General features: G+C 71.3%; 59 protein-coding genes and 2 pseudogenes (2 of these 61 cut by a window edge). 42 read left to right on the forward strand and 19 right to left on the reverse strand.

Annotation, left to right across the window (positions count from 1 at the left end):
• The 6 genes in view from BLW76_RS15655 to BLW76_RS15680 are tightly spaced (each overlapping or abutting the next) and all read left to right on the forward strand, a layout consistent with a single transcriptional unit that may run on beyond the window.
• Positions 1–68: the 3' portion of an MlaD family protein gene (locus tag BLW76_RS15655; RefSeq protein WP_167384619.1), read on the forward strand. 964 nt of this gene lie to the left of the window's left edge; the window shows 68 of its 1032 coding nt (coding positions 965–1032); its start codon lies beyond the left edge, outside the window; the stop codon is at positions 66–68.
• Positions 65–1261, forward strand: a complete 1197-nt coding sequence (locus BLW76_RS15660; RefSeq protein WP_091307749.1) for an MCE family protein — start codon at positions 65–67, stop codon at positions 1259–1261. Before BLW76_RS15655 ends, BLW76_RS15660 begins: the two co-directional genes overlap by 4 nt.
• Complete coding sequence (locus BLW76_RS15665; RefSeq protein ID WP_091307751.1) at positions 1258–2412, forward strand: MCE family protein; 1155 nt, start codon at positions 1258–1260, stop codon at positions 2410–2412. Before BLW76_RS15660 ends, BLW76_RS15665 begins: the two co-directional genes overlap by 4 nt.
• On the forward strand, positions 2409–3641 hold the full coding sequence (locus BLW76_RS15670) for an MCE family protein (protein WP_091307754.1): 1233 nt from the start codon (positions 2409–2411) through the stop codon (positions 3639–3641). The genes BLW76_RS15665 and BLW76_RS15670 overlap by 4 nt, the downstream gene beginning before the upstream one ends.
• Positions 3638–4126, forward strand: a complete 489-nt coding sequence (locus tag BLW76_RS15675; RefSeq protein WP_091307755.1) for a hypothetical protein — start codon at positions 3638–3640, stop codon at positions 4124–4126. The genes BLW76_RS15670 and BLW76_RS15675 overlap by 4 nt, the downstream gene beginning before the upstream one ends.
• Entirely contained in the window at positions 4123–4605 is a 483-nt protein-coding gene (locus BLW76_RS15680) for a hypothetical protein (RefSeq protein ID WP_091307758.1), read from the forward strand. Before BLW76_RS15675 ends, BLW76_RS15680 begins: the two co-directional genes overlap by 4 nt.
• A 5-nt stretch (positions 4606–4610) precedes the next feature.
• On the opposite strand, the gene BLW76_RS15685 is transcribed toward BLW76_RS15680, so the two are convergent.
• Complete coding sequence (locus BLW76_RS15685) at positions 4611–5720, reverse strand: DUF4037 domain-containing protein (RefSeq protein WP_244170177.1); 1110 nt, start codon at positions 5718–5720, stop codon at positions 4611–4613.
• A 6-nt stretch (positions 5721–5726) separates the two neighbouring features.
• Complete coding sequence (locus BLW76_RS15690; RefSeq protein ID WP_091307760.1) at positions 5727–6206, reverse strand: hypothetical protein; 480 nt, start codon at positions 6204–6206, stop codon at positions 5727–5729.
• A gap of 63 nt (positions 6207–6269) precedes the next feature.
• On the opposite strand from BLW76_RS15690, the gene BLW76_RS15695 reads away from it, so the two are divergent.
• From BLW76_RS15695 to BLW76_RS15710, 4 genes are all read left to right on the forward strand, one after another.
• A complete protein-coding gene (locus BLW76_RS15695) occupies positions 6270–7511 on the forward strand; it encodes an aspartate aminotransferase type Ic (protein ID WP_091307762.1) in 1242 nt (413 codons plus the stop codon).
• Between the two features lie 118 nt (positions 7512–7629).
• The gene (locus tag BLW76_RS15700) at positions 7630–8607 is read left to right on the forward strand and encodes a ferritin-like domain-containing protein (RefSeq protein WP_091307764.1); all 978 of its coding nucleotides are present in this window, start codon (positions 7630–7632) and stop codon (positions 8605–8607) included.
• A 64-nt stretch (positions 8608–8671) separates the two neighbouring features.
• Complete coding sequence (locus BLW76_RS15705; protein ID WP_091307765.1) at positions 8672–9787, forward strand: FAD-dependent monooxygenase; 1116 nt, start codon at positions 8672–8674, stop codon at positions 9785–9787.
• A 124-nt stretch (positions 9788–9911) separates the two neighbouring features.
• On the forward strand, positions 9912–11045 hold the full coding sequence (locus BLW76_RS15710) for an IS701 family transposase (protein ID WP_081655979.1): 1134 nt from the start codon (positions 9912–9914) through the stop codon (positions 11043–11045).
• Between the two features lie 311 nt (positions 11046–11356).
• Here BLW76_RS15710 and BLW76_RS15715 read toward each other — a convergent pair whose 3' ends face one another.
• Positions 11357–12406, reverse strand: a complete 1050-nt coding sequence (locus BLW76_RS15715) for a LacI family DNA-binding transcriptional regulator (RefSeq protein ID WP_091307767.1) — start codon at positions 12404–12406, stop codon at positions 11357–11359.
• 160 nt (positions 12407–12566) lie between these two features.
• Between BLW76_RS15715 and BLW76_RS15720 the strand changes: the two genes are divergently transcribed.
• Genes BLW76_RS15720 through BLW76_RS15740 form a run of 5 tightly spaced genes read left to right on the forward strand, consistent with a single transcriptional unit; the run spans position 12567 to position 17433 of the window.
• The gene (locus BLW76_RS15720) at positions 12567–13847 is read left to right on the forward strand and encodes an ABC transporter substrate-binding protein (protein WP_091307769.1); all 1281 of its coding nucleotides are present in this window, start codon (positions 12567–12569) and stop codon (positions 13845–13847) included.
• A complete protein-coding gene (locus tag BLW76_RS15725; RefSeq protein WP_091307771.1) occupies positions 13847–14767 on the forward strand; it encodes a carbohydrate ABC transporter permease in 921 nt (306 codons plus the stop codon). Before BLW76_RS15720 ends, BLW76_RS15725 begins: the two co-directional genes overlap by 1 nt.
• A 9-nt stretch (positions 14768–14776) precedes the next feature.
• Positions 14777–15664, forward strand: a complete 888-nt coding sequence (locus tag BLW76_RS15730) for a carbohydrate ABC transporter permease (RefSeq protein WP_091307774.1) — start codon at positions 14777–14779, stop codon at positions 15662–15664.
• 17 nt (positions 15665–15681) lie between these two features.
• On the forward strand, positions 15682–17043 hold the full coding sequence (locus tag BLW76_RS15735; protein WP_091307776.1) for a GH1 family beta-glucosidase: 1362 nt from the start codon (positions 15682–15684) through the stop codon (positions 17041–17043).
• A gap of 45 nt (positions 17044–17088) precedes the next feature.
• A complete protein-coding gene (locus BLW76_RS15740) occupies positions 17089–17433 on the forward strand; it encodes an antibiotic biosynthesis monooxygenase family protein (RefSeq protein WP_091307779.1) in 345 nt (114 codons plus the stop codon).
• Positions 17434–17436: 3 nt separating this feature from the next.
• Here the strand turns inward: BLW76_RS15740 and BLW76_RS15745 are convergent, their stop codons facing one another.
• Positions 17437–19233: an AMP-dependent synthetase/ligase gene (locus BLW76_RS15745; RefSeq protein ID WP_091307781.1), complete on the reverse strand. Its 1797-nt coding sequence runs from the start codon at positions 19231–19233 to the stop codon at positions 17437–17439.
• Positions 19234–19359: 126 nt separating this feature from the next.
• Here BLW76_RS15745 and BLW76_RS15750 point away from each other — a divergent pair, with 126 nt between their 5' ends.
• The 8 genes from BLW76_RS15750 (at position 19360) to BLW76_RS15785 (ending at position 24859) form a co-directional block, all read left to right on the forward strand.
• Positions 19360–19770: a polyketide cyclase / dehydrase and lipid transport gene (locus BLW76_RS15750; RefSeq protein WP_091307783.1), complete on the forward strand. Its 411-nt coding sequence runs from the start codon at positions 19360–19362 to the stop codon at positions 19768–19770.
• Between the two features lie 10 nt (positions 19771–19780).
• Positions 19781–20575: a metallophosphoesterase family protein gene (locus tag BLW76_RS15755; protein ID WP_091307785.1), complete on the forward strand. Its 795-nt coding sequence runs from the start codon at positions 19781–19783 to the stop codon at positions 20573–20575.
• Positions 20576–20602: 27 nt separating this feature from the next.
• On the forward strand, positions 20603–21040 hold the full coding sequence (locus BLW76_RS15760; RefSeq protein WP_091307787.1) for an SRPBCC family protein: 438 nt from the start codon (positions 20603–20605) through the stop codon (positions 21038–21040).
• Position 21041: 1 nt separating this feature from the next.
• Positions 21042–22169 carry an ArsA family ATPase gene (locus BLW76_RS15765; protein ID WP_091307790.1) on the forward strand — a complete coding sequence of 376 codons (1128 nt, stop codon included), beginning with the start codon at positions 21042–21044 and terminating at the stop codon, positions 22167–22169.
• Positions 22166–22570, forward strand: a complete 405-nt coding sequence (locus BLW76_RS15770; protein WP_091307792.1) for a hypothetical protein — start codon at positions 22166–22168, stop codon at positions 22568–22570. The genes BLW76_RS15765 and BLW76_RS15770 overlap by 4 nt, the downstream gene beginning before the upstream one ends.
• Before the next feature lie 15 nt (positions 22571–22585).
• Positions 22586–23524 carry an ROK family protein gene (locus BLW76_RS15775; RefSeq protein ID WP_091307795.1) on the forward strand — a complete coding sequence of 313 codons (939 nt, stop codon included), beginning with the start codon at positions 22586–22588 and terminating at the stop codon, positions 23522–23524.
• A 198-nt stretch (positions 23525–23722) separates the two neighbouring features.
• Positions 23723–23986: a hypothetical protein gene (locus BLW76_RS15780; RefSeq protein WP_091307797.1), complete on the forward strand. Its 264-nt coding sequence runs from the start codon at positions 23723–23725 to the stop codon at positions 23984–23986.
• Between the two features lie 30 nt (positions 23987–24016).
• On the forward strand, positions 24017–24859 hold the full coding sequence (locus tag BLW76_RS15785; protein ID WP_091307800.1) for an NUDIX domain-containing protein: 843 nt from the start codon (positions 24017–24019) through the stop codon (positions 24857–24859).
• Here BLW76_RS15785 and BLW76_RS15790 read toward each other — a convergent pair.
• The 3 genes from BLW76_RS15790 to BLW76_RS15800 are packed head-to-tail and all read right to left on the reverse strand — an operon-like array spanning position 24856 to position 27271.
• A complete protein-coding gene (locus BLW76_RS15790) occupies positions 24856–25995 on the reverse strand; it encodes a glutamate--cysteine ligase (RefSeq protein ID WP_091307801.1) in 1140 nt (379 codons plus the stop codon). The two genes, BLW76_RS15785 and BLW76_RS15790, sit on opposite strands and share 4 nt — an antisense overlap.
• Before the next feature lie 11 nt (positions 25996–26006).
• Positions 26007–26507: a hypothetical protein gene (locus BLW76_RS15795; RefSeq protein ID WP_091307804.1), complete on the reverse strand. Its 501-nt coding sequence runs from the start codon at positions 26505–26507 to the stop codon at positions 26007–26009.
• Positions 26504–27271, reverse strand: coding sequence for an alpha/beta hydrolase (locus BLW76_RS15800; protein WP_091307805.1), 768 nt, complete (start codon positions 27269–27271; stop codon positions 26504–26506). The genes BLW76_RS15795 and BLW76_RS15800 overlap by 4 nt, the downstream gene beginning before the upstream one ends.
• A 212-nt stretch (positions 27272–27483) precedes the next feature.
• Here BLW76_RS15800 and BLW76_RS15805 point away from each other — a divergent pair, with 212 nt between their 5' ends.
• Both BLW76_RS15805 and BLW76_RS15810 read left to right on the forward strand, forming a co-directional pair.
• Positions 27484–28245, forward strand: a complete 762-nt coding sequence (locus tag BLW76_RS15805; RefSeq protein ID WP_091307808.1) for a lysophospholipid acyltransferase family protein — start codon at positions 27484–27486, stop codon at positions 28243–28245.
• Positions 28246–28265: 20 nt separating this feature from the next.
• A complete protein-coding gene (locus tag BLW76_RS15810; protein WP_091307810.1) occupies positions 28266–28754 on the forward strand; it encodes a polyadenylate-specific 3'-exoribonuclease AS in 489 nt (162 codons plus the stop codon).
• 562 nt (positions 28755–29316) lie between these two features.
• Here the strand turns inward: BLW76_RS15810 and BLW76_RS15815 are convergent.
• Positions 29317–30408 (reverse strand): 3-deoxy-7-phosphoheptulonate synthase, encoded by a 1092-nt coding sequence (locus BLW76_RS15815; RefSeq protein WP_091307812.1) that lies wholly within the window; start codon positions 30406–30408, stop codon positions 29317–29319.
• Between the two features lie 282 nt (positions 30409–30690).
• Between BLW76_RS15815 and BLW76_RS15820 the strand changes: the two genes are divergently transcribed.
• Positions 30691–31716 (forward strand): 6-phosphofructokinase, encoded by a 1026-nt coding sequence (locus BLW76_RS15820; protein ID WP_091307814.1) that lies wholly within the window; start codon positions 30691–30693, stop codon positions 31714–31716.
• 46 nt (positions 31717–31762) lie between these two features.
• On the opposite strand, the gene BLW76_RS15825 is transcribed toward BLW76_RS15820, so the two are convergent.
• The 4 genes from BLW76_RS15825 to BLW76_RS15840 form a co-directional block, all read right to left on the reverse strand.
• Entirely contained in the window at positions 31763–32587 is an 825-nt protein-coding gene (locus BLW76_RS15825; protein WP_244170654.1) for a CU044_5270 family protein, read from the reverse strand.
• A 1-nt stretch (position 32588) separates the two neighbouring features.
• Positions 32589–33164: an RNA polymerase sigma factor gene (locus BLW76_RS15830; protein WP_091307820.1), complete on the reverse strand. Its 576-nt coding sequence runs from the start codon at positions 33162–33164 to the stop codon at positions 32589–32591.
• A gap of 66 nt (positions 33165–33230) precedes the next feature.
• On the reverse strand, positions 33231–34667 hold the full coding sequence (locus BLW76_RS15835; RefSeq protein WP_091307823.1) for an aromatic amino acid ammonia-lyase: 1437 nt from the start codon (positions 34665–34667) through the stop codon (positions 33231–33233).
• Between the two features lie 34 nt (positions 34668–34701).
• Positions 34702–35178 (reverse strand): group II truncated hemoglobin, encoded by a 477-nt coding sequence (locus BLW76_RS15840; RefSeq protein WP_091319439.1) that lies wholly within the window; start codon positions 35176–35178, stop codon positions 34702–34704.
• A gap of 67 nt (positions 35179–35245) precedes the next feature.
• On the opposite strand from BLW76_RS15840, the pseudogene BLW76_RS49600 reads away from it, so the two are divergent.
• A pseudogene (locus tag BLW76_RS49600) lies at positions 35246–35401 on the forward strand (winged helix-turn-helix transcriptional regulator); the annotation flags it as partial.
• Between the two features lie 96 nt (positions 35402–35497).
• On the opposite strand, the gene BLW76_RS15850 reads toward BLW76_RS49600, so the two are convergent.
• On the reverse strand, positions 35498–35806 hold the full coding sequence (locus BLW76_RS15850; RefSeq protein WP_208613537.1) for an ArsR/SmtB family transcription factor: 309 nt from the start codon (positions 35804–35806) through the stop codon (positions 35498–35500).
• Positions 35807–35963: 157 nt separating this feature from the next.
• On the opposite strand from BLW76_RS15850, the gene BLW76_RS15855 reads away from it, so the two are divergent.
• The 8 genes from BLW76_RS15855 to BLW76_RS15890 all read left to right on the forward strand — a co-directional run bounded on the left by BLW76_RS15855 (position 35964) and on the right by BLW76_RS15890 (position 45251).
• Complete coding sequence (locus BLW76_RS15855) at positions 35964–37178, forward strand: glycoside hydrolase family 18 protein (RefSeq protein ID WP_091307827.1); 1215 nt, start codon at positions 35964–35966, stop codon at positions 37176–37178.
• Positions 37179–37237: 59 nt separating this feature from the next.
• Complete coding sequence (locus BLW76_RS15860) at positions 37238–37903, forward strand: DUF2461 domain-containing protein (RefSeq protein WP_091307828.1); 666 nt, start codon at positions 37238–37240, stop codon at positions 37901–37903.
• 92 nt (positions 37904–37995) lie between these two features.
• A complete protein-coding gene (gene pyk / locus BLW76_RS15865; protein ID WP_091319441.1) occupies positions 37996–39420 on the forward strand; it encodes a pyruvate kinase in 1425 nt (474 codons plus the stop codon).
• Between the two features lie 37 nt (positions 39421–39457).
• On the forward strand, positions 39458–40354 hold the full coding sequence (tesB, locus tag BLW76_RS15870) for an acyl-CoA thioesterase II (RefSeq protein WP_091307831.1): 897 nt from the start codon (positions 39458–39460) through the stop codon (positions 40352–40354).
• Between the two features lie 347 nt (positions 40355–40701).
• A complete protein-coding gene (locus BLW76_RS15875) occupies positions 40702–41604 on the forward strand; it encodes a helix-turn-helix domain-containing protein (RefSeq protein ID WP_091307832.1) in 903 nt (300 codons plus the stop codon).
• Positions 41605–41617: 13 nt separating this feature from the next.
• Complete coding sequence (locus tag BLW76_RS15880) at positions 41618–41821, forward strand: DUF397 domain-containing protein (protein WP_091307835.1); 204 nt, start codon at positions 41618–41620, stop codon at positions 41819–41821.
• A gap of 154 nt (positions 41822–41975) precedes the next feature.
• A complete protein-coding gene (locus BLW76_RS15885; RefSeq protein ID WP_091319443.1) occupies positions 41976–42176 on the forward strand; it encodes a hypothetical protein in 201 nt (66 codons plus the stop codon).
• A 60-nt stretch (positions 42177–42236) separates the two neighbouring features.
• Positions 42237–45251: a helix-turn-helix transcriptional regulator gene (locus BLW76_RS15890; protein ID WP_091307837.1), complete on the forward strand. Its 3015-nt coding sequence runs from the start codon at positions 42237–42239 to the stop codon at positions 45249–45251.
• A gap of 141 nt (positions 45252–45392) precedes the next feature.
• On the opposite strand, the gene BLW76_RS15895 is transcribed toward BLW76_RS15890, so the two are convergent.
• The 3 genes from BLW76_RS15895 to BLW76_RS15905 form a co-directional block, all read right to left on the reverse strand.
• Positions 45393–47003, reverse strand: a complete 1611-nt coding sequence (locus BLW76_RS15895; protein ID WP_091307839.1) for a succinic semialdehyde dehydrogenase — start codon at positions 47001–47003, stop codon at positions 45393–45395.
• A gap of 102 nt (positions 47004–47105) precedes the next feature.
• The gene (locus BLW76_RS15900) at positions 47106–47999 is read right to left on the reverse strand and encodes a hypothetical protein (RefSeq protein WP_091307841.1); all 894 of its coding nucleotides are present in this window, start codon (positions 47997–47999) and stop codon (positions 47106–47108) included.
• Between the two features lie 84 nt (positions 48000–48083).
• Entirely contained in the window at positions 48084–48701 is a 618-nt protein-coding gene (locus BLW76_RS15905; RefSeq protein ID WP_091307843.1) for a TetR/AcrR family transcriptional regulator, read from the reverse strand.
• Between the two features lie 94 nt (positions 48702–48795).
• Here BLW76_RS15905 and BLW76_RS15910 point away from each other — a divergent pair, with 94 nt between their 5' ends.
• Complete coding sequence (locus BLW76_RS15910; RefSeq protein ID WP_091307845.1) at positions 48796–49947, forward strand: acyl-CoA dehydrogenase family protein; 1152 nt, start codon at positions 48796–48798, stop codon at positions 49945–49947.
• Positions 49948–49959: 12 nt separating this feature from the next.
• Positions 49960–51096 (forward strand): CaiB/BaiF CoA transferase family protein, encoded by a 1137-nt coding sequence (locus BLW76_RS15915; RefSeq protein ID WP_091307847.1) that lies wholly within the window; start codon positions 49960–49962, stop codon positions 51094–51096.
• Here the strand turns inward: BLW76_RS15915 and BLW76_RS15920 are convergent.
• Both BLW76_RS15920 and BLW76_RS15925 read right to left on the reverse strand, forming a co-directional pair.
• Positions 51093–51623, reverse strand: coding sequence for a GNAT family N-acetyltransferase (locus BLW76_RS15920; RefSeq protein ID WP_091307850.1), 531 nt, complete (start codon positions 51621–51623; stop codon positions 51093–51095). The two genes, BLW76_RS15915 and BLW76_RS15920, sit on opposite strands and share 4 nt — an antisense overlap.
• 270 nt (positions 51624–51893) lie before the next feature.
• Positions 51894–52668 (reverse strand): annotated as a pseudogene (locus tag BLW76_RS15925) (crotonase/enoyl-CoA hydratase family protein).
• A 101-nt stretch (positions 52669–52769) separates the two neighbouring features.
• Here BLW76_RS15925 and BLW76_RS48525 point away from each other — a divergent pair.
• The 5 genes from BLW76_RS48525 to BLW76_RS15945 all read left to right on the forward strand — a co-directional run bounded on the left by BLW76_RS48525 (position 52770) and on the right by BLW76_RS15945 (position 55593).
• The gene (locus BLW76_RS48525; protein ID WP_014466828.1) at positions 52770–52937 is read left to right on the forward strand and encodes a hypothetical protein; all 168 of its coding nucleotides are present in this window, start codon (positions 52770–52772) and stop codon (positions 52935–52937) included.
• Between the two features lie 315 nt (positions 52938–53252).
• Positions 53253–53735, forward strand: a complete 483-nt coding sequence (locus BLW76_RS15930) for a hypothetical protein (RefSeq protein WP_013224355.1) — start codon at positions 53253–53255, stop codon at positions 53733–53735.
• 123 nt (positions 53736–53858) lie between these two features.
• Entirely contained in the window at positions 53859–54773 is a 915-nt protein-coding gene (locus BLW76_RS15935; protein WP_091307851.1) for a lytic transglycosylase domain-containing protein, read from the forward strand.
• Between the two features lie 65 nt (positions 54774–54838).
• Entirely contained in the window at positions 54839–55219 is a 381-nt protein-coding gene (locus tag BLW76_RS15940) for a hypothetical protein (protein ID WP_208613305.1), read from the forward strand.
• Between the two features lie 32 nt (positions 55220–55251).
• Positions 55252–55593: a DUF3817 domain-containing protein gene (locus tag BLW76_RS15945; RefSeq protein ID WP_091307855.1), complete on the forward strand. Its 342-nt coding sequence runs from the start codon at positions 55252–55254 to the stop codon at positions 55591–55593.
• Here the strand turns inward: BLW76_RS15945 and BLW76_RS15950 are convergent.
• A protein-coding gene (locus BLW76_RS15950; protein WP_091307858.1) for an MFS transporter crosses the window boundary here: on the reverse strand, positions 55571–55848 show its 3' portion. Its footprint extends 1147 nt past the window's final position; the window shows 278 of its 1425 coding nt (coding positions 1148–1425); its start codon lies off the right edge, out of view — the gene reads right to left on this strand; its stop codon occupies positions 55571–55573. The two genes, BLW76_RS15945 and BLW76_RS15950, sit on opposite strands and share 23 nt — an antisense overlap.

Consider the following 55848-nt stretch of genomic DNA (forward strand, 5'->3'; position numbering starts at 1 on the left):
TGCACATCAACCCCGAAGGCTGCACCCCGCCGATCGCGGCGCCGAACCAGGGGGTGGGCGGCCGATGACCATCCACACGGCCCGCGGCCGCAGCCTGGTGACGTGGCTGGCGTTCGGGTGCGTTCTCGCGCTGCTCGTCACCGCGGGGCTGTACCTGGTGTTCCGGTCTTCGACCGGCACCACGCTGTCGGCGTACTTCGGCAAGACCGTCGGGCTGTACGCGGGTTCGTCGGTGCGGGTGCTCGGCGTGCCGGTCGGCGAGGTCACCGACGTCACGCCCGAGGGCGACGCCGTCCGCGTGGACATGCGGGTCGACGACGACGTGCCGCTGCCGGCCGGCGTCGGCGCGGTCGTCGTCGCGCCGAGCCTGGTCAGTGACCGGTACGTCCAGCTGACACCCGCGTACGACAGCGGGCCGGTACTGGCCTCGGGGACAGTGCTCGCGAAGGACCGCACGGCGACGCCGGTCGAGCTGGACGACCTGTATTCGAGCCTCGACAAGCTGTCGACGGCGCTGGGCCCGAACGGGGCCAACAAGGACGGCGCGCTGTCGGGTGTCCTGGACACCGCGGCGAAGACGTTGCAGGGCAACGGCGCTTCGCTGAACTCGACGGTCGGGCAGTTGGCGGAGCTCGCGAAGACCCTCGACGGCTCGAAGGACGACCTGTTCTCGACCGTGCAGAACCTGAACTCCTTCACCGGTGCCCTGGCCCAGAGCGACCAGCAGCTCAACGAGTTCTACGGCCGCGTCGCCGACGTCAGCCGGTTCCTGGCCGCGGGCTCGTCCGAGGTGGGTGCCGCGCTGCAGTCCCTCGGCGGGGCACTCGGCGACGTCCAGCAGTTCGTCAACGACAACAAGACGGCGCTGGAATCCAATGTGGACAAACTGGCATCGCTGTCCAAGGTGCTGGTCGACCAGCGGGCCGCGCTCGCCGAGGTGCTCGACATCGCGCCGACCGGCGCCACGAACTTCATCAACTCCTACGACGCCGCGTCGGGCACCATCGCCGTCCGCGACAACCTCAACGAGCTGACCAACCCGCCGATCCTCACCGTGTGCCGCCTGATCAGCTCGTTCACGCCGAAGGAAGTCCCCGACACGCTGGGGAACATCTGCAAGCAGCTGGCACCGGTGCTGGACGGGGCCTTGAAGCTGCCGAGTATCCCGCAGGTGCTCAACTCCCTGCAGAACGGGACACTTCCGCCGTTGCCGCTCCCGCTCGTGGACGTCATGGAGCAGCTTTCGGGCGGTGCGAAGTGAGGCGGCTCGCGGGAGTGCTCGCCGGGGTGCTCGTGCTGGCGGCGTGCAGCGACGGCGGGTTCAACGGCCTCTACGGCACACCGCTGCCGGGCGGCGCCGACGTCGGCGACCACCCGTACCACGTGACCGCGCTGTTCACCGACGTCCTGGATCTGGTGCCGCAGTCGAGCGTCAAGGTCAACGACGTCGCCGTCGGGCGGGTCGACAAGATCACCCTGACGCCGGACACGCGGTCGGCGCTGGTGGCGATGACGGTGAACGGTGACATCGCGCTGCCCGCCAACGCGCGTGCCGAGCTGAAGCAGTCTTCGCTCCTGGGCGAGAAGTTCGTGGAGCTGAGCGTGCCGACCGCCGAACCGGCGTCGGGGAAGCTCGCCGACGGCGCGCAGATCCCGCTCGGGCGCACCAATCGCAACCCCGAGGTCGAGGAGGTGCTCGGCGCGCTGTCGCTGCTGCTCAACGGCGGCGGCGTCGAGCAGATCCAGAAGATCAGCCACGAGCTCAACGACGCCTTGTCGGGCAACGAGCCGGAGATCCGGGCTTTGCTGTCCCGGGTGGACGAACTGGCCACCCAGCTCGACGGCCACAAGACGGAGATCCTGCGCGCGATCGACGGCCTCGCGAAGCTGTCGCACACTCTGACGGGCCAGACGCAGAACCTGACGAACGCCCTCGACAACCTCGCGCCGGGCCTGAAGGTCGTCACCGACCAGCGCGACCAGCTCGTGGGCATGCTGACCGCGTTGAACACGCTGTCCGGGGTCGCGGTGGACACGGTGACGAAGAGCCGTGACCAGCTCGTCGCGAACCTCAAGGCGCTGCAGCCGACGTTGGCCAAGCTCGCCGAAGCCGGCCAGAACCTGCCGAACGCGCTGCAGATCCTGCTGACCTACCCGTTCCCGGACTACGCGGGCAACGTGATCAAGGGCGACTACGCGAACGTCGAGGCGAACGTGAACCTGGATCTGGACGTCCTGATCCGGAACTTCGCGAACTCGTCGCAGCCGCCGATCGCGCTGCCGTCCGGCGTCGGCGGGCAGCCGTCCGCCGTCGCGCCGCCGCTGCCGCTGCCCGACCTGGGCTCGGGTCCGGCTGCCGCCGGCCCGAACCTGCTGGGCGGCCTGCTCGGCCTGATCGGGGGCGGCCGGTGACCCGCAAGATCCGGATCCAGCTGTTCGCGTTCGTCGTCATCGCGGTGGTGTCGGTGGTCTACGCCGGCGGCCGCTACGCCGGGCTGGACCGGCTGTTCGGCAACCGCGGTTACGTCGTCACCGCGCAGCTGACCGATTCCGGCGGCATCTTCGTCAACTCCGAGGTCGCCTACCGCGGGGTCACCGTCGGGCGGGTGACGTCGCTGACGCTCACCGAGCACGGCGTCGACGTCGCCCTCGACATCGACGCGGGCGCACCGGACATCCCGGCCGACGCGCACGCGCAGGTGGCGAACCGGTCGGCGGTGGGGGAGCAGTTCGTGGATCTCCTGCCGCGGCACAACGGCGGCCCGTTCCTGACGGACGGGTCGGTGATCACGAGGGACAAGACGTCGCTGCCGCCGTCGCCGGACACCGTGCTGTCGCATTTGGACGATCTGGTGGCGAGCGTGCACCCGGAGTCGTTGCGGACGGTCGTCGACGAGACGTACAACGCGTTCGCGGGTGCGGGCCCGGAGCTGCAGCAGCTGCTGGACAGCACGGGGTCGCTGACGGCGGTGGCCGCCCAGTACGTGCCGCAGACGCAGGGGCTGCTGGCGAACTCCCGGATCGTGCTCGGCACCCAGGAGCGGCAGGCGGCGAACATCACCGACTTCGCCTCGGGTCTTCGCACGATCGCGGGTCAGCTGAAGAAGTCGGACCCGGACCTGCGGCGGGTGATCGCGCAGGCGCCGCAGCTGAGCAGGCAGATCAGCGACGTGCTGGCGGCGTCGGGCACCGACCTGGGCGTGCTGTTCGCGAACCTGCTGACCACGGCGCAGATCACGACGTCCCGCAAGGACTCGATCGAGGAGCTGCTGGTCGCCTACCCGATCATTTCGGCGTTCTCGCCGTCGACGTCCCCGGACGGCACGGGGCACCTGGGCGTGGTGTTCAACTTCTTCGACCCGGCTTCGTGCACGAAGGGGTACGAAGGGACGAAGCAGCGTCCGGCGAACGACGAGACGGAAGCGCCGGTGAACATGAACGCCTACTGCGCCGAGCCGCCGGGCAGCCCGACCGGGGTGCGCGGGGCGCAGAACGCGCCGTACGCCGGGAAGCCGCCCGCGATCCCGGCGGCACCTGCGCAGACCGCGTCGCCGCCCGCGCAGGCTCAGCTGCCGGGGATGCTGAGCCTGCTCACCGGGCCGTCCTCGGGCGGGCTCGGCCGGCTGCTGGGCGCGCCGTGACGCAGCGTCTCCTGGTGGCACTGGCGGTGCTTTCCGTGCTGGCGGCCGCGTTTTCCGGCTGGTACTGGTGGCGGGTGGCGTCGGACGACGCCGCGGCCCGCGGCCGGGCGCGCGACGAGGTGCTGGCCGCGGCCGGCCCGTTCCTGGTCACGCTGAACACGATCGACTACCGCACGGCGGCCGCGGACGTCGACCGCTGGATCGCGGCGACGACGGGCCAGTACGGCAAGGACCTCACGGGCGACCGCCAGCTGCAGATCGACCGGGCCGTTTCGGCGCGCACGGTGTCGTCGGCGTCGCTGGTCCAGGCGGCGGTGACCGAGATCGATCCCGCACGCGGGTCCGCGCGCCTCCTGGCGGTCTTGGACGTCCGCGTGTCGACGGCCGGTGCGCCTGCCGCGCAACGCATGAACCGCCTGACGGTGGACGTGTCGCGGTCCCCGTCCGGCTGGAAGATCGCCGCGGTGCAGGCGGCGGGCGCATGACCCGGATCCTGCTCCTGGTGGTGGCGCTGGCCCTGGGCTGCACGGCGTGGTTCGGCAGCAAGGCGGCATCGCTGTCCCCGGGCGACAACCAGGCGCTGGTCGATGTTTCGGCCACTTCCGACGTTGCGTCCCAGGTGAGTGACGCGGTGAAAGCGGTGTTTTCCTACGACTACGCGAACCTGCCCCGCACCGAGCGAGCGGCCGCGGAGGTCCTGACCGGGGACGCGGTGCGGCAGTACCAGACGCAGTTCGCCTCGGCCCGCCCGAAGGCGGTCTCCGAGAAGCTGATCCGCACGACGACGGTCCGCGCGATCGGGGTGCGGTCCCTGCGCGGGGACTCGGCGGATCTGCTCCTGTTCCTGGACCAGCAGACAGTGGCCCAGGGCGGCGGAGCGCCGACGTCGTCGGTGGCCCAGCTGGCGGTGACGGCGAAACGGATCGACGGCCGCTGGAAACTGGCCACGCTGACGGCGCTCTGATCCGCTCAGGTGCCCGGCCCGGAACGCGGGGGAGCCTGCGCCGCGGTGACGGCGCGGGTCGCCGTGCGATCGCCGAGCAGATCGGTGCTGTCGGCGAACTGGTCGATCGCCCCGGTGCGTGGCAAGGCGCGCACGGCGGGGTCGGTCAGCGTGTCGAAGAGCGCCCGGCTGAAGCGTTCCGCGTGCAGGACCTGGAACGGCCGGTCGTGGTACGGGCGGGTGCGGGGGTCGAGCGGCTCGGTCAGCCCGAGCCGGTTGTGCAGCTCGGCGACGGACGTGTAGGCCGTGGCGAGGTGGGCTTCCCGTTCCGGCCAGGTGGTGGCGGCGAGGGCCGCGGTCAGGGCCGGGGAGAGGGTGGCCGCGAACGGGAGCCGGGCGAAGGCGCTCCCGAGCCACTTGGCGTAGGGCGGGTAAACGCGGTGCAGCACCAGGCTCAGGCGCATGAGGTCGCGGATCAGGCGGGCGGCGACGACGGCCGAGCCGAGTTCGTCGCCGACTTCCCCGCACCGCCCGACGAACGCCTCCTCCTGGGAGATCCGCTGCCACTGGCAGGCCAGGAGGTAGCGCCAGAGCTGCTCCGGATACCAGCCGAGCCGGGCGCGGACGGTGGTGAGTTCCCCGGTCCGGTCGTGGAAGACCGCGCCGGCGGTGATCTCGGCCAGTGCCTGGGTGGGGGTCGCGAGCCAGTCGAGCGTGGTGATGGCCTCGCGGGGATCGAAGCCCAGGTGGCCGGGGAGCCATTCGTCGAGGCTGGTGACGTCGACGCGGTGGAAGACCGGCCCGTCGGTGGCCACCATGTGGCGCACGTGCTCGTTCTCGGTGGGGCCGAAGTGGGTCGGGTAGCCGTGGAACGACTTGGGCAGCTCGTCGCGCAACATCGCGACGACGTCTCGGGCGTACCGCCCGGCGTCGTCGTGGCTCAGGAAGAGCTGCAGGCGCGGCCCCCATTCGTGATCGGCGGAGCGGGCCGTGTCGAAGCCGAGGACCTCCGAACCGGTACCGATCCGCGCGGCCGTGTGGGGCAGATCCCCGAAGTGCGCGTGCACCAACGGCCACACTGCCTCGTCGTAGAAGCGGCGTGACAGCTCCAGGCCGGGGATGAACGAGGGGGCCACGGCCGCTCAGCCGTCCCAGACCGCTGCGCCCTGGCGGAGAACCTCCACATCGGACTCTTCCGCCACCGGCCACAGCTCCACCACGTACCGGTAGTGCTCCCCGAACTCGTGCTCGTTCCAGGTCACCCCGGGCGGCCCGGCCGGCACATAGGACACCCGGGCCCGGTACAACCCCGGCAGCACCGAAAAGAACTTCTCCTGCGACGGGTAGTCCGCGGGCCCGGAAATCACCAACCGCCCGCTCGGAACCGGAAGATCCGCCTCCACCACGTGCTCGGCGGGCGCGGCCACCGCGGGTGCCGACGGCAACAGGTCCACCGAAGACTCGACCACGTCCGAGCGCGCCGTCGCGATCGCGAGGCCGCCCGGCTCCACCCCGATCCGGTGACGTTCCACCGCGTCCGGCGTCCAGCCGCTGCCCGTCAGCCGCGATCCCGAATCCCGGATGGTGAACTGGCGCTGGTCGGCGTGGACTACGAGGTGCACACGAACCACCCTAGCCAGGACCCGCCCCGGAATGGTATCGACGCCGGGTTTAGCGTTGAGGCCATGACCACTGCTTCCGTCGACGTCGACACGGCCCGCAGCGACTACGCGGCCCTGGTCGGCCGAGGCCTCTCCCTGGACATCACCCGCGGCAAGCCGTCCCCCGAGCAGCTTGACCTCTCGAACGCGCTGCTGAGCCTCCCCGGCGACGGCACCTTCAAGGCCGAGGACGGCACCGACGTCCGCAACTACGGCGGCCTCAACGGCCTGCCCGAGCTGCGTCGCATCTTCGCCGCCGCGCTGCAGGTGCCCGCCGGGCAGTTGCTCGCCGCCGGCAACTCCAGCCTCGAGCTGATGCACGACGCCGTCGTCCAGGCCCTGCTGAGCAAGCTGCCCGGTGCCGAGCGCCGCTGGGCCGACGAGCCGCGGGTGAAGTTCCTCGCCCCCGTCCCGGGCTACGACCGCCACTTCGCGCTCACCGAGCGCTTCGGCATCGAGCTGGTTCCGGTCGCGATGACCGACGAGGGCCCCGACATGGACGCCGTCGAGACGCTGGTCGCCGAGGATTCCGCCGTCAAGGGCATCTGGTGCGTGCCCAAGTACAGCAACCCGACCGGTGTCACGTTCAGTGACGACGTGGTCAAGCGGCTCGCCACCATGCGCACCGCGGCCCCGGACTTCCGGATCTTCTGGGACAACGCCTACGCCGTGCACCACCTCACCGACGACGAGCCGGAGCTGGCCGACCTGCTCGCCCTGGCGACCGAGGCGGGCAACGCCGACCGCGTCTTCGTCTTCGGCTCGACCTCGAAGATCACCCTCGCCGGCGCCGGCGTCGGTTTCTTCGGCGCGTCCGAGGCCAACCTCGCCTGGTGGACCGGCAACATCGGCAAGCGCACCATCGGCCCGGACAAGGTCAACCAGCTGCGGCACGCCCACTTCCTCAAGGACGAGGCCGGCGTCCGCGCGCACATGCGCAAGCACGCCGAGATCATCGGCCCGAAGTTCGCGGCCGTCGACCGCATCCTCACCGAGGAGCTGTCCGACCTGGCGTCGTGGACCAAGCCGACCGGGGGGTACTTCATCACGCTCACCGTCCCGCAGGGCACCGCGAAGGAGGTCGTGCGGCTGGCCAAGGAGGCCGGCGTCGCGCTGACCCCGGCCGGGGCGACCCACCCGCACGGCAGCGACCCGGCGGACGCCGTCATCCGCATCGCGCCGACCTTCCCGAAGCTCGAAGAGGTCGAAGAGGCCGTCCGCGCGCTGGCCGTGTGCGTCCGGCTCGCGGTGGCGCAGCGCGCCTGACCTGGGCAAACGCAAGTCGATCAAAATTTTTCCCGTTTTGACCGAGCCGGGGGACGCCCAGGTACGTATGACCGGTGGGTGAGGTGGACGAAAACTCGTCACGAGAGGACGTCCCCCGGTGTTCGGAAAACGCTACACAGAGCAGCTGATCGAGCGCAGCGCGGAGAACGCGACCGACCGCCGCCGCTTCCTCAAGGCTGCGGGAGCGGCGGGGCTCGGCGTCGCGGGTGCCGGTGCGCTCGGCACGGCGCTGTCGCTGGGCCTCGGCTCGGCCGGTGCCACGCAGCAGTACGGAGCGCAGGGAGGTGACAAGGCGAAGGAGGCGGCGAGTGATGCCGCCGTCCTGAACTTCGCGCTGAACCTCGAGTACCTCGAGGCGAACCTGTACTCGTTCGCCGCCTACGGCTACGGCCTGAACGAGAAGTACGTCAACGGCGTCGGCAACCTGGGCAAGGTCTCCGGCGGGCACGGCGTCAAGTTCAAGAGCGAGCACACCAAGCAGATCGTCCAGGAGATCGCCGGCGACGAGGTCGCCCACGTCAACTTCCTGCGCAAGGCGCTCGGCAACGGCGCGGTCGCGCAGCCCGAGATCGACTTCCAGAACAGCTTCACCGCGGCCATGCAGGCCGCGGGGGTGATCAAGCAGGGCCAGACGTTCGACCCGTTCGGCAGCGAGAACAACTTCCTGCTCGCCGCCTACCTGTTCGAGGACGTCGGCGTGTCCGCCTACAAGGGCGCCGCCCCGCTGGTGAACAACAAGACGTTCCTCGACGCGGCCGCGGGCATCCTGGCCGTCGAGGCCTACCACGCCGGCATCATCCGCTCGGCGCTGTTCGAGCGCGGCCTCGGCGACATCACGAACAAGATGTCCGACGCCCGCGACAGCCTCGACGGCAAGGCCGACGACGACGAAGGCGTCATCAAGGACGGCAAGGCGAACCTCGTCCCGACCGACGCCAACGGCATCGCGTTCGGCCGGTCCGCCGAGCGCGTGCTCAACATCGCCTACCTCAACCCGGACAAGGTGTCTTCGGGTGGCTTCTACCCGCGCGGCCTCAACGGCGACATCGCCACCAGCGGTGCGAAGGAGAAGTAGGCACCGCGTGCCGCCGCCACGGTAACGTCACAGGCGGCGGCACGCGGAGTCGAGGGGGCGCGAAGTGCGGGTACTGGTCGCGGGTGGCGGGATCTCGGGCACGGTCACGGCGATGGCGCTGCGGCTCGCCGGGCACGAACCGGTCGTGTACGAGGCCTATCCCGCCGGTGGGGACGACATCGGCGCGTTCCTCACGATCATGCACAACGGCATGGACGCCCTGCGCGCGATCGGTGCCGACCGGCCGGTGATCGACAGTTCGTTCGCGGCGTACGGCGTCGAGCTCGTCGCCCCGAACGGGGAAACCGTGGGGCGGCGCGAGTTCGACACCGAAGGCCTCGGTGGCTTTGGTGGCCCGCGCACCCTGACCCGCGCGACGCTCTACCGCGTCCTGCAGGAGGAGGCCGCGCGCCGCGGTGTCCCGCTGGAGCGCGGCAAACGGCTGGTGGGCGCGCGGCCCGGCCAGGACGGGATCACGGCGGAGTTCGCCGACGGCACCACCGGAACGGGTGACGTGCTGGTCGGCGCGGACGGCCTGCGCTCGGTCGTCCGGGGGCTGATCGACCCGGCCGCGGACGAGCCGCGGTACACCGGGCTGACCGTCGTGTATGGCTACACGCGCGCGGGCGGGCTGCCCGCCGCGCCCGGGATCTACCGGATGATCCGCGGCAGCCGGGCCGCCTTCGGGTTCACCACGGACCCGGACGGCGCCACCTTCTGGTTCGCCCGCATCCCGGACACCGAGCGCTCCCGCGAGGAGATCGCCGCGGTCACCCCGGCGGGCTGGCGCGAGTTCGCGCACGCGGCGTTCGACGGAGATCCGTTGCCCTGCACGGACATCATCGCGGCGACCGGCGACGAGGTCTTCGGCGGCCACTCCTACGACGTCCCGGAGACCCGGATCTGGTCGACGCCGGAGATGGTCCTCACCGGCGACGCCGCCCACGCCGCGTCCCCGGCCGCCGGCCAGGGCGCGTCGATGGCGCTGGAGGACAGCGTGGTGCTGGCGCAGTGCCTGCGCGACCTGCCGGACCCGGCGTCGGCCTTCGCCGCGTACGAGGGCTTGCGCCGCGAGCGCGTCGAGAAGCTGGTGGCGGCGAGCGCGGGCGGCGACGTCGGCGAAGAGCGCGGATGGCTGTACTCGCACCACATCGACTGGGCCACGAAGATCACCGTCTAGTACTACAGGGCTAGATCTTTGCGTGTCGGTTCGTGATATCGACTGCTGATTGTGCGAGTGTTGGCGAGTGAGCACTCCTTCTGTCGGGCGGGCCGACCTCTCGGGCGGTGCGACGCGGGAAGATTTGGCCGTGTGGGATCGGGAGTTTCGGGACGTGTGCGCGCGACTGGACGGGTTGTTCTATCGGACGGATTCGCGTGCGCATGCCCGGCATTATCTGCGCGGCTTGATCGCCCCGCTGGAACGGAAGAACGGCTGGACGATCGCGGAGTATTCCGGAGATCCGGAGCCGAAGGCGCTCCAGCGGTTGCTGAATCTGTCGCCGTGGGATGCCGCCGAGGCGCGAGACCTGGTACGCGACTATGCGATGGAACATTTCGCTGATCCCCGTGGCGTGCTGATCGCGGACCCGACCGGGTTTGCCAAGAAGGGCAACAAGTCGGCCGGTGTTCAACGTCAGTATTCGGGGACCCTGGGGCGGATCGACAACTGTCAGATCGGGGTTTTCCTGGCCTATGCCAACACGGCCGGCGATCGGGTACTCATTGACCGAGAACTGTATCTGCCCGATGCGTCGTGGTGTGCTGATCCCGGGCGTCGGGCCGAGGCGCACGTGCCGGAGAAGGTGACGTTCGCTACCCGCCCGAAGCAGGTGCAGGCCATGATCGCGCGAGCGGTGACGGCCGGGGTGCCGTTCGCGTGGTTCGCCGCGGACGAGGAGTTCGGGCAGAACCCGGGGCTGCGCACGTATCTGGAAGCCGAAGGAATCGCGTATGCGATGGCCGTGCCGAAGAACACCGACATCACAACTGGCGGTATCTCCTCCGCGGCCGGCCTGCCGACACTGGTCAAACATGCCCAATCCCGCCTGACAGGCCACGACTGGTCCCGTCGTGCCTGCGGGATCGGCGCCAAGGGTTTCCGGGTCTACGACTGGGCGATGGTCGATGCCGGTGACGGCCATCAGTACGTGTTCCGCCGAAACATTTCAGACGGCGAACTCGGCTACTTCCACTGCTACAACCCGCGCGGAGAATCACTGACGGAACTTGTCCGTGTCATCGGCGCCCGCTGGCCAATCGAGGAATGTTTCGAAGCAGCCAAGAGCGAAGCAGGACTGGACAACTACCAAGTCCGCCTCTACCACGCCTGGTACCGGCATATCACCCTGTCGATGCTGGCCATGGCATTCCTCGCAGTGATGAGACACCAGGCAAAAAAAGATCAGCGCGACCTGCGGGCAAGCCGCACACCATGACCACCCGGACCCGTCGCCTGATCGCACTCTCCATCGCCGAGATCCGACGCCTGTTCAACCTCATCGGCAAAGACGACCACATCATCGACCACGGTCTTCGTGCGTCCGCCTGGCGCCGCGGACACCAGGCAGACGCACGACGAAGCCACTTCAGGCGACGCCTCCGACTCCAAATGCTAGAGATCTAGCCCTGTAGTACTAGCCCCCGCCCCAAACGCCCCAATGTGGCGTTGGTTGCGTCCAACGCACCCAATGTGGCGTTCGGTGCGTTGGACGCACCGAACGCCACATTGGGGCGCATGAGAGCCGGGTCAGCGGGGCTGGTGCGCGCCACAGGAGTCGCGGACCACCAGTTTCGTCGGCAGCAGCACCGGTTCCGGGGCCGTCGCGTTCTCGAGCATCGTCAGCAGCGCGCCCGCCGCCGCGGTGCCGAAGCCCGGCTTGTCCTGGGCCACCGTCGTCAGCGCCGGGTCCACCAGCGACGCCACTTCGATGTCGTCGAACCCCACCACCGCCAGGTCCGCCGGGACCCGCAGCCCGGCCGCGCGGGCCGCCAGGAGGGCGCCGACCGCCATCTCGTCGCTGGCCGCGAACACCGCCGTCGGCGGGTTCTTGCGGGCCAGCAGCCGGCGCATGCCGACGAAGCCGCTCTCGCGGTAGAAGTCGCCGCCCACCACGAGATCCTCCGACACCGGCAGGCCCGCCTCGGCCAGCCCGCGCCGGTAACCCTCGGTGCGCGCGGCCGCCGGTGCGTTGCCGCGGGGGCCGGTGATCGTCGCGATCCGGCGGTGGCCGAGCGCGGCCAGGTGCCGGACCGCCTCCGCCGCGCCCCCGGCGTTGTCCGACGTCACGTGCGTCGCCCGCGGTCCGGACAGGGCGACGTCCAGTGCGACGCACGGCAAGCCGGACTGGGCGAACGCGGTGAACGCGTCGGCGTCCGTGCCGCTGTCGATGAGCACCAGCCCGGCCAGGTGGTGCCGTCGGGTCATGCTCACGTAGCCGATCGGGTCGGCCAGCGACACGCCCGGGTGGCGGTCGCGGGCGTCGTCGCTCGTCGCGAGCAGCAGCAGGTGGTAGCCGTGCGAACTCAACGCGGACTTGAGGCCCAGCAACAGGTCCTGCAGGAACGGGTGCCGCCAGCCGGGCCGCCGGTGGTCGGTGTCCCAGACCAGCCCGACCATCGCCGACTGCCGGCGTGACAGCGCCCGCGCGGATTCGTTCGGCGAGAAGTCGAGGTCCCGCGCCACGCGCTCGACGCGTTCGCGGGTCGTCGCGCTGACCGTGGCCGGGCGGTTGAACACCCGCGACACGGTGGCGACGGAAACCCCGCAGAGCTGCGCGACCTCGCGGGCGGTGACCATGGTGACCTCCTGGTTTGTAACCGGTTACATCTGTAGCACACGACCTCAGACTGCGTAAACGCCAGGGCGCGTTATTATTTCGTTACTTGACGGAAGTCGGCTGGGAGCGCTCTCATGGGACCCGCGTTTTCCGACCGGCCCGCAGAACAACGGAGATCTCATGCGCCCGAAAACGAGAAACCGCCGGATCCGCCTGCTCGCCGGGGTGGGTGCCACCCTGGTCGCGCTCACCGCGGTGAGCGCCTGCGGTGACAGCGGTGCCGCCGGCGGCAAGATCAAGCTGAGCCTCGGCCTGTTCGGCAACTTCGGCTACACCGACCTGATCAAGGAGTACCAGGCGGCGCACCCGGACATCGAGATCACCGAGCGGACCGCCGCCTACTCCGACCACCACAAGAACCTCGCCGCGCACCTGGCCACCGGCGCCGGCGCCGCGGACGTCGAAGCCATCGACACCGGGTACGTCGCCCAGTTCAAGGCGACCCCGGACAAGTTCGTCGACCTCAACACCGTCGGCGGCGACAAGCTCAAGGACCGCTGGCTGGCCTGGAAGTGGGCCGCGTCGCTGGGCAAGGGCGGGCAGCAGATCGGCTACGGCACCGACGTCGGCGGCCTCGCCATCTGCTACCGCCGCGACATGTTCAAGACCGCCGGGCTGCCCGAGGACCGCGACGCCGTGTCCGCGCTCTGGCCCACCTGGCAGAAGCTCTTCGAGACGGGCAAGCGCTTCCAGGAAAAGGCGCCGCAGGGCGTCAAGTTCATGGACGGCGGCCCGACCGTGCTCAACGCGATCGTCGGCCAGGCCCCGCAGGGCTACTACGACCAGAACGACCAGGTCATCGTGGGCAGCAACCCGGCCCTGCGCCAGGGCTGGGACCTCGTGGTCGACGCGGTCAAGGCGAACCTGAGCGCCGGCCTGCTCTACAGCACCCCGCAGTGGAACACCGGCTTCACCCAGGGCCAGTTCGCGACCGTCACCTGCCCGGCGTGGATGATGACCAAGATCAAGGACCAGGCGCCGGACACCGCCGGCAAGTGGGACGTCGCGGCCGTGCCCGGTGGCGGCGGCAACTGGGGCGGCTCGTACCTGACCGTGCCGAAGTCGGGCAAGCACACCAAGGAAGCCGCCGAGCTCGCCGCGTGGCTGACCGCGCCCGAGCAGCAGGCGAAGGTGTTCACCAGCAAGGGCCTGCTGCCGTCGGCGCCGTCGCTCTACGACGACCCGAAGATCACCGGCTACACCAACCCGTTCTTCTCGGGCGCGCCCGTGGGCAAGGTCTTCACGGACGCGGCGAAGAAGCTGAACCCGCAGTACCAGGGCCCCAAGGCCGGCGACGTGCAGACCGAGTTCGGCAACGCGATGCAGCGCGTCGAGCAGGGCAAGCAGGACGGCGCGGCGGCGTGGGACCAGCTGGTCGGTGACGTCGCGAAGATCAAGTAATGGCGCTCACCTTCGCCGAGCGGCGGCAGAAGTGGGACGTCAAGCTGTCGCCGTTCGGTTTCATCAGCCCGTACTTCCTCATCTTCGGCGTCTTCGGGTTGTTCCCGCTGCTCTACACGGCCTTCGTGTCGCTGCAGAAGCGGAACCTCATCGACGCCGAGGGTGCGACGTTCATCGGGTTCGGCAACTACGAGCAGCTGCTGTTCCACGACCCGTACTTCTGGAACGCGATGGGGAACACGGTCAGCCTGTGGCTGCTGACCACGATCCCGCAGATCCTGTTCGCGCTCGGCATCGCGCACCTGCTCAACCGGCGGCTGCGCGGGCGGATGTTCTTCCGGATGGGGATGATCCTGCCGAACATCACCTCGGTGGCGGCGGTGACGATCATCTTCGCGCAGCTGTTCGGCCGGGACTTCGGCCTGGTCAACTGGGTGCTGAGCTGGTTCGGCGCCGGGCAGATCGACTGGCAGGCCGGCACGGCCAGCTCGCACACGGCCATCGCGGCGATGGTCGTGTGGCGCTGGACCGGCTACCACGCGCTGATCTTCCTGGCGTCGATGCAGGCGATCCCGTCGAGCATGTACGAAGCCGCCACGCTCGACGGCGCCCGCGGGTGGCAGCAGTTCTGGCGGATCACCGTGCCGCTGCTGCGGCCGCAGATCATCTTCTCCACGGTGATCGCGACGACCGGGAACATGCGGCTGCTGGCCGAGCCGCTGCTGTTCAACCCGGGCACGGCGGCCGCCACCGGTGGCTCGGACCGGCAGTTCCAGACCGCCGCGCTCTACCTCTACGAACAGGGCTTCGCCAAGTACGACTTCGGCTACAGCTCGGCGATCGCGCTGATCCTGGCCGTGGCCACGATGCTCGTCGCCGGCCTGTCGTACCTGGTGACCCGGCGCATCCAAACGGACTGAGGAGCGGACATGACCACCGTGCTGACCCCGGCCGCGCCCGCGCCGCCGGCCGCCTCGCGCGGGCGGCTGCGGCGGATCGGGAAGCGGGTCACGAGCCCGTGGACCTACGCCGCGCTGATCGCGATCCTGGCCGGTTCGGCGTTCCCGGTGTACTGGTCGTTCGTCGTCTCCTCGCAGACGACGGAGGCCGTGGGCAAGGTGCCGCCGGTGCTGGTGCCGGGCGGGCACCTGTTCGAGAACATCGCCCGCGTCTTCGACGAGACGGACTTCGCGCTGGCGCTGGGCAACTCGCTCATCGTCGCGGGCACGATCACCGTCTCGGTGGTGCTGTTCTCGACGCTGGCCGGGTTCGCCTTCGCCAAGCTGCGGTTCCGCGGGCGGACGGCGTTGCTGCTGGTCGTGGTGGCCACCCAGGCCATCCCGACCGAGCTCGGCGTCGTCCCGCTGTACATGATGATGGCCGACTTCGGGTGGGCGGGGGAGCTGCAGGCGGTGATCGTGCCCGGCCTGGTCACCGCGTTCGGCGTGTTCTTCATGCGCCAGTACTTCGAGCGGGCGCTGCCGCTGGAGCTGCTGGAGGCCGGCCGGATGGACGGCTGCGGCTCGCTGCGGCTGTTCTGGCACGTGGCCCTGCCCGCCGCCCGCCCGGCCGCCGCGGTGCTCGGGCTGTTCACCTTCATGCAGGCCTGGAACGACTTCTTCTGGCCACTGGTGGTGCTCGTGCCGGAGAACCCGACCGTCCAAACCGCACTGTCCACTCTGGCCAGTGGCTACACCACCGACTACACGCTCGTGCTCACCGCCGCCACCATCGGCACCGTCCCCGTCCTGATCGTGTTCCTGCTGTTCGGCCGCCAGATCGTCGGCGGCATCATGCAGGGCGCGCTCAAGGGCTGACCTCCCCGGAGCTCACCGTGACATCCAGTTTTCCACCCGGCTTCCGCTGGGGCGTGGCCACCTCGGCGTTCCAGATCGAGGGCGCCACCACCGAGGACGGCCGCGGACCGTCCATCTGGGACACGTTCGCGGCGGTCCCCGGCGCGGTGGCGGGCGGCCACACCGGCGAACCGGCGGCCGACCACTACCACCGCTGGCACACCGACCTCGACCTGCTCACCGAACTGGGCGTCGACGCCTACCGGTTTTCGGTGTCGTGGCCGCGGATCCAGCCGGACGGGCGCCGCTTCGAACGCCGGGGGATCGACTTCTACCGCCAGCTCGTGGAAGGCCTGCGGGAGCGGGAGATCGAGCCGTTCCTGACGCTCTACCACTGGGACCTGCCGCAGGCGCTGGAGGACGAGGGCGGCTGGCGGTCGCGGGAGACGGCCCACCGGTTCGCCGAGTACGCCGCCCTGGTGCACGAGGAGCTCGGCGACGTCGTCGACCACTGGACGACGCTCAACGAGCCGTACCCCTGCGCGGTCGCGGGGTACGGCGAAGGCCGCCACGCGCCGGGGGCCAGGGAGGGACACGGCGCGCTGGCGGCCGCCCACCACCTGCTGCTCGGCCACGGCCTGGCCGTCCGGGCGATGCGGGCGCAGGCGACCCCGCAGCAGCAGTTCGGGATCGTGCTCAACCAGTCGCCCGCGGTGCCGGTGTCGGACTCGCCTGCGGACACCGCGGCGGCGGCCCGCCAGGACACGCTGCTGCGCCGCCAGTTCACCGACCCGCTCTTCGGCGGCCGGTACGCGCCGGGCCTGACGGCGATGTTCGACGGCGTCTCGGACTTCTCGTTCCGCCTCGACGGCGACCTCGAGACGATCGGGACGCCGCTGGACTACCTCGGCGTCAACTACTACTACCGGCTGCACTGCGCGGACGCGCCGCACCGCGAGCCGGACCCGGCGCTGCGGACCGTGACCGACATCGGCGTGGACACCACACGCCTGCCGGACGTCCCGCGCACGGGCATGGGCTGGCCGGTCGAGCCGGAGGGGCTCACCGAAGCCCTCGTCGGCCTGCACAACCGCTACCCGGACCTGCCACCGGTGTTCGTCACGGAGAACGGGTGCGTGTACGCCGACCGGAGCGACTTCGCGGACTACGAGCGCATCAGCTTCCTGAACGAGCACATCGAGGCGGTCCGCACGGCGGCCGCGGCCGGCGTCGACCTGCGCGGGTACTTCTGCTGGTCACTGCTGGACAACTTCGAGTGGGCGCACGGGTACAAGCACCGCTTCGGCCTGGTCCACGTCGACTACGAGACGCAGGCGCGCACGCCGAGGTCGAGCTACCGCTGGTACCGCGACTTCATCGCGGCCCAGCGGACGCCGTGAGAAAGTCGCTGGAGCACCGGGCCGGGGCCGCCCTACGGTGACGCCATGAGCGATCACCCGGCGGCCCCCGTCCCGGCCCTCGAGCCGCCCTACTACGTGGCTGTCTTCACGTCGGTGCGCACCGCCGAGCAGGCCGGCTACCCCGAGACCGCCGCCCGGATGGAGGAGCTGGTCAAGCAGGTCCCCGGCTACCTGGGCATGGACCACGCCGAGACGCCCGGTGGCCTGAGCATCACCGTCGGGTACTTCCGCGACGCCGACGCCCTCGCGCAGTGGCGGAGCAACGCCGAGCACCGCTCGGCCCGGCAGCGGGGCCGGGCCGAGTGGTACGAGAGCTACACCCTGCACGTGGCGAAGGTGGAGCGCAGCAGCGGCTTCTCTCGCGCCTGAGCGCTACTTCTTGTACAGGCCCTCGATGTCGTTGGCGTAGTTCTTCGAGACCACGTTCCGCTTCAGCTTGAGGCTCGGCGTGATCTCCCCGCCGGCCTCGGTGAAGTCGTTGGCCAGCACGGTGAACTTCTTGATCGCCTCGGCCTTGGACACCGACTTGTTGGCCTCGTCGACCGCGGCCTGGATCTCCGCGACCAGGTCGGGGTCGGTGGCCAGGTCCGCGACCGAAGCGCCGGCCGGCTTGCCGTGCTGGGACTTCCACGACGGGAAGTACTCCTCGTCCACGGTGACCAGCGCGGCGATGAACGGGCGCTGGTCGCCGACCACCATCGCCTGGCTGACCAGCGGGGACGCCTTGATCGTGTCCTCGAGGCCGGAGGGGGCGACGTTCTTGCCGCCCGCCGTCACGATGATCTCCTTCTTGCGGCCGGTGATCTTGAGGAAGCCGTCGGAGTCGAGCTCGCCGAGGTCGCCGGTGTGGAACCAGCCGTCCGTCAACGCCTCGGCGGTCGCCTGCGGGTTGTTGTAGTACGCCCGGAACACGACGTCGCCCTTGAGCATCACTTCACCGTCGTCGGCGATGCGGACCGACGTGCCGTTGACCGGCTTGCCGACCGTGCCGACGCGGAACGCCGTCTGCGTGTTGACGTTCGCCGCCGCCGACGTCTCGGTGAGGCCGTAGCCCTCGAACACCGGGACGCCGATGCCGCGGAAGAAGTGCGCCAGCCGGGCACCCAGCGGCGCTCCGCCCGAGACCGCCGCGACGCAGCGGCCGCCGAGGGCCGCGCGCAGCTTGCCGTAGACGAGCTTGTCGAACACCAGGTGCTTGAGCTTCAGCCCGATTCCGGCGCCGCCGGAGTCCTGCGCCTCGCTGTAGGCGACGGCGGTGGCCTCGGCGGCGTCGAAGATCTTGCCCTTGCCCTCGCTGTGGGCCTTCTGCTTCGCCGAGTTGTAGACCTTCTCGAACACGCGCGGCACGGCGACGACGAACGTCGGCCGGAACGTGCCCAGGTCGGCGACCAGGTTCTTGACGTCCGGGGTGTGCCCGAGGGTGACGCGGGCGGTCAGCGCGGTGACGGCGATCGCGCGGGCCAGCACGTGCGCCAGCGGCAGGAAGCACAGCAGCGAGTTGCCCTGCTCCATCAGCTGCGGGAACGCCTCGATGTCGGCGCGGATCTCGGCCAGGAGGTTCCGGTGGGTCAGCTCGACGCCCTTGGGGCGGCCGGTGGTGCCCGAGGTGTAGACGATCGTGGCGAGCTCGTCCGCGGTCACCTCGCGGCGGCGGTCGTGCAGCTCGTCGTCGGACAGGTCGGCACCGAGCGCGGACAGCTCTTCGACGGCGGGGGAGTCGCCCTCGATCTGCCACGTGCTGGCCAGGTCGGGGAGCCTGTCGCGCACCTCGTCGAGCGTCGCGGCGTGGGCGCTGGTCTCGACGAAGACGCCCTTCGCGGCCGAGTCCGACAGGATCCAGTGCACCTGCTCGGCGGAAGAGGTGTCGTAGATCGGGACGGTCACCGCGCCGGCCGCCCAGATCGCGAAGTCGATCAGCGTCCACTCGTAGCGGGTCTTCGACATGATCGCGACGCGGTCGCCGCGGCCGATCCCGGCCTTCGCCATCCCCTTGGCGACGGCCAGCACCTCGGCCGCGAACTCCTTGGCGGTGACGTCCAGCCAGCTGCCCTCGACCTGGCGGCGGAAGCTCACCACGTCGGAGAACCGCTCGGCGTTCGCCCAGACGACGTCGGACATGTTTTCGTCGTCGGCCACCGGCTTGCCGGCGGGAGCGCTGTATTCGCGCACGTGGACCTCCGTGTTCAACGCGGCGGCAGGTGACACCGCTGTTACCCGCCAGTCAACTTAGCGTGGTGAGCACCTTAAGACCATGCTGATCGACGCCGCGAGGCGAGGCCGTGACATTCTTCGCACGTGAACGCGCCACCCTCCCTCGACATCGTCGACGAGACGTTCCTCGCCGTTCCGCCCGCCACCGTGGCCGCGGTCTTCGCCGAGCCGGCCTCCTGGCGGCGCTACTGGCCCGACCTGGTCCTCGAGGTCTACACCGACCGGGGGGAGAAGGGCCTGCGCTGGACCGTGCGGGGCGCGCTCGTCGGTACGATGGAGGTCTGGCTCGAGCCGGTGCTCGACGGCACCCTGCTGCACTACTTCCTGCGGGCGACCCCCGCCGACGCGGCCGGGACGCCCCGTGCCCTGGCGCCGCGCGAGCTGCGCCGGGAGTTCGACCGGCGGGCGCGCGCCGCGAAGGCGATCGCGCTCGGGCTCAAGGAGATCCTGGAGGACGGGCGCGAGCCCGGAGTGCCTCCGCGCGGCGAGGGCTAGGGGGCCAGGGGTGCGGGTACACGTCGTCTCGGACGTGCACGGCAACGCGGACGCGCTGAAGCGGGCGGGCGACGGGGCCGACGCCCTGGTCGTGCTCGGCGACCTGATCGACTTCGTCGACTACCACGACCACGAGAAGGGCATCATGGGTGCCCTGTTCGGCGCGGAGAAGGTGGCCGGGTTCGCCCGGCTGCGCCGCGAGGGCACCCGTGACGAAACCGTTGCCTACTCGCGGGAGCTCTGGGCGAGCCTCGAAGACCCGGCGAGCGCCGTCGACGAGGCCGTCCGCACCCAGTACGCGGCGCTGTTCGCGGCGATGACCGCGCCCACCTACGCCACGCCCGGCAACGTCGACACCCCGGCGCTGTGGCCGGAGTTCACCGGCGAGGGCGTGCGGGTGCTCGACGGCGAGGTGGCCGAGATCGGCGGCCTGCGGTTCGGGTTCGTCGGCGGCGCGCTGCTGCCCGACGGCGTCGTCCCGCGGCCGCGCAAGGGCGCCGCCTGGCGCCCCTACCTGCGGGATCGCGCGGACTACGACGCGGGCGTCGCCGCGCTGGCCGACGTCGACGTCCTCTGCACGCACGGCCCGCCCGCGCTGCCGGAGCTGACCTACGACGTCGTCGCGCGCCGCAGCGAGATCGGCTCGACGGCGCTGCTGGAGCTGATCCGGGCGCAGCGGCCGCGCTGGTCGGTGTTCGGGCACGTGCACCAGCCACTGGCGGCCCGCGCCCGGGTCGGCCTGACCGAGTGCCGTAACGTGGGTCACTTCAAGGAGACCGGGCAGCCCTACGTGCTGCGCTGGTGACCAACCGCGGCGGCTACGCTTCGACCCATGGCCGAGCAGTCCACACAGTCCATCGAGGTCGACGCCGAGCCCAGCCGGGTGATGGCCGTGATCGCCGACTTCCCCGCGTACCCGGAATGGGCCAAGGCCGTCCGGCAGACCGAGGTCCTCGACACCGACGCCGACGGGCGGGCCAAGCAGGTCAAGCTCACCCTCGACGCGGGCCCGATCAAGGACGTCTACACCCTCGAGTACGACTGGGACGAAGACGGCCTCGGCGTCAGCTGGCACCTGGTCAAGGGCCAGATGCAGAAGGCCCAGAACGGCCGCTACGCGCTCGCCGACCTCGGCGGCGGCCGTACCCGGGTCACCTACACGCTGTCGGTCGAGCTGGCGCTGCCGATGATCGGCCTGCTGCGCCGCAAGGCCGAGAAGATGGTCATGGACACCGCGCTCAAGGAGCTGAAGAAGCGGGCCGAGGGCTAGCGTGCGGATCCTGCTGTGCACCGGCAAGGGGGGTGTCGGGAAGACCACGCTGGCCGCGGCCACCGGCGCCGCCCTCGCCGCCCGCGGCAGGAAGACCCTCGTCGTGTCCACGGATCCGGCGCACTCGCTCGGCGACGCCTTCGGCCGCCCGCTCGGGGCCGAACCGTCCGAAGTGGACGCGCTCCTCTCCGGCGTGCAGGTCGATTCGCGCACCCTGGTGGACGCCACCTGGCAGCAGCTGCGCGGTGAGCTGCGGGCCGTGCTGGCCGGGGCGGGGCTCGACACCCTCGACGCCGAAGAGCTCACCGTGCTGCCCGGCGTCGACGAGCTGCTCGCCCTGACCGAGGTCCGCCGGCTGGCCGAGGACGGGCCGTGGGAGACCGTCGTCGTCGACTGCGGCCCGACGGCCGAGACGCTGCGGCTGCTCGCCCTGCCCGAGGCCGTCTCCGGCTACCTTTCCCGCGTGTTCGGGCGCCGCGTCACCGACCCGGTGCGCCGCCTCGGCGCCCACCTCGACGGCCTGCGCGCGCTGCTCACCGACCCGGCCGTGACGACCGTCCGGCTGGTCCTGACCCCGGAGCGGGTGGTCGTCGCCGAGGCGCGGCGCACGCTCAGCTCCCTGGCCCTGCGCGGCATCGCCGTCGACGGCCTGATCGCCAACCGGCTGATGCCCGCGCCCGGCATGTGGCGCGGTGGCGCCGCGTCGTGGCTGCGCACCCGGCGGGCGCAGCAGGACGCCGTGCTCGCCGAGCTCGCCGCGGCCGGGATCGCGCCGGTCGCCCGCGTCGAGCACCGCGCCGTCGAGCCGGTCGGGCTGCCGGCGTTGCTGGAGATCGCCGCCGAGCTCTACCGCGGCGAAGACCCCCTCGCGGGCAACGGCACCCCCGTCACCCCGCTGCTGCGCGTGCGGCCCGCCCCCGGCGGGTACACCCTGCGCGTCGCGATCCCGCTCGCGCGGGACGCCGAGGTCGACCTCGCCCGCGTCGACGACGACCTGGCGATCACCGTGGACGGCTTCCGCAGGCTCATCGCCCTGCCGGAGCCGCTGCGGCCGTGCCGGATCACCGGCGCGGAATCCGACGCCGACGGCCTGGTCGTGCGCCTGGCCGGGAACCGGGGCCGCGGGTGAGCGAAGAGGAACACGGGCCGCGCCTGGCGGAGGAGATCCGCCTGCTCGCCGAGCTGGTCGCGGACAAGGCGGCGCCGTGGCTCGAGGGCGTGCTCGCGGCCGGCCACGGTGATCACACCTCTGAGGAGGCGAAACCGGACGGTTCGGCGTGCGGCTGGTGTCCGCTGTGTGCGATCGTCGCGGTGGTGCGGGGTGAGCGGCCCGAGCTGGTCGCGCGGCTGGTCGAGCAGCTCGCGCAGCTGGTCGCCCTGCTGCGTGCGGTGCTCGCGGACCGCTGGGAACCGGACGAGGGCGTGCACATGCCCGGGTTCCGGCCCGCGCCGAAGCCCGCCGCGGACGCCACCGCGTCGACCAGGGTGCAGCACATCGCGGTCCGCAGGCGCGACGAGTGGGAGAGCTGAGTGCGGACGATAGGGGTGGACGTCGGCGGGACGAGCATCCGGGCCGGCGTGGTGGACGAACGCGGCTCCCTGCTCGACACGGCGCGCGTCGCGACGCCGACCGAGGAGGGTGCCCTCGAGGACGCCATCGCGAGCGTGGTCGAGGACCTGCGCAACCGCCACGACGTGGCCGGGGTCGGGCTGGCGGTGGCCGGCTTCGTGGCCCGGGACCGCCGGTCGGTGATGTTCGCCCCGCACCTGGCGTGGCGCGGCGCACCCGTGGCCGACCGGATCGAGAAGCGCGTCGGCCTGCCGGTGCTGCTGGAGCACGACGTCAATTCGGCGATCGTGGGCGAGCACCGCTTCGGCGCGGCTCGCGGGGCGCAGGTGGCGGCTCTGGTCGCGCTGGGCACGGGCATCGGTGCGGGGCTGTTGCTGGACGGCAAGTTGTACCGGGGCGCGTACGGCGTCGCGCCGGAGCTGGGGCACCTGACGGTGGTCCGCGGTGGGCGGCCGTGTCCGTGCGGCAAGTACGGCTGCTGGGAGCGGTACTGCAGCGGGACGGCGTTGGCCGCGACGGCCGTGGAGCTGCTCGCGCGGCACCCGGGGCGGTCGACGGTGCTGGCGCCGCAGGTGGCGGGTGATCCGGGGTCGGTGACCGGGCGCCGGGTCGCGGGTGCGGCTCGGGACGGTGACCCGATTGCCCAGCTGGCCATGGCGGAGCTGGCCAAGTGGCTGGGTGAGGGTTTGGCGCTGGTCGCGGATGTGTTCGATCCGGAGATCATCGTGATCGGGGGCGGGGTTTCGGAGTCGGCGCCGTTGTTCCTGGATGAAGCTCGGGAGCATTACGCGGGGGCGATCACGGGGGCTCGGCATCGGCCGTTGGCTCGGATTCGCACCGCTCATCTTGGGGATGACACGGCGATCGTGGGCGCGGCGGCGTTGGCGTTGGAGGCGGCGAAGACCCCGGTCTGACCCGGCCCCGACGTCATGAACGACCCTTTCATGACATCGGGCGCACTGAACGAGTCGTTCATGACGTTCCGGCGCCGGGGAAGCGGCCGGAACTGTCGGTGGCTCCCGGTAGCGTGGAATTCGGGGGCGGGCCCGCACCGGCCCGTGTCATCCCACCCCCGATCGGGTACCCGGCTCCCGCAGCGGGAGGGAGCGGGGATGGCGGCCGATGTGTGGATCGGGGTGGGCGGGGCCTGCTTGGCGGTTGCGGCGGCTGTCCTGCGGGCGAAGTCGCGCCGTCGGCCGGTGGTGGTGGCCGCGTCGCTCGCCGTCGCGGCCGGGTGGGCGCTCGTCGCGCAGTTCCTGCTCAAGGCCCTCTTCCCCGGCGCGGTCCTCGCCGTCGTCATCCTCGGCGGCATCGTCCTCGGCATCCTGCTCGCCGCCTTCCTCGGTGGACGCGGGAACCTCGCGCGGAAGAAGTGATCCCTCGCCGACCTGTGACAGGCTGGACGGGTGAGTCAGCCGTCCGCCAGTGTCTTCGTCCGGTGTTCCTGCGGGCACGTGCACTGGGGTCGCTACGGTGCCGCCGGGCTGCTGCTCGTCGATCCCGCGCGGGGCGTTCTCCTGCAGCGTCGCGCCTGGTGGGTGCACCACGGGCGCACCTGGGCCCTGCCCGGTGGGGCCATCGAGGCCGGCGAGACCGCCAGGACCGCCGCCGCCCGGGAAGCCTTCGAGGAGACCTCCGTTCCCGCCGAGGCTTTCCGTGCCGTCTCCGCCTCCGTCGTCGACCACGGCGACTGGAGCTACACCACCGTTCTGGCCCTCGCCGACGGCGCCGAAGCGCGCGTCGCCAACACCGAAAGTGCGGAGGTGCGCTGGGTGGATCCCGACGACGTCCCCGGTTACCCCCTCCACCGCGACTTCGCCGCCGCGTGGCCGCACCTGCGCGACCGCGTCGGCCAGGAGCTCGTGCTCGTCGTCGACGCCGCCAACGTCGTCGGCTCGCGGCCCGACGGCTGGTGGCGCGACCGGCACGGCGCCGCCGAACGCCTTCGCGACCAGCTCGCCAAGCTCGCCGAAGCCGGCGTGCCCGATCCGGACGACGCGGCCGTGACCTGGTGGCCGCGGATCGTCCTCGTCGTCGAAGGGCAGGCCAAGCGCGTCACGGGCACCGAAGGCGTCGAAGTCGTCGCCGCGGACAGCGACGGCGACTCCAAGATCGTCGAGGTCGTCGCCCAGCAGACGGCCAAGGTGCTGGTCGCGACCGCCGACCGGGAGCTGAAACGGCGGGTCGAAGCGCTCGGCGCGTCGATCATGGGCCCCGGCACGCTCCGGCGGCAGCTCGACGAGCTCTAGTCGCGCCGGATCCCGTCGCGCATCTCGGCCACCAGCGACGCCATCACGGCCTTGAGGCTGCCCTTGTGCTGCTCGGCCACCGCGCGCTGGCGCCGGTAGCTCGGCCCGTACCGCAGGATCGTCTCGACGTCCCGCAGCTCCGCGACGCAGTCCAGGCGCCGCGCCACCGGCTCGAGCCGGTCCAGCAGGTCGGCCACGTCGTCGGTGACCAGCCGCTCGCGGCCGGCGGCGTCCAGGATGATGATCGCGTCCGTGCCGTAGCGGGCCGCGCGCCACTTGTTCTCCTGGACGTGCCACGGCGGCAGCGTCGGCAGGATCTCGCCGTCTTCCAGGCGCTCGACGAAGTCGTCGACCAGGCACTGCGTCAGCGCCGCGATCGCGCCGACCTCCTCCAGCGTCGGCAGGCCGTCGCAGACGCGCATCTCGATCGTGCCGAGCTTCGGCGACGGCCGGATGTCCCAGCGGATCTCCGAGAAGCTGTCGATCACGCCGGTGGTGAACATGTCCTCGACGTAGCTCTCCAGCTCAGCCCACTTGCGGAACTGGAACGGCAGCCCGGCCGTCGGCAGCTGCTGGAACATCAGCGCCCGGTTCGACGCGTACCCGGTGTCCTCGGCGCCCCAGTACGGCGAAGACGCCGACAGCGCCTGCAGGTGCGGCGCGTAGTTGAGCAGCGCGTCGAGGACCGGCAGCACCTTCTCGCGGTGGTCGACGCCGACGTGGATGTGGACGCCGTAGATCAGCATCTGCCGCCCCCACCACTGGGTCCGGTCGATCAGCTTGGCGTAGCGCTCCTTGTCGGTGACCTTCTGCTGGTACCAGTTCGAGAACGGGTGCGTGCCCGCCGAGAACATCTCGACGCCGAGCGGGTCGGCGACACCGTGCACGACGTCGAGGGAGTCGTTCAGGTCGGCCTTGGCCTCGGCGATCGTGTCGCAGACGCCGGTGATGATCTCGATGGTGTTGAGCAGCAGCTCCTGCTTGATCTTCGGGTGCTCGGCCTGCCCGTCGGGCCGGACGGCCTCGAGGATCCGCTCGGCCACCGACGTCAGCTCACCGCTGCGCCGGTCGACCAGGCCGAGCTCCCATTCCGCGCCGACGGTCGATCGCCGCGAAGGACTGAACTCGATGTGCATCGCCGTCCGAACTAGACCTGGGCGCCGTTGCTGGGATCGGCGCCGGGCGGCGGTCCCTGGCGCACGCGGAGCAGCAGCAGCGCGATCGCCGTCGCGAGCGCGAGGATGCCCAGCGGTGTCGCCACCGTCGGGCCAACGCCGATCGCGTTCGGCAGGATCAGCAGGAACAGCCCGGCCAGGAACAGCAGCAGGATGAGGAACGCCCCCAGCTTCGGCCGGGGCAGCGGCGGCGGCTCCGGCGGGACGTAGTGCTCGTCGTCGTCGGCCGGGTCGTCGGAGAACATCGTGGTGTCCCACGACGTTCCCCCGGACCGCCAGCCGGGCTCCGGCGGCGAGTCCACGGCCGGCGGCTCGGCGGGCCGCTCCGGTGTCTTGCGCGACTCGGGCTCGGCGGTGCCGGTGGCCTCGGCGGTGTCCGTTTCGGGGAGCCCGAACCCGCCGGCGCGCAGGTCGGCGACGATCTCGGCGAACGTCGCGTCGACGTCCTCCGGTCCGTCCTTCCCCCGGCTCATGCGGTCTCCTCGGGCTGTCCGGCGTGCGCCTTCGCGAACTCGACGCTGCGGGTGAAGATCACTTCGGCGTCGTTGTCCTGCGTGGCCACGTGGTAGCTGTTCTCCAGCACGACCTCCGTGACGTCGGTGCTCGAGACGCCCTTGAGCACCAGCTGCGAGTTGACCGGCTCGACGACGTGGTCGACCGACGAGTGCAGCAGCAGCACCGGCTGCGTCACCTTCGCCAGGTCGGCGCGCACGACCGCCCACAGCTTCGCCAGGCTCGCCGCCGCGCGCACCGGCGTGCGCGGGTAGGCCAGCTCGGTTTCGCCCGGCTTCTTGATGTCGTTCGCGATCGCCGGCACCGACGGCACGACCCGGCCCAGCACCGGCAGCAGCCGCGTGTCCCACTTCAGCCGCGTCACCGACGGGTTGACCAGGACGATCCCGGCGATCCGGTCGCCGAACTCCTCGGCCAGGCGCAGGGTGAGCGTGCCGCCCATCGAGAGGCCGCCGACGAACACCGTGCGGCAGGTCGCCAGCAGCGCGAGCAGGGCTTCGCGGACGGCGCCGTACCAGTCTTCCCACGTCGTGCGGTTGAGGTCCGGCCAGCGGGTGCCGTGGCCGGGCAGCAGCGGGCAGCGCACCGTGAACCCGGCCTCGGCCAGGTGGTCACCCCAGGCCCGCATGCTCGCCGGGGTGCCGGTGAACCCGTGGCAGAGCAGGAACCCGATCTCGGCCGAACCGGTGTGGCCGAACGGTTCCGCGCCGGCGAGCACGCCCATGCGATCGCCTTCCGTGTGAGCCTTGCAGTCAGTCCATGCTCTCACGCCCGGCGGACCTTGTGGGGGTCTGCCCGTGCCCCGAATTCGCTGTGAGATCGATCGCTGCCGAAGTGGTAACCGGGTGGTCTGCGTTGTGCGGCGGCCGCCGGTGTTCGTAGGCTGTTCGTCTCGGGTGACAGGGGCTGCGGCTGCGATGGAGGACTGAGGCACCGGTGCTGTACTGGCTCATGAAGTGGGTGTTCCTCGGACCGCTGCTCAAGGCGCTCTGGCCGACCAAGGTCGTCGGCGCGGAGAACATCCCCGAGACGGGCGGCGCGATCCTGGCCGGCAACCACCTGGCTGTCGCGGACTCGTTCTTCATGCCGCTGCGGGTCAAGCGCAAGGTCACCTTCCCGGCCAAGTCCGAGTACTTCACGGAGCCCGGCTTCAAGGGCACGCTCAAGAAGTGGTTCTTCACCGGCGTCGGCCAGTTCCCGATCGACCGCTCCGGCGGCAACGCCGCCCAGGCCGCCCTCGACACGGCGACCCGCCTGGTCCGCGAGGGGCACCTGCTGGGGATCTACCCGGAGGGCACCCGGTCCCCGGACGGCCGCCTGTACAAGGGCAAGACGGGCGTCGCCCGCATCGCCCTGGAGTCCGGCGGCGTGGTCGTTCCGGTGGCGATGATCGGCACGGACAAGGTCAACCCGATCGGTTCGAAGATGTGGTGGCCGCGCCGCCTCGAAGTCCGCTTCGGCAAGCCCCTGGACTTCTCGCGCTACGAGGGCCTCTCCGGTGACAGGTTCATCGAGCGGTCGATCACGGACGAGATCATGTACGCCCTGATGGAGCTGTCGGGCCAGGAGTACGTCGACATCTACGCGGCAAAGGCCAAGGAGCTGCTGGCGGCAGAGGCGGCTGGGGTGAAGCCCGCGGTCCCGGCCCAGCCATCGGCCCGCGACGCGGCCCGGGTGCCCGATTCCAAGGTCGGCTGACCCACCACTACTGTTCACCAGTGCGTTTTTTCTACGACACCGAGTTCATCGAAGACGGCGTGACGATCGATTTGGTGTCGATCGGGGTGGTGGACGAGCGAGGCCGCGAGTTCTACGCGGTTTCGACCGAGTTCGACCCGTCCAAGGCGGGGCCCTGGGTCCGCGACAACGTGCTGGACAAGCTCCCGTCCCCGGCCGACCGAGCATGGCGAAGCCGGGAGAAGATCCGCAACGACCTGCTGGAGTTCTTCGGCAAGCCACCAGGCGGAATCGAGCTGTGGGCGTGGTTCGCGGCGTATGACCACGTGGCATTGGCGCAGCTGTGGGGCCCGATGCCGGCATTGCCGCGGCAGCTGCCGAGGTTCACGAGGGACCTGCGGCAGCGCTGGGAGGACGCGGGGAAGCCGAAGCTGCCGGCCGCGCCGACCGATCAGCATGACGCGCTGGCGGACGCAAAGCACAATCTGGCCCGGTGGGAAGTCATCGAGAGCTACTTCCCGCGCCGCTGACCAGCTGGGCCACGGAGCGGCCGGGCGCGTAGCGCCAGTTGCCTCCCCGCGCGGAACGCAAGGCCGACGCCCAACGGCACCCCACCCAGACCCCCTCCACCACCCCGATACGAAGCCAAGAACGCGGACGGTGGTGCCGGGTCAAGGCACGCTTTCCCGCCTTGACGCGGCACCACCGTCCGTAGTCACAATCAGGCTTCGGGGTGGTGGGCACTGACCCCGCCCAAGGCGACATTGCCGGAGCGCGGAGCGGCGCTCACGGGCGCCGAAATTGTCGGGGGTCCCCGGTAACGTAAAAACCGGGGGACCCCCAGGCCGGGGACCTCTCGGTGGCGCGCCCGCACCGCCGGGCCCGGCTCGGCCTGGCCAGGCGCCGCGCCGTCCCGGGTGCCGCCGGGAACCCCCGGCGCACCCCGGCCGACGCGACCGGCCGCCGACACAACCGGCCGCCGACACAACCGGCCGCCGACACAACCGGCCGCGACACAACCGGCCGCGACACAACCGGCCGCCGACACAACCGGCCGCGACACCCAGCCCCCAACCGGCCAGAAACCCCAGCTCAGCGCCGCGCCCGCACCGCCGCACCCAGCTCATCCAGCAGGGGCGCCGTGTCATCCCAAGCGAGACACGCATCGGTGATCGACTGCCCGTAGGTCAGCTCCGCCGCACGCCCCAGCGAAAGATCCTGCCGCCCACCGGCCAGGAAGCTCTCCATCATCAGCCCGGAAATCCCGCGCTCACCGGCAGCAATCCGCGCAGCCAGCTCGGAAACCACGACACCCTGCCGCACGTGGTCCTTGCCGCTGTTCCCGTGCGAAGCGTCGATGATCACCCGCTCCGGCAACCCCGCCTTCGCCAACCGGGCCAAAGCGTCCACAACAGAACCCGCGTCGTAGTTCGGCCCGCCGTTGTGGCCGCGCAGGATGACGTGGCAGTCCGGGTTGCCCGACGTCGTCAGCAGGGCCGCCAGCCCGTCCGTGTTGATGCCCGGGAACACGTGGCTGGCCGCCGCCGCGCGGGTGGCGTCGATCGCCACCTGGACGTCGCCCTCCGTCGAGTTCTTGATGCCCACCGGCATCGACAGGGCGCTGCACAGCTGGCGGTGGACCTGGCTCGCCGCCGTGCGGGCGCCGATCGAACCCCACGTCACGATGTCCGCGATGAACTGCGGCGTGATCGGGTCGAGGAACTCGCACCCCACCGGCAGGCCGAGCGCCGACACGTCGAGCAGCAGCTTGCGGGCCAGCCGCAGGCCCTTGTTGACGGCGAACGTGCCGTCGAGGTCCGGGTCGTTGATCAGGCCCTTCCAGCCCAGCGTCGTGCGCGGCTTCTCGAAGTACACGCGCATCACGATGTGCAGCTCGCCGCGCAGCTCCTCGGCCTTCGCGGCCAGCCGGCGGGCGTAGTCGAGGGCCGCTTCCGGGTCGTGGACCGAGCAGGGGCCGACCACCACGATGAGCCGGTCGTCGCGGCCCTCGAGGATGTCGACCGTCTCGGCGCGGCCCTGGCGCACCACCTTGGCGACGGCGGCGTCGACCGGATGGTCTTCGCGCAGCAGCGCGGGCGAAATGAGCGGACTGATCGACGTCGTGCGGGCGGCGTCGAGGTCAGTGAGGTCACCGATGGTGGCCGGTCCGGCGGAGAGCGTCATGGCGGGGGTGTTCCTTCCTGGTGGACACCGACCCGCGGGGGACTCGCCGAGCCGGTTGGGAAATCCGGCTCGGGGTGGGAGTCAGCGCAGGTTCACGCCGCCGTGCCCACCCGGGGCCGGCTTCGTAAACCAGAAATAGCGCTGCACGGGGTCAACGTAGCACAGCTGCCACGAGGACCGATCCGGCAGGTGGTACGGCCTGCACCGATCAAGACGAGAGCCGCTACTCTGACGGATGACGAAATGTGACTGTCATCTCCCGAGAACAGACGGAGGCTTCTCATGCGTGTCGGTGTGCTGACCGGCGGCGGCGACTGCCCGGGGCTCAACGCGGTGATCCGCGCGGTGGTGCGCAAGGGCATCGAGGTGCACGGCTGGGACTTCGTGGGCTTCCGCAACGGCTGGAACGGCCCGCTCACCGGCGACAGCCGCCCCCTGGGCCTGAACGACGTCGAGGACATCCTCACCCGCGGCGGCACCATCCTGCGATCCTCGCGCACCAACCCGTACAAGGTCGACGGCGGCGTCGACAAGATCAAGCAGGTCCTCGCCGACCAGGGCGTCGACGCGCTGATCGCGATCGGCGGCGAGGACACCCTCGGCGTCGCGAAGCGGCTGACGGACGACGGCGTCGGCGTCGTCGGTGTCCCCAAGACGATCGACAACGACCTGGGCGCCACCGACTACACCTTCGGCTTCGACACCGCGGTCTCCATCGCGACCGAGGCGATCGACCGGCTGCACACCACGGCCGAGTCGCACCACCGCGCCCTCGTCGTCGAGGTCATGGGCCGGCACGCCGGCTGGATCGCGCTGCACTCCGGCCTGGCCGGCGGCGCGAGCGTCATCCTGGTGCCGGAGAAGCACTTCAACGTCGACCAGGTCGTCTCCTGGGTCGAGCGCCGCTTCGAGAAGGAGTTCGCGCCGATCATCGTCGTCGCCGAGGGCGCGCTGCCCGAGGGCGGCGAGGAGAAGCTGCTCACCGGCGAGAAGGACGCCTTCGGGCACGTCCGCCTCGGCGGCATCGGCACCTGGCTGGCCGACGAGATCGCGAACCGCACCGGCAAGGAGTCCCGCGCGGTGGTCCTGGGCCACGTCCAGCGCGGCGGCACGCCGACGGCCTACGACCGCGTCCTGGCCACCCGCTTCGGCCTCAACGCGGTCGACGCGGTCGCGGACGGCGACTTCGGCGTCATGGTCGCCCTCAAGGGCACGGACATCGTCCGCGTGAAGCTGTCCGAGGCGACGGCCGAGCTGAAGACGGTCCCGGTCGAGCGCTACCAGGAAGCCGAAGTCTTCTTCGGCTGAGTCCCGACGTCGAAGGGCCGCCCCCCAGGGGCGGCCCTTCGCGCGTTCAGGGCCGCTGCCGCACCGCGTCGACGATGCCCTGGCTCACCACCACCCCGAACATGCCGGAGCCGAGGTAGGTGAAGGTGACCGGGTCGAACAGGAATTCGTCCTGGTTGCCGATCCCGTGCTCGGTGCTGCTGTGCCAGGTGATGCCGAGAACGGCCCGGCCGGTGGCGTCCTTCGCGTCGGTGCGGGCGACCAGGCCCGGCATCTTCGCGACGGCTTCGTAGAGCGCGGCCCGCACCGCCGGGCGCAGGTAACCCCCGGCCAGGTCGACGACCTCGTTGCCGAGGTCGTGCAGGGTGTCGCCTTCGCCGTAGGTGCTCTTGTGCAGGTAGGCGAGCATGCCGTCGGCGTCCGTGGGCAAGTTCGCGGGGGCAGCCGGGTGCGGCACACACCGGCTCTTCCCGCCGTGGCAGCCCGCGACGAAGGTCTCGTGGCCGAAGACGAACGACAACCCGTCGTGGGTGCCGTCCACCGACGCCCACGTTTCGTTCTCCCGGCCGTCCGCGAGCCGCGTCTTCGTGTAGACGAACTGGTCCGGCCGTGGGATGACGTCCGGCAGCGCGCGGGCCTTCGCAGCCGCGGCGTGCAGGATGCGCACCGGTTCGGGCTCGGGAACCGGCGCGATCGGGGCCCCGGCCGGAGTCAGGACGACGACGGCGGCCGCGGCCGCGGCGAGCCCGGCCGCGGTCACCCCACCCCACAACACCCGCCGGCGCCGGGGACGAGCCGAGGCCGCGGCGGCGAGCAGCTCGGCCCGCTTCCGGGCCAGGTCCTCGCGCGCCGGCAGCCCGGCCGGTCCGGCGAAGTCGCGCAGCAGCTGCATGTCATCCACGGTTCGGGACCTCCTCGGGGACCAGTTCGGCGCGGACCTTCCGGCGGGCGCGGTTCAGGCGCGACCGGACGGTGCCGACCGGGATGTCCAGCGCGACCGCCACTTCCTGGTAGGCCAGGCCTTCCCAGGCGATCAGCAGCAGGACGTCGCGGTCGCCGCGCGCCAGCCCGCCCAGCGCGGCGGCGAGCCGTGCGTTCATCGCCTGGGCCGTCACCCGCTCGGCGACCCGGTCCGCGTGACCGTCCTGCTCGGCGGGCGGCCCGAGCGTGGCCCGCAGCCGGTATTCGCGGGCTTCTTCGCGACGACGCTGGCCGACGAGGTTGGTCGCGATGCCGTAGAGCCACGGCCGCGCGCTCGGGAACGCCGGGTCGTAGCGGGCGCGGCCGCCGAAGGCGATCAGGAACGTCTCGCCCATCAGGTCGTCGGCCGCCTGGCCGCCGAGCCGCCGGGCGAGGTAGCGGTGGATGTGCGGGGCGTGGCGGTCGAAGACCACCGCGAACCGCTCGGGATGCTCCAGGGACGCGGTGATGACGTCCGCGTCGTCCCCGGTTTCACCTGGTGAACTCAAGGAACCGCCTGCCTGTCGTGAGGCCATCTCCTCCGTTGTTGGCGGCACGGGCGGATCGGGTTCACGCTAGATCCGGGCCAGCTGCTCCAGCACCCCGACGGCGGCGGCGATGTCGCCGGTCAGTGGCCGGTCGTCGAGACTCGGGTCCAGCACCGCCGACGCCGCTTCGAAGGCGTCGCGCACCGGCAGTTCCACCAGGTCCGCCTCCCGCATCCGGAGCGCCCGGACCGCGGCCACCAGCTCGCACGCCAGCACCTGCTGGTAGGCCGAACACGCCGCGGTCGCCGCGCGGGCGGCCTGCGTGGAGAAGCTCGCGTGGTCTTCGATGCCGCGGGAGACCACCGCCGTGCCGAGGGTGGCCGGGAGCGCGGCCTGCCGCAGCTCCGTCAGCGCGTCGTGCGCCACGTACTCCAGGATCATCACGCCCGAGCTGCCCGGCGGTCCTGCCGCCAGGAACGGCCGCAGCCCGGTGAACTCCGGCTCCACCAGGTCGCCGAGCCGCGCCACCGACAGCTCCGCCACCTGGTGCACGGTCGCCCGCGCCTGGTCCAGCGCCGTCGAGACGTACGCCGTGTGGAAGTGGGCGTGGTGGTAGGCGTCGTTGTGGACCGTCGAGATCATCGGGTTCTCGGTGCTCGCGTTGATCTCGACGGCGAGGACGTCCCGCAGGTAGTGGATCGCGTCCAGCGCCGGGCCCTGCACCTGCGGGAACGCCCGCAGCCCGAACGGGTCCTGGATCCGCCGGCCCGGCTTCGGCGTCTGGTGCATGCCCAGCAGCCGCCGCATCTCGGCGGCGCAGGCGACCTGCCCGGCGTGCGGACGTGCTTCGTGCACCGGTGTCGCGTACGCCTCGGGGTTGCCGTCGAGGGCGACGTACGTCAGCGCCGCGACGGCGTGGCTCGCCCGGGTCAGCGTGTCCAGCCGCATCGCCGCGAGGGTCGCCTCGGCGAGCGTGGCGGCGTTGCTGCTCATGAACGCCAGCGCGTCGCCCGCCCGCACCGGCACCGGCGGGACGTGCCCGGTGACCCACGGGCGTTCGCCGGTGAGTGCCAGCGCCGCCTCGGCCAGCGGGGCCAGGTCGCCGGTGCCGATCGCGCCGAGCCGGTGGACCAGCGGCAACGCGCCGGTGCGCACCGCCTCGGCCAGGGCGCCGATCAGCTCGGGGCTGATCCCGGACCGGCCGGAGAGCAGCTGGTTGAGCCGGATCAGCAGCATCGCCCGGACCTGGCCGGGCGGCATCGCGTCGCCGCTGCCGCCCGCGTGGCTGCGCAGCAGCCGCAGGCCGTGCTCGACGGAGCTTTCGACCGTGTCGTCCTTGTTGGCCCCGACGCCGGTGGTCCGGCCGTAGACGATCCGGCGCGTGCTCAGCTCCTCGGCGAGCTTCCACGCGTTTTCGGCCGCCCGCAGCGCGGCGATCGAGACGTCGATGCCCAACGGCCCCTCGGTGCGCGCGGCGGCGACGACGTCCGCGCACCTGAGGGTCCGGCCGTCCACCCGGATCAAGGGCAGCCTCCTTCCGACTGCCCTCACTATGCGGCTAGGGCGACGGCGGCTGCCAGGGCGGTACCGGCCAGTCCCACTTCGGGACCGGTTCGTGCAGGTTCGGCTCGGCGCCGGGCGCGGAGAAGATCACGGCGAGCCGGCTGCCCCACTCGAGGTAGCCGGCGAACGCGGCCCGGAACTCGGGGTCGCCGGGCAGGCCGGCCTCGTCGGCGGCGTCGAGCAGCAGGGACACCCACCGGCGGCGCTGCTGCTCGGTGATCCCGCGGCCGAGGTGACGGCCGATCATGTGGGCGTGCCCGCCGTGGCTCGCGGAGTACTCGGCAGGCCCGCCGAACACCTCACCGAGCCAGACGGCCACGTGCTCGGCGTGGTGCGGGTCCATGTGGCGGAAGACGGGTTCGAGCAGCGGGTCTTCGAGGACGTGGCCGTAGAAGATCGTCAGCAGCTTCACGAGGGCCTCGTGGCCGCCGGCCCATTCGTAGAGGGTCGGCGTGGGTTTTGGCACGATCACCCGCATCAGGCAACCAGTGGTGCCCCGGCCGGGCAACCACGTACTTTCCGGTGCGTAGGGAGAGCGGATGAAGCGGTACCACTGCGCGACGGAACTGGCGGTCGACCTGATCGGCGGCAAGTGGAAGCCGGTGATCCTGGCCCACCTCAAGGAGGGCGCCCACCGCTACGGCGAACTGCGGCGCCGGATGCCGGGGGTGAGCGAGAAGATGCTGACCCAGCAGCCCGCCGGAGCCCGACCGGCCCTGACCCGATGTCATGAAAGGGTCGTTCATGACATCCAACGCCATGAACGACCCTTTCATGACATCCGTAGGGCGTCAGGCGGAGTCGGTTTCGTCCAGCCGGCGTTCCAGCGCGTCCAGCCGGCCGGACCAGAACCGCCGGTAGGGCGCGAGCCAGGCGTCGACCTCGGCCAGGGGCTCCGGGCGCAGGGCGTAGCACCGCTTCTGCGCCGCGACCCGGACCGTCACCAGCCCCGCTTCGCGCAGCACCCGCAGGTGCTTGGACACCGCGGGCTGGCTCAGCTCCAGCTCGTCGACCAGCTCGCCGACCGAGCGCTCGCCGTCGCGGAGCAGGTCGAGGATGGTCCGGCGCCGGGGTTCGGCGAGGACGTCGAAAGTCTGCATCACCCGTGAAATGTGCTCCGCCGGGCATATTCCTGTCAAGGAATGTTGACCACGCATGGTCTGAACCATTGACCTAGTGGTCTAGTCCACTTACGGTAAGTGTGGTCCCCACCACTCCGGCACCGTCGCCGTGAGGAATTCCCGGGAGGGAGAACGCATGTCCCGTCTGCGCAGGAAGAGCTTCTCGGCCCTGCTCGCCGTGGCGGCCGCCGCGGGTCTCGTCGCGACCGCCACGGCCGCGACCGCGTCGACCGAGAGCGCACAAGCTTCCGTCGGCAAGGTGGTCGGCTACTTCACCGAATGGGGTGTCTACGACCGCAACTACCACGTCAAGAACATCGAGACGTCCGGCTCGGCGAGCAAGCTGACCCACATCAACTACGCCTTCGGCAACGTGACGAACGGCGGCTGCGCGATCGGCGACGCCTACGCCGACTACCAGAAGACCTACGACGCCGCGGGCAGCGTCGACGGCGTCGCCGACACCTGGGACCAACCGCTCGCCGGTAGCTTCAACCAGCTCAAGAAGCTCAAGGCCAAGCACCCCGGCCTGAAGGTCCTCTGGTCCTTCGGCGGCTGGACCTGGTCGGGCGGCTTCGGGCAGGCCGCGAAGAATCCCACCGCGTTCGCGAACTCCTGCTACAACCTGGTCAACGACCCGCGCTGGGCCGGCGTCTTCGACGGCATCGACATCGACTGGGAGTACCCCAACGCCTGCGGCCTGAGCTGCGACACCAGCGGCGCGGCGGCGTTCAAGAACCTCCTGGGGGCCCTGCGCGCGAAGTTCGGCTCGAAGCTGGTCACCGCCGCGATCACCGCGGACGGCACGAGCGGCGGCAAGATCGACGCGGCCGACTACGGCGGCGCCGCCCAGTACGTCAACTGGTACAACGTGATGACGTACGACTACTTCGGTGCCTGGGCGGCCCAGGGCCCGACGGCTCCGCACTCGCCGCTCACGTCGTACTCCGGCATCCCCACCGCCGGGTTCTACTCCGACGTGGCCATCCAGAAGCTCAAGAGCAAGGGCGTCCCGGCGAGCAAGCTGCTGCTGGGCATCGGCTTCTACGGCCGCGGCTGGACCGGCGTCACGCAGAGCGCCCCGGGCGGCACCGCGACCGGCCCGGCGCCGGGCAAGTACGAGCAGGGCATCGAGGACTACAAGGTGCTCAAGACGTCCTGCCCGGCGACGGGCACGGTGGCCGGCACCGCGTACGCCAAGTGCGGCAGCAACTGGTGGAGCTACGACACCCCGGCGACCATCGCGGGCAAGATCTCCTACGCCAAGACCCAGGGCCTGGGCGGCGCGATGTTCTGGGAGCTCTCCGGTGACACCACGAACGGCGAGCTGATCACCGCCGTCGCCAAGTAGCACAGCGCGTGCGGGGGCACCGGCAGAAGTCGTCGGTGCCCCCGTTTACTGTCGCGGGCGTGAAGTTCAGCGGATTCGGCGAGTACGCCATCGACTTCTTCGACGGCCTCGTGGAGGACAACTCCAAGCCCTACTGGGACGACCACGTCGAGACCTACAAGTCCGACGTCCGCGCCCCGATGGAAGCGCTGCTGGCCGAGCTGGCCCCCGAGTTTTCCGACGGCTTCGGCGAGCCCAAGGTGTTCCGCCCCTACCGGGACGTCCGCTTCGCCAAGGACAAGACGCCGTACAAGACCCACTGCGGCGGGGTGATCGAGCAGGGCCGTGGTGGCGGCGCCTACTACGTCGAGGTCGGGCCGGACGGCCTGCGTGTCGGCGGCGGGTGCTTCTACCTGGCCTCCGACCAGATCGCCCGGTTCCGGACGGCGGTCGACACCGAGCTGCACGGCGAGGCGCTGCGGAAGATCCTCGCCAAGCTCGAGCGCGCCGGCTGGGAGATCAAGGGCGACCGCCTGAAGTCGAAGCCGCGCGGGTTCGCCGAGGACCACCCGCGCCTCGACCTGCTGCGCTACCGCTCGGTGTACGCCGTGCGCGGCTGGGAGCCCGACGACGTCCTGCACGAGCGGGGCGCCTTCGACCGCGTCCGCAAGGCGTGGCGGCAGCTCCGGGAGTTCAACGAGTGGGCCCGCGACCGGGTCGGCCCGAGCGAACAGCCCCGTCGCTGACCGTGACCTGACCAGCCGGGTTTCTGAACACTTTCTTGAACATTCGGGATCGGTACAGACGTACGAGCGAAGAGGGTCTACGCTATGTGGACGTGAGCCGACGCGCGAAGATCGTTTGTACCCTGGGCCCCGCCACCGCCACGCCGGAGAAGATGCGGGCGCTGGTCGACGCGGGCATGGACGTGGCCAGAATGAACTTCAGCCACGGCAGCCACAGCGACCACAAGCAGGTCTACGACCTGATCCGGGCCGCGGCCGCCGACAGCGGCCGGGCGGTCGGCATCCTCGCCGACCTGCAGGGCCCGAAGATCCGCCTGGGCACCTTCGCCGGTGGACCGGTCGAGTGGCACAACGGCGACATCGTCCGGATCACCGTCGAGGACGTCGCCGGCACCCACGACCGCGTCTCGACCACCTACAAGGGCCTGGCCAAGGACGCCAAGCCCGGCGACCGCCTGCTCGTCGACGACGGCAAGGTCGGCCTGGTGGTCCGCAAGGTCGAGGGCCCGGACGTGGTCTGCGAGGTGACCGAGGGCGGCCCGGTCAGCAACAACAAGGGCGTCTCGCTGCCCGGTATGGACGTCTCCGTGCCGGCGCTGTCCGACAAGGACATCGAAGACCTCGAGTTCGCGCTCGAGCTGGGCGTCGACTTCATCGCCCTGTCCTTCGTCCGCTCGCCGGCCGACATCGACCTGGTCCACCAGGTGATGGACCGGGTCGGCAAGGGACGGCTGCCGGTCGTCGCCAAGATCGAGAAGCCCGAAGCCGTCTACAACCTCGAGGCCATCGTGCTGGCCTTCGACGCGGTGATGGTCGCCCGCGGCGACCTCGGCGTCGAGCTGCCGCTGGAGCAGGTCCCGCTGGTGCAGAAGCGCGCCATCCAGATCTGCCGCGAGAACGCGAAGCCGGTCATCGTCGCGACGCAGATGCTCGAGTCGATGATCAACAACTCCCGGCCGACCCGCGCCGAGGCCTCCGACGTCGCGAACGCGGTGCTCGACGGCGCCGACGCGCTGATGCTGTCCGGCGAGACCTCGGTCGGCCGGTACGCGATCGAGGTCGTGGAGACGATGGGCCGGATCATCGAGGCGGTCGAGACCGACTCGCCGATCGTGCCGCCGCTCTCGCACGTCCCGCGCACCAAGCGCGGCGTCATCTCCTACGCCGCCCGCGACATCGGCGAGCGGCTCAACGCGAAGGCCCTGGTCGCGTTCACGCAGTCCGGTGACACCGTGCGCCGCCTCGCGCGGCTGCACACGCGGCTGCCGCTGCTGGCGTTCACGCCGGAGGAGAGCGTCCGCAGCCAGCTCTCGATGACCTGGGGCACGACGACCCGGATCGTGCCGAGCGTGGACTCCACCGACCAGATGATCCAGCAGGTCGACCACGCGATGCTGGAAATGGGCAAGTACCAGAAGGGCGACCTGGTCGTCATCGTGGCCGGTTCCCCGCCGGGCACCGTCGGGTCGACCAACCTGATCCGCGTGCACCGGCTCGGTGAAGACGACCACGCTTGAGAGACCGACCGCTCAGTATGCCCGTAAAGTCCCGGTCATGACTGAAATGGCCAGGACGGCCGCCACCGAGCCGGAGCTCGCCGGTGGCGGCCAGCCGGTGCTCGACCGCCTGATCGCGCTGCTCGACCTGGAGAAGATCGAAGAGAACATCTTCCGCGGCGTCTCGCCCGCTCACTCGCCCGTGCGGGTGTTCGGCGGGCAGGTCGCCGGCCAGGCCCTGGTCGCGGCCGGGCGCACGGTGCCCGAGGAACGCCGGGTGCACTCGCTGCACGCGTACTTCATCCGCGGCGGCGACCCGAGCGTGCCGATCGTCTACGAGGTCGACCGGATCCGCGACGGCCGGTCGTTCACCACCCGCCGGGTCGTGGCGATCCAGCACGGCAAGGCGATCTTCTCCCTCTCGGCGTCGTTCCAGACGGACGAACCGGGCATCGAGCACTCCGAAGCCATGCCGGAGGGCATCCCGGCGCCGGAGACGCTCCCGACGCTGATGGAGCGCGCCGAGGGGTATGCGATCGGCGCGCACGCCCGGCCGCGGCCGATCGACGTGCGCTACGTCAACGAGCCGCCGTGGGTCACCCGGGAGACCGGCGAGCGGCCCGCCCGCAACCAGGTGTGGATGCGCGCGGACGGGAAGCTGCCCGACCATCGGCTGCTGCACGTCTGCGTGCTGACCTACGCCTCGGACATGACGCTGCTGGACTCGGTGCTCGCCCGCCACGGCGTCTACTGGGACACCGACAAGGTGCTCGGCGCCAGCCTCGACCACGCGCTGTGGTTCCACCGGCCGTTCCGCGCCGACGAGTGGTTCCTCTACGACAGCGCCTCGCCGACGGCCTCGGGGGCCCGCGGCCTGGCCACCGGCCGGTTCTTCGCCCAGGACGGGACGCTCATCGCGACGGTCGTCCAAGAAGGACTCCTGCGCGTCTTGTGAAGTTCGCCGGGAAATCACCCTCACGGGCGATGAATGGCTCGAATATTCGTCTCCGGAAAAGGGCATTCGGCGCGGGTGAGGGGGCCGGGACCGATCGGGGGACGGCCCCGGACCCCTCCGCCCGATGATCGCGCGGCACGTCGCGCGCTCATCGTCTACCCTGCTCAGAGGCCGGTTGAAGCCACAGCGGGCCGACCGGAAGGCGCCCCCGGCAGTGCAGGGTGCGAGGATACAAGAGCATTCTGCAAATTGCAGATCCGGTGCCGGAATGGGCCCCGCGTTAAAGTTCCACCAAGCCTGTGTCCGGCCGACCGGACACCGGCAGCACGACATCCGGAGGTGCCGCGATGGCAAGGGGACAGAGCCCCACGGTTCGCCGACGGAGACTGTCGGGCGAGTTGCGGCGGCTCCGCGAGGCCGCGGACCTCACCATCGACGAGGTGGGCGAGAAGCTCGAGTGCTCCGCCTCGAAGATCAGCCGCATCGAGACCGGCCACGTCGGCGTGACCCCGCGTGACGCCCGGGACATGCTGGCCCTCTACGGGATCACCGGCGACGAGCAGGAGGCGCTCGTCCAGCTGGCCAGGGAGGCCCGCAAACGCGGCTGGTGGCACGCGTACAACGAGGTGTTCACCGGCACCTTCGTCGGGCTCGAAGCCGACGCCAGCTCCCTGCGCGCGTTCCAGGCACTGCTGGTCCCCGGGCTGCTGCAGACCGAGCGGTACGCCCGCGCGGTGATCCGCGCGCTGCGGCCCGACGCCGAGGACGCCGAGATCCGCCGCCGCGTCGCCGCCCGGATGGCACGCCAGGAACTGCTGTCCGAGACACCGCCGCCGGAGTACTGGGCGGTGATGGACGAGGCCGTGCTGCGCCGCGTCGTCGACAGCCCCGAAGTGATGGCCGAGCAGCTCTACCGGATGGTCGCCGTCGCCGAAAAGCCGAACGTGACCATCCAGGTCGTGCCGTTCGGCGCCGGCGCGCACCCCGGCATGGAAGGTCCCTTCCTCATCATGGGCTTCCCCGAGCAGGCCGACCCGGACGTCGTCTACGTCGACGACAGCACGTCCAGCGGTCTCTACCTGGAGGAACCCACAGACGTCCGGCGCTACGGGCTGATGTTCGACCATCTGCGCGCGGCCGCACTGAAGCCGGACGACTCGGTGGAGCTGATCGCCGAGGCCGCCGGACGGTTCGCCGAACAGGCGGCCGTACCGGCTGCGGTGCACCATCCGGAACCGAGGACACAGTAAGGGAGCAGGGACCATGGAAGCAGAACTCTCCGGGGCGCGGTGGCGCAAGAGCAGCCACAGCGGCGGCGGCAACGACTGCGTCGAGGTGGCGTTCGTCGGCGGCGGTGCCGCGGTGCGCGACTCGAAGGACCCCGAAGGGGGTGCGTTCCGCCTGCCCGCGTCGGGTTGGCGGGGGCTGCTGGCCGCGGTGCGGACCGGCGGCCCGGCGCACGACTGAGTTGCTTGGGAACGACCCCTTACCCCCGCCGAGCTGGGCTCGACCGGGAGTAAGGGGTCTTTTCGTGCCCATCCCTACGTGATCACCCGATGCCCGGGGTGGCACCTCAGGACGAACCTGAGTGCTACCAACCACCAGGGACAAGGGGAACACGATGCACAGCGATCTCATGCTCGACGCGGTCCGCGCCGAAGCCGCTTACCGGGCCGAGGAACTGCGGAAGGCCGGGCGCAGCGCCTGGGCCGCCCGCGCCCGTCGCGCCACCCGCCACTTCAGGGCCACGAGGACGGATGTCGAGGTACCGGCACAGCAGCGCCGGGAGGCCTCGCGGACGACCGCCGACACCGCCCGGTAGGGGCAGGTGATGGTGGCAAAGGCGATAAGCGGTCGGAAACTGTCGGTGCGGTAGGTCAGAATGCTCCTCGTGCCCCGACTCGGCTCCGGAATCCCGCTCGTCGCCCGTACCCACGAGATGCGGCGGCTCCGCGCCGCCTTCGCCAGGGCCGAACGTGGCGAAGCCGGCGCGGTGCTGCTCTCGGGGGACGCCGGGGTCGGCAAGACCCGGCTGCTGACCGCGCTCGGCGAGCACGTCGGGGGCTGCGGTGCGCTGGTGCTCACCGGCCGCTGCATCGACGTCCGCGAGGGCGGTCTTCCTTATCTTCCGTTCGCCGAGGCGCTCGCCCCGCTGGGCAGCGCGACGGACCCGGCGGTCGCCGCCGCGGTGCGGGCCCGGCCCGCGCTCGGGCGGCTGCTGCCGCAGGGCCCGGGCTTCGAGGAGCCCCGGGCGGCCGAACACCCGCCGATGACCTCCAACGACCGGGAAACGATGGTGCGTCCCCGGCCGGAGCAGGATCTCGGTCAGCTGCAGTTGTTCGACGCGGTACTGGGGGTGCTGACCGAGATAGCGCAGGAGCGCCCGGTGGTGATCCTCCTCGAGGATCTCCACTGGGCCGACGCCTCGACCCGCAACCTGCTGTCCTTCCTGCTCAGCAGGTTGCGGGCGCAGCGGCTGCTGGTCGTGGGCAGCTACCGCGAGGAGGACGTGCACCGGCGGCACCCGCTGCGCGGCCTCCTGGCGGAGCTGGTCCGGCTCGCCACGGTCGAGCGCGTCGACCTGCAGCCCTTCGGCGCGGCCGACGCCCGCCGGTTCGTCGAGGCGCTGGCCGACGAGCCGCTGCCGTCGGACGTCGTCGCCGACATCGTCAGCCGGTCCGAGGGCAACCCGTTCTTCGCCGAGGAACTGCTCGCCACCAAGACCGAGTGCAACGACCTGCCCGCCGGGCTGGCCGAGGTGCTGCTGTCCCGGCTCGAACGGCTCTCGCCGGACGCCCGCCGGGTCGCGCGGGTGATCTCGGTGGCCAACGAGCCCGTCATGCACGCCGCCCTCGTCGAGGTGTCCGGGCTGGGCGAGCTGGAGCTGGACGAGGCGCTGCGCGAAGCCGTCCAGCACCACGTGCTCGTGGTGCTCTCGGACGGCTCGTACACGTTCCGGCACGCGTTGCTGCAGGAAGCGGTGTACGGCGACCTGCTGCCGGGGGAGCGCTCGCGCACGCACGCGGCGTACGCGGCGCGGATCAAGGCGCGGCCCCAGGGCCGCGGCCACGACGCGAAGCTGGCCTACCACTCGATGCAGAGCAGCGACCTGGCCACCGCGCTGCCGGCGTTCCTGCGCGCGATGGACGAGGCCGAGAAGCTCGGCGCGCCCGGCTCGGCGCTGCAGCACGTCGAACAGGCACTGTCCATCTGGGACGCCGTCACGCCGTCGGACCGGCCCGAAGGGGTCGACGAGCTGCAGCTGCTGTACGAAGCGTCGTACTTCGCGGGCACGTCCGGCGAGCCCGAGCGCGCGGCCGCGTTCGCCCGCTCCGCCACCCAGGCGCTGACCGCCGACATCCCGAACGACCGGGCCGCGAAGGTGTGGCGCCGGCTGGCCGACGCGCTGCTAGCGCTCGAAGGCACCCTCGACGAGGCGGTCGCCGCCATCGACACGGCCTGGAACCTGGTGGCGGACACCGAGCCCAGCTCGGCGCGCGCGTGGGTGCTGGCCAGCCGGGCCGGGTTCCTGCGGATCCTTGACCAGCCCGAAGCGGCGCTCGACAGCGCGCTCGCCGCGGTCGCCGACGCGCAGGCCGTGGGTGCGGCGGGCGCGGAGGCGTCGGCGCTGGTCACCCTGGGCACGCTGGCCGATTCACGGGGCGACGCCGCCGAGGCCCGGGAGCGGCTGCGCCAGGCCGAACGCAAGGCGCGTGACGTCGGCGCGTACAACACGGAAATCCGCGCGACCTACTTCCTCACGCTGAGCCACGACGACGAGGGCGAGTTCGCCGAAGCGCTGGAGCACGCCTCGCGCGGTGTCGCGCGGGCCGAGGAAGCCGGGCTGAGCTGGAGCGTCTACGGGCTGGAGCTGCGGGCGCGGCAGCTGATGCTGCGCTACCTGATGGGCGACTGGCCGGACGAGAGCGCCGGGCGGGCCGGGCGCGGCGTCTCGAGCGCGGTCGCCGCGCGGATCCTGGCCATCTGGTCGCTGTTCGTCGTCGCCCGCGGCCGGTTCGACGAGGCCGCGAAGCTGCTGTCCGGGCTGCGGCAGCACTGGACGGCGGACATGCAGATCCCGCTGTCGGCCGGCGGCGCCGGGATCGAGCTGGCGTCCTGGCGCGGCGACCACGCCGCGGCCGTGCGCGAGGCCGAAGACCTGGCCGGCTGGCTGGAGCGGATCGAACCCGGCCTGCTCGCCGGCATCCGGGTGGCCGCGCTCGGCGTGTCCGCGGCGGCCGCGCTCGCCGCCGAAGCCCGGCTCCACGGCGACCGGGCCGCGGCCGAAGCCGCGGTGGCGGCCGGCGAGCGGCTCCTGGCGCACGGCCGGATGTGCTCGGTCGTCGGCCAGCCGCGATCGGGCACGCTCGGTCCGGAGGGCCGCGCCTGGCTGGCCCGCCTGGAGGCGGCGGCCACCTGCCTGTCGGGTCGCGGCGACGCCCAGCTGTGGGCGGCCGCGGCGGCGGCGTTCGGCTACGGCGCCGTCTACGAGCAGGCGGTCTGCCGCTGGCACGAGGCCGAAGCGCTGCTGGCCACGGACGCCGACGCGGCCCCGGCCCTGGAGGCGGCCCACGCGGTGGCGGTCCGGCTGGGCGCGATGCCGTTGCGCGACGCCGTCCGCGACCTGGCCCACCGCGCCCGCGTCGAGCTGGACGGCGTCGAGCCGGCACCCCCGGCCCGCGCGGTCACCGACCCGCTGACCGACCGCGAGCGCGACGTCCTGGAGCGCGTCGCACTGGGCCGCACGAACCGCCAGGTCGGCGAAGAGCTCTACATCAGCGAAAAAACGGTGAGCGTCCACCTGTCCCGCGTGATGGCGAAGCTGGGCGCAAGCCGCCGCGCGGAAGCGGTCGCGATCGCCTACGACCGCGGCCTCCTCACCACCCCCACCCCGTGAGCCGAGGGTCGACACGCGTGATCAGGAGGTCGACACGCGTGATTGAAGGGTCGACACGGCCGGGCCCGCCGGTTTCGCCGTGTCGACCCTCAAATCACGCGTGCTGACCCTTCAATCACGCGTGATGACCCTCAAATCACGTCAGCGGGGGAGGCGGCGGAGGGCCTTGAGGCCGAAGGTCATGCCGCGGGACCACAGCGAACCCGGGATGGCGCGGGGCGGGCGCAGGGCCAGGCCGCGCTGCAGCGCGATCGACTGGGACTCCGTGTACTTGAGCAGGCCCTCGGCGCCGTTGCGGCGGCCGACGCCCGACTCCTTCATCCCGCCCATCGGCACGCCGACGCTGCCGAACGTCGCCGCGTAGCCCTCGTTCACGTTGACCGTCCCGGCCTTGAGGCGGGCCGCGACCTCCCAGCCCGCGCGGCCGTTGCGCGACCAGACGCTGGCGTTGAGCCCGAACGGCGTGTCGTTGGCCCGCTCGATGGCGTCGGTGACGTCGGTGTAGCCGTAGATCGACACGACCGGCCCGAACGTCTCCTCCGCGAACGGCAGCATCTCCGGGGTGACGCCGGACAGCACCGTCGGCTCGTAGAACAGCGGGCCGAGGTCGGGCCGCGCGCGGCCGCCGGTGAGCACCGACGCGCCCTTCGCGCGGGCGTCCTCGACGTGCGCCGACACCGCCGCGAGCTGGTCTTCCGACGTCAGGGAGCCCATCTGGGCCTGGTAGTCCAGCGCGCCGCCGAGCCGCAGGGCCGCGGTCCGCGCCACGAACGCGCGGGTGAACTCGTCGCGGATGTCCTCGTGGACGTAGATCCGCTCGACCGACACGCACAGCTGCCCGGCCGAGGAGAAGCACGCCGTCACCGCGCCGGTCGCGGCCTTCGCGACGTCGGCGTCGGGCAGCACGACCATCGGGTTCTTGCCGCCGAGCTCCAGCGAGTACGACGTCAGCCGCTTCGCCACCTGGCCGGCCAGCTCCTTGCCTGTCGGCGTGGAGCCGGTGAAGCAGAGGTAGTCCGACTCCTCGATCAGCGCGGTGCCGATCTTCGACCCGCGGCCGAGCACGATCTGCCAGGTCCCGGCGGGCAGCCCGGCCTCCTCGGCGAGTTCGTGCAGCCACAGCGCCGAAAGCGCGGTCTGGTTGTCCGGCTTCTGCACGACGGCGTTGCCCGCGGCCAGCGCCGGCAGGACGTCCATCGCGGTCAGCGCCAGGGGGTAGTTCCACGGCGAGATGATCCCGACGACGCCCTTGGGGTGGCGGATCTCGCCCGCGCGGGTCAGGCCGGGGATGACGCCGGCGATCCGGCGGGGCGCGAGGATCTTCGCGGTGTGCTTGCCGTAGTAGGCCGCCACCAGCGCGGTCGCGCTGACCTCGTCGAACGCGTCGAGCCGCGCCTTGCCCGCTTCGACCTGGACCAGGTCGAGCACCTCGTCCTGCCGGGCGAGCACCAGGTCGTGCAGCCGGGTGAGGACGCGGGCGCGTTCGGCGGGGGAGCGGTCCGCCCACGCCCGCTGGGCCGTGCGGGCGCCGGTGAACACCGCGCGCACGTCGGCGTCGGTGGCCTGCGGGAGCGTCGCGATCGGCAGTCCGGTGAACGGCGCCCGCATCCGGATCGGCGCCGAGTCCGCGCCGCCCGTCACGCGGGCGACGAGCTGGGCGGCCCGCGCCGAACTGGGCGCTCCGGCGACTCCGCCGACGGTCGGCGGGAGCGAGGTGTCTTCGACCGGTTTCGCGGGGGTCGTGCTGGTCATGACGTCTCCGTTCAGCGGAGTCCGCGCGCCGTCGCGCAGGGGTTACCGACGAGTACACCATACCGTCGGTACGTCAGATGTCCAGCGTGATGTGAATAAGATTCACGTATTGGGTGGCTTCAACGGCGGCAGCTGGTAGTTCGGCTCGGTCGGTTCCTGCTGCGCCGGGTGCGGCTGGGCCTGCGTCGCACCGCCGTAGGGATCGTCGGGCTGCTGCGCCGGGAACGGCTGCGACGCCGGCCCGCCGTACCCGGGCGGCGGCTGCGGGCCGGTCTGCGGCGGCGCTTGCGGTGGCGCCTGCGCGGGAAACGGTTGCGACGCCGGATATCCGCCGCCGTACGGCTGCTGCGCGAACTGCTGCGGTGGCGCCGGGTACGGCCGCGACTGCTGCTGGTACGGCGCCGCGGCGGGAGCTCGCCGGCCGGCGAGGACCGCGGACACCAGTGCCATCAGCGCGACGATCCCGCCGCCGACCAGCAGCCAGAAGCCGATCCCGGTCGTGTAGTGCGACTTGATCGTCCCTTCGTCGGTCTCGTAGCTCAGGGTCGCCGAGACGTCCATGCCGAGCATCCACACCGCCGCGGTCACCCCGGCGGCCCCCGCCACCAGGGCCGTCCGCGCGCCCGCGCGCACGCCGGGGCCCGCCGAGCGGCGCGCACCGGCGAACGCCAGCCCGGCGCCGGCCAGCAGCACGACCGCGCCGGCGGTGAGCGGGATGCCGTACCGGGCGACGTGCGTCTGCTCGTAGAACTTCTTCGCCTCCTCGCTCGGCTCGACGGCGAACGAGCGTGACCACGCGCTGATCGTCTGGCTGCTCTCGGTCTTGCCGTTCACCACCTGCTCGAACGACGTCTGCGGCAGGAACGACCCGGCGATCACGAGCGCCGCGGCGAGCACGCCGAGGATGCCGGCGAACAGCCGGAAGACGGCACCCGGATCGGCCGGCGGCTGCGCGGGCGGCGGGCCGTAGGGGTACGGGTACGGGCCGGCGGTCATCGGAACTCCCCTCGTTCGGAGGGGATTGGACCACGAATCCCGCTGCGGGATAAGGGGCAAAGCACCCTTGCGGCGCCGCCTTGGTCAGCTCGGCGCAGTGGTGGCGTCCTGGTAGAGCAGGACGGCGATGCGCTTCCACTCCTCGAGGAGCTGACGGCGCCGGTTCGGGTCGCCGCCGAGCTCGGCGTCCAGCGCCAGCCCGCGGGTGAGGTTCACGGTGAGCCAGAACAGCATTTCCGCGCGCTCCGGCGGGAGTTCGCCGGCGACCTGGGTGACGTGCTCGAGCGTGGCGCGGCCGAGCGCGCGGTCGACCGGGCGGATGGCCGCGCGCAGCTCGGGATCGGTGCGGGCGGCGACCCACAGCTCGGTGACGGCGGTGGACAGCGTGCCCGAGTAGCCGGCCCACAGCAGGTCGATCGCCGCGGCGACGCCGGAGCCGCCGCTCGGCAGGTCTTCGAGCGAGGCGGCGAGCTGACGCCGCAGCTTCGTCGTCAGGTGCTCGACCGCGGCCGCCATCAGCTCGGCCTTCGCGGTGAAGTGGTGCTGCACCGCACCTTTCGACACGCCCGCGCGGGCGCAGATCTCCTGGACCGACGTGCGCGCGTAGCCGACCTCGACCAGGCAGTCGATGGTGGCGTCGAGCAGTGCCGTGCGGGTCTGCTCGCGCCGCTGCGCCTGGGTCCGGTGCGCCGTCTCGGTCACCGCGGCCTCCCTGCTTTACCTACCGGACGGAATGGATGTACATTCCGATCAGAACTTACATGCTGATCGTCATGTTTTCCAGCAGGAGGGTCCCGTGCCACTGCAACTGCCGAAGAGCTCGTGGAGCACGACCGAGCTCGAGGACCTCCGCGAGCTCGCGCGGTCGTTCCTGCAGAAGGAAGCCGTCCCGCATCAGGAACGCTGGGCGGCGGAGAAGAAGGCCGACCGCGAGCTGTGGACCAAGGCGGGCGAGGTCGGGCTGCTGTGCCTGTCCATCCCCGAGGAGTACGGCGGGGGTGGCGGCACCTTCGCGCACGAAGCCGTCCTCTACGAGGAGCAGGCGCGGGCCGGCGACAGCGCGTGGGGCGTCACCGTCCACAATGGAATCGTCGCGCACTACCTGCTCGCCTACGCCGCCGAAGAGAAGAAGCGCGAGTGGCTGCCGAAGCTGGCCAGCGGCGAAATGGTCGGCGCGATCGCGATGACCGAGCCCGGCACCGGCTCCGACCTGCAGAACATCAAGACGCGCGCGGTCCGCGACGGCGACCACTACGTCCTCAACGGCGCGAAGACCTTCATCACCAACGGGTTCCACGCCGACCTCGTGGTCGTCGCCTGCAAGACCGACCCGGACGCGGGCGCGCAGGGCGTCTCGCTGATCGTGGTCGAGACGGACACGCCGGGCTTCCGCCGCGGCCGCGTCCTCGACAAGGTCGGGATGAAGGGCCAGGACACCGCCGAGCTGTTCTTCGACGACGTCCGCGTGCCCGCCGCCAACCTCCTCGGCGACGCCGAGGGCCAGGGGTTCATCCAGCTGATGCTGCAGCTGCCCCAGGAGCGGCTGATCATCGCCGTCACCGCGGTGGCCGGGCTGGAGGCGGCGGTCGACCTCACGCTGGAGTACACCAAGGAGCGCACGGCGTTCGGCAGGCCGATCTTCTCCTTCCAGAACACCAAGTTCACCCTCGCCGAGGCCGCGACCGAAGCCGCGGTGGCGCGCGCGTTCCTCGACCAGTGCATCGAACGGCACCTGCGCGGCGAACTCGACGTCCAGGGCGCGGCGATGGCGAAGCTGTGGACCACCGAGCGCGTCAACAAGGTGATCGACGACTGCGTGCAGCTCTTCGGCGGCTACGGCTACATGACCGAGTACCCGATCGCGCGGGCCTGGGCCGACGTCCGCATCTCGCGGATCTTCGGCGGCACCAGCGAAATCATGAAGGAAATCATCTCCCGCTCGCTCTGAAAGGTGCCGCTCATGAAAGCAGGTCCGCTCAGCGGGCTGAAGGTGGTCGAACTCGCCGGTCTCGCGCCGGGGCCGTTCGCCACGATGGTCCTCGCCGACCTCGGCGCCGACGTCGTCCGCGTCGACCGCGCGCAGCCGGGGGAGGACATCCTCGGCATCGGGACCGACCCGCTCGCCCGCGGCCGCCGGTCCGTCGGCATCAACACCAAGACGCCCGAAGGCGTCGAGCTGGTGCTGAAGCTGTGCGACACCGCCGACGTCCTCATCGAGGGCTTCCGGCCGGGCGTGGCCGAGCGGATCGGGCTCGGCCCCGACGTCGTGCACGCCCGCAACCCGCGGCTGGTCTACGGCCGGATGACCGGCTGGGGCCAGGACGGGCCCCTGGCGAAGGCGGCCGGGCACGACATCAACTACATCGGCATCGCCGGCGCGCTGGAGCCGATCGGGCGCGCGGGCGAGCGGCCGGTGCCGCCGCTCAACCTCGTCGGCGACTTCGGCGGCGGCGGGCTGCTGCTGGCGATGGGCATCCTGGCGGCGCTGTACGAACGGAACACGTCCGGCAAGGGCCAGGTCGTCGACGCGTCGATGGTCGACGGCGCCGCGCTGCTCACCACGAGCCTGCACGGCATCAAGGCGGCCGGTCTGTGGGCGGAGGAGCGCGGCGAGAACATGCTCGACGGCGGCGCGCCCTTCTACGACACGTACGAGACCGCGGACGGCAAGTACGTCGCCGTCGGCGCGATCGAGATGCGGTTCTGGAGCGCGCTGGTGCAGGTGCTGGACTTGGACCCGGCGGAGCTGCCGCTGCACGTCGACCGGACGCAGTGGCCGCGGCTGCGCGAGATCGTGGCGGGGGCGATCGCGAAGCACACGCGCGACGAGCTCGTCGCGCGCGCCGAAGGCACCGACGCGTGCCTGACGCCGGTGCTGTCCCCCGAGGAAGCGGCGTCGCACCCGCACAACGCGGCGCGCGGCACGTTCGTCGAGATCGGCGGCATGGTCCAGCCGGCGCCGGCCCCGCGGTTCGACCGCACCCCGCCGTCGACGCCGGAAGCCCCGCGCGCCAAGGGATCCGACACCGAGGCGGTGCTCGCCGAACTGGGCGTCACGGACCTCGAAGGCCTCCGTGCGGCGGGGGTGATCGCCTAGGGCTTCGCCCGGTCGGAGCGCACGACCGAGTAGATGACGTGGTCGCGCCACTCGCCGTCCCGGAAGTCGTAGCCGCGAAGGACGCCTTCGCGGGTGAAGCCGGCTTTCTCGAGCGAGCGCTGTTCGGCGCGGTTGCCGGCCTCGGTCGTCGCTTCGACCCGGTTGAGCTGGGTGTGGGCGAAGAGGTAGTCGACGAGCAGGCGCTGGGCCTCGGTGCCGTAGCCGTGGCCGCGGGCCTCCGGGGCCAGCACCAGCCCGATGTTCCAGCAGTAGGTCATCGGCCCGGTGCGGGTCCGGTGCCACGAGACGAGGCCGAGCACGCGCCCGCCCAGCGTCGGCACGAGCATGCCGGTGTCGGTGGTCAGCATCCCGGTCTCGAGCCACCGCCGGCGCAGGTAGCCGGGATCGTGCCAGCCGAACCACTGGTGCTCCCCGGCGGCGACGGGATCGTTGGTCAGCCGTTCCAGCAGGTCGAGATCGCTTTCGGCCACCGGCCGCAGCTCCACTCCGACACCGTCGTCGTCCATCGGCAGACCTTATCGGCCGCTTGACCGGAACCGCGACAAGCGAAACCCGGATCGCCCGGTCGAGCCACCCCCGGTGACAGAGAGGTCAACACCCGTGATCCAAGAGCCGACACGCGTGATCCAGAGGCCGACACGCGTGATTCCGGGGTCGACACGCCGAAACCGGGAGGCTCGGCCGTGTCGACCCGCCAATCACGTGTGTCGACCCTGCAATCACGCGAGTTGACTCCTCAATCACGCGAGTTGACTCCTCAATCACGCGAGGTGGCGTTACGTGAAGGTGCCGTGGCGGCCTTCGCCGGCGGTGAAGCGGGCCGCGCCGTCGACCGCCTCCGCCGCCAGGACTCCCTGGCCCATCGCCGCGGCGAACTCCGCCGTCAGCGCGTCCTGCTCGGACGCGCCCCACTGGGCCAGTGCCGAGAGCCGGTCGCCGCGCAGGCACGCCTGGGGGGAACGCCGCCAGCTGCCGGGCCAGCTCCTGGGCCGCGGGCACCGCCTCGCCCGCCGGGACGAGCCGGTTGGCCAAGCCGATCTCGAAGGCCTCCTCGGCGTCGACCGGACGTCCGGTGAGGATCAGGTCCATCGCGCGCGACTGGCCGATCAGCCGCGGCAGCCGCACCGTCCCGCCGTCGATCAGCGGGACGCCCCAGCGGCGGCAGAACACGCCGAACACCGCCGTGGCGTCCGCGACGCGCAGGTCGCACCACAGCGCCAGCTCGAGCCCGCCCGCGACGGCCGGCCCGGCGACCGCCGCGATCACCGGCTTGCCGAGAGCCATCCGGGTGGGGCCCATCGGGCCGTCCCCGTCCGGGTGAGTCCGGTTCATCCGGTCGGTGCCGATCGCCTTGAGATCGGCCCCGGCGCAGAACGCGCCGCCGGCTCCGGTGAGCACCGCGACGGCCGCGTCCGGGTCGGCGTCGAAGGCGCGGAAGGCGTCCGCCAGTTCCGCCGCGGTCGGCCCGTCGACGGCGTTGCGGGCCGACGGCCGGTCGATGGTGATCGTCGTGACCGCGCCGTCCCGCTGCACCAGCACGTTCGGGGACATGGCCGCTCCTGGGTCGATCGAGGTGTCTTCCGTCCACGCCTTCCCTACAGTATTGGGGTGGCCACTCCCAGGACGGGGACGGCGAGCCGGGGAGGAAGCGCATGTCGGGCGGCGTCAAGAAGATTCTCATCGTGGGCGTGGTCGCGCTCGTGCTCTTCCTGCTGATCACCCAGCCCACCCAGTCCGCGGACTTCGTGCACCGCGTGCTCGGCTGGTTGAAGGACGGCGCCGAAGCGATCGTCACGTTCTTCCGGGCGCTCTTCTCCTGACTACCGTGCGTGTTAACGGACGGTAAATCACCCAGTGTCACCAATCCCGGATTTCGGACTCCGGCACTCGACCATCCGGGTGGATTGCGGCCTGAAACGCGCAGGTCGTCGAATTCGTGGCACCCGGGGTCTGGCGAAGAGGACCACCCCGGCCCTACGGTGCTCACATTGCGTGATCGGGTGGTTCGCCATCCCCCCGGAGAACCCCGGTACGCAGGCAGTTTCCACTCAGCAAGGTGCAGGTTGGTGCGTGCGGCACCACCGCGTGGGACAGGCGTCAGGGCCTGTCCGTCGGGGACCTACAAGGAGGCAGGGATGACCGGAGATCCCGGAGTGGACGCGTTGATCCGGCAGTGGGCCGCCGAGCGCGAGAGGACTCCCGAGGAGCAGGAGGTCGACCGCATCGCGTCCGCGTGGCTGGCCGACGCACCCGCGCAGGCCCCGGGCATTCCCGGCCAGCGCGCCCGGACCGGCCAGTCGCGGTTCGTCCCCGTCGAGTCGGCCGACCCCGGCTACCTCGCCGCGATGCGCAGCCGGCTGCCGGAGGTGCCCGAAGAGCTCCTCACCGCCGCCGCGGGCTGGTGGCAGATGGTCGGCGGCGTCGCCGAGGCCGAGGAGTGGTGGGACGCCGGCATCAGCCCGCTCGACCAGCGGGCCCTCGACTACCGGGCGGCCGGTCTCGCGCCGTCCGACCTGAGCAGGCGGCTCGGCCCGATGACCGTGCTGCAGCACCTGCGCCGCGGCAGTGCCCCGGCCTGGTGCGTCGCGCGCCTCGCGCGGCAGCAGAAGTCCGCCTGACGAGACGTTTTCCACTCGGCCGGGTGACCCGGCGTGGTGAGACGATCAAGACGGCCCGCGTAACGCTAGCCTGCGCGGGCTCGTTGACCGTTCGTCGACACCACGCTGGAGGACCGGAGTTTCGTGCGCACCAGGACCGGAAAGACCGAGGACGACCCGATCGGCGCCGACGCCGCGGAAGCCGCCCCCGCCGCACCGGCACCGCGCTCTCCGGGCGTGGCCGTGCTCACCCGGCTGATCGTGGTCCTCGCCGTGCTGGCCGTGGCCGGCGGCGGGATCTGGCTCGTCACCCGCGCGGCAACGCCGGAGGCGAGCCCGACCACCACCGAAATCCCCGCCCTGCAGGTCAAGGCGGCCGACGTCCGCCCGGGCTCGGTCGCCCCGGCCGGCGGCGCGGTGGCGGGTGGGGCAGAGCAGCAGACGTCGCCCCAGCAGGCCCGCCCGCGCGAGACGGGCCCGGCCACGCTGTCCGAGTGGGCGGCCCAGGTCGCGGCGGCCACGGGCGTCCCGGCGCGGGCCCTGCAGGCGTACGGCAACGCCGAGCTGGCCCTGCGCGCGAACCAGCCGGGCTGCAAGATCTCGTGGGCGACGCTCGCGGGCATCGGCCGCATCGAGTCCAACCACGGCCAGTACGCGGGCGCGGTCCTCGGCGCGGACGGCCGCCCGTCCAAGCCCATCATCGGTGTCCCGCTCGACGGATCGGCCGGAGTCCAGGCCATCGGCGACACGGACGGCGGCCGCTACGACGGCGACGCCGGCGTGGACCGCGCGGTCGGCCCGATGCAGTTCATCCCGGGCACCTGGCGCAAGTGGGCCTCGGACGGCAACGGCGACGGCCTCGGCGACCCCCAGCAGATCGACGACGCGGCCCTGGCGGCGGCGCGGTACCTGTGCGCGGGCGGCCGGGACATGGCGAGCCCGAGCGGGTGGTGGGCCGGGATCCTGTCGTACAACAACTCGACGGAGTACGCGCAGAAGGTGTTCGGCCTCGCGGACGGGTACGCGAAGGCGGCCCAGTCGGTGCGCAAGCGGGGCTGAGAGCCGGGCCACCCTCGCCCGCGACCGCGCGCCGCCTCTCAGCCGGCCAGTGCTAGCGTCGAAGCGTGCCAGCTTCCGAGACCGCCTCCCCCTGGGGACGGCGGATCGCGATCGTCGCCACCTGCCTGGTGAGCCTGCTCGTCTGCTGCGGGCTGGCCTGGTGGCAGTGGGACCGCTTCACGTCGGCGAACGGCACCTTCCAGAACCTCGGCTACGTCCTGCAGTGGCCGCTGTTCGGGCTCTTCCCGGCCTTCATGTTCTGGCGGATCCGCAAGCTCAACCAGAAGGCGCAGGCCGCGCCCGAAGCTCCCGCGGAGAAGAAGCCCGAGGTGCCAGCCCCCCGCCCCCGCCCGGACACCGAGGTCGCGGACGAGGACGACGAGCTGGCTGCCTACAACCGTTACCTGCGCGAGCTGAACGCCCGCGACCAGCAGGCCGCAGAGTGAGCAGAGTGAAGAGCAAGAGTGAGGACGACCCGATGACCACCAGCACCGAAGGCGCCCGGACAGCCGTGCCGCTCGACGGCCCCCTGGCCCGGTTCCGCACCGCCGCCTACGTCACCGGTGTCGGCCTGCTCGGCCTCTGCTTCGTGATGGTGCTGCGGTACGCCTTCGGCAACGCGACGCCGTCGGCGGTCTACTCGCCGATCCACGGTGTCCTCTACATGATCTACCTGGTCCTCACCATCGACCTGGCGATCAAGGCCCGCTGGTCGATCAAGGGCACCGTGCTGGTCCTGCTGGCCGGCTGCGTCCCGTTCGTCTCGTTCCTCGTCGAGCGCCGGGTGACGCACAAGGTCAAGGCCGGGGAGAAGCTGTAGCGCGGCGGAAGGTCAGCGCAACCAGCACCGTGCAGGCCGCGAACGCCGCGGCCGTCGCGAACGCCGCCGTCATGCCGTCGACCGTGAGCTGGGCGCCCGTCGTGCCCGCCGAGCGGGTCACCGAGCCGAACACCGTGACCAGCACGGCCAGCCCGAGCGTGCTGCCGACCTGCTGCATGGTCTGCAGCACGCCGCCCGCCGCGCCCGCGTCCTCGTTCGGCACGGTGGCCATCACGATCACGTTGAGCGGCGCGA

Origin of the sequence: Amycolatopsis tolypomycina, from assembly GCF_900105945.1 — a bacterium.
Classification (GTDB): domain Bacteria; phylum Actinomycetota; class Actinomycetes; order Mycobacteriales; family Pseudonocardiaceae; genus Amycolatopsis; species Amycolatopsis tolypomycina.

What these genes read in the sequence shown, in the direction of transcription:
- BLW76_RS15900 (WP_091307841.1), bottom strand. Translation starts at nt 47,999, where the DNA reads ATGACCGCCGGCCCGTACCCGTACCCCTACGGCCCGCCGCCCGCGCAG.
- BLW76_RS15850 (WP_208613537.1), bottom strand. Translation starts at nt 35,806, where the DNA reads ATGCAGACTTTCGACGTCCTCGCCGAACCCCGGCGCCGGACCATCCTC.
- BLW76_RS15725 (WP_091307771.1), top strand. Translation starts at nt 13,847, where the DNA reads ATGGCGCTCACCTTCGCCGAGCGGCGGCAGAAGTGGGACGTCAAGCTG.
- BLW76_RS15855 (WP_091307827.1), top strand. Translation starts at nt 35,964, where the DNA reads ATGTCCCGTCTGCGCAGGAAGAGCTTCTCGGCCCTGCTCGCCGTGGCG.
- BLW76_RS15795 (WP_091307804.1), bottom strand. Translation starts at nt 26,507, where the DNA reads ATGAGCCGGGGGAAGGACGGACCGGAGGACGTCGACGCGACGTTCGCC.
- BLW76_RS15945 (WP_091307855.1), top strand. Translation starts at nt 55,252, where the DNA reads ATGACCACCAGCACCGAAGGCGCCCGGACAGCCGTGCCGCTCGACGGC.
- BLW76_RS48525 (WP_014466828.1), top strand. Translation starts at nt 52,770, where the DNA reads ATGTCGGGCGGCGTCAAGAAGATTCTCATCGTGGGCGTGGTCGCGCTC.
- BLW76_RS15715 (WP_091307767.1), bottom strand. Translation starts at nt 12,406, where the DNA reads ATGGTCACCGCCCGCGAGGTCGCGCAGCTCTGCGGGGTTTCCGTCGCC.
- BLW76_RS15695 (WP_091307762.1), top strand. Translation starts at nt 6,270, where the DNA reads ATGACCACTGCTTCCGTCGACGTCGACACGGCCCGCAGCGACTACGCG.
- BLW76_RS15825 (WP_244170654.1), bottom strand. Translation starts at nt 32,587, where the DNA reads ATGCAGCTGCTGCGCGACTTCGCCGGACCGGCCGGGCTGCCGGCGCGC.
- BLW76_RS15915 (WP_091307847.1), top strand. Translation starts at nt 49,960, where the DNA reads ATGAAAGCAGGTCCGCTCAGCGGGCTGAAGGTGGTCGAACTCGCCGGT.
- BLW76_RS15815 (WP_091307812.1), bottom strand. Translation starts at nt 30,408, where the DNA reads ATGACGCTCTCCGCCGGACCGGCCACCATCGGTGACCTCACTGACCTC.
- BLW76_RS15920 (WP_091307850.1), bottom strand. Translation starts at nt 51,623, where the DNA reads ATGGACGACGACGGTGTCGGAGTGGAGCTGCGGCCGGTGGCCGAAAGC.
- BLW76_RS15660 (WP_091307749.1), top strand. Translation starts at nt 65, where the DNA reads ATGACCATCCACACGGCCCGCGGCCGCAGCCTGGTGACGTGGCTGGCG.
- BLW76_RS15740 (WP_091307779.1), top strand. Translation starts at nt 17,089, where the DNA reads ATGAGCGATCACCCGGCGGCCCCCGTCCCGGCCCTCGAGCCGCCCTAC.
- BLW76_RS15730 (WP_091307774.1), top strand. Translation starts at nt 14,777, where the DNA reads ATGACCACCGTGCTGACCCCGGCCGCGCCCGCGCCGCCGGCCGCCTCG.
- BLW76_RS15790 (WP_091307801.1), bottom strand. Translation starts at nt 25,995, where the DNA reads ATGCACATCGAGTTCAGTCCTTCGCGGCGATCGACCGTCGGCGCGGAA.
- BLW76_RS15760 (WP_091307787.1), top strand. Translation starts at nt 20,603, where the DNA reads ATGGCCGAGCAGTCCACACAGTCCATCGAGGTCGACGCCGAGCCCAGC.
- BLW76_RS15875 (WP_091307832.1), top strand. Translation starts at nt 40,702, where the DNA reads ATGGCAAGGGGACAGAGCCCCACGGTTCGCCGACGGAGACTGTCGGGC.
- BLW76_RS15680 (WP_091307758.1), top strand. Translation starts at nt 4,123, where the DNA reads ATGACCCGGATCCTGCTCCTGGTGGTGGCGCTGGCCCTGGGCTGCACG.
- BLW76_RS15800 (WP_091307805.1), bottom strand. Translation starts at nt 27,271, where the DNA reads ATGGGCGTGCTCGCCGGCGCGGAACCGTTCGGCCACACCGGTTCGGCC.
- tesB (WP_091307831.1), top strand. Translation starts at nt 39,458, where the DNA reads ATGACTGAAATGGCCAGGACGGCCGCCACCGAGCCGGAGCTCGCCGGT.
- BLW76_RS15820 (WP_091307814.1), top strand. Translation starts at nt 30,691, where the DNA reads ATGCGTGTCGGTGTGCTGACCGGCGGCGGCGACTGCCCGGGGCTCAAC.
- BLW76_RS15780 (WP_091307797.1), top strand. Translation starts at nt 23,723, where the DNA reads ATGGCGGCCGATGTGTGGATCGGGGTGGGCGGGGCCTGCTTGGCGGTT.
- BLW76_RS15720 (WP_091307769.1), top strand. Translation starts at nt 12,567, where the DNA reads ATGCGCCCGAAAACGAGAAACCGCCGGATCCGCCTGCTCGCCGGGGTG.
- BLW76_RS15885 (WP_091319443.1), top strand. Translation starts at nt 41,976, where the DNA reads ATGCACAGCGATCTCATGCTCGACGCGGTCCGCGCCGAAGCCGCTTAC.
- BLW76_RS15880 (WP_091307835.1), top strand. Translation starts at nt 41,618, where the DNA reads ATGGAAGCAGAACTCTCCGGGGCGCGGTGGCGCAAGAGCAGCCACAGC.
- BLW76_RS15890 (WP_091307837.1), top strand. Translation starts at nt 42,237, where the DNA reads ATGCTCCTCGTGCCCCGACTCGGCTCCGGAATCCCGCTCGTCGCCCGT.
- BLW76_RS15895 (WP_091307839.1), bottom strand. Translation starts at nt 47,003, where the DNA reads ATGACCAGCACGACCCCCGCGAAACCGGTCGAAGACACCTCGCTCCCG.
- BLW76_RS15930 (WP_013224355.1), top strand. Translation starts at nt 53,253, where the DNA reads ATGACCGGAGATCCCGGAGTGGACGCGTTGATCCGGCAGTGGGCCGCC.